The 45,158-nt window shown below is 36.4% G+C and carries 49 protein-coding genes and 1 pseudogene; 34 read left to right on the top strand and 16 right to left on the bottom strand.

All coding sequences use genetic code 11. From position 1 onward, the window contains the following. Positions 1-359 precede the first annotated feature (359 nt). The 13 genes from I2484_RS13990 to I2484_RS13930 all read left to right on the top strand — a co-directional run bounded on the left by I2484_RS13990 (position 360) and on the right by I2484_RS13930 (position 16,295). On the top strand, positions 360-659 hold the full coding sequence (locus tag I2484_RS13990) for a TrbC/VirB2 family protein (protein ID WP_207151655.1): 300 nt from the start codon (positions 360-362) through the stop codon (positions 657-659). 125 nt (positions 660-784) lie between these two features. Then, entirely contained in the window at positions 785-1,093 is a 309-nt protein-coding gene (locus I2484_RS13985) for a PrgI family mobile element protein (protein ID WP_207151654.1), read from the top strand. Between the two features lie 30 nt (positions 1,094-1,123). After that, a complete protein-coding gene (locus I2484_RS13980) occupies positions 1,124-2,083 on the top strand; it encodes a hypothetical protein (protein WP_207151653.1) in 960 nt (319 codons plus the stop codon). After that, on the top strand, positions 2,031-4,001 hold the full coding sequence (locus I2484_RS13975; protein ID WP_255550383.1) for a VirB4 family type IV secretion system protein: 1,971 nt from the start codon (positions 2,031-2,033) through the stop codon (positions 3,999-4,001). Before I2484_RS13980 ends, I2484_RS13975 begins: the two co-directional genes overlap by 53 nt. Before the next feature lie 5 nt (positions 4,002-4,006). Next, positions 4,007-7,231: a hypothetical protein gene (locus tag I2484_RS13970; protein WP_207151652.1), complete on the top strand. Its 3,225-nt coding sequence runs from the start codon at positions 4,007-4,009 to the stop codon at positions 7,229-7,231. Between the two features lie 15 nt (positions 7,232-7,246). Beyond that, entirely contained in the window at positions 7,247-9,184 is a 1,938-nt protein-coding gene (locus I2484_RS13965; RefSeq protein ID WP_207151651.1) for a hypothetical protein, read from the top strand. A gap of 26 nt (positions 9,185-9,210) precedes the next feature. Beyond that, positions 9,211-11,343, top strand: a complete 2,133-nt coding sequence (locus I2484_RS21855; protein WP_207151650.1) for an NlpC/P60 family protein — start codon at positions 9,211-9,213, stop codon at positions 11,341-11,343. Between the two features lie 56 nt (positions 11,344-11,399). Continuing rightward, complete coding sequence (locus I2484_RS13955) at positions 11,400-11,888, top strand: hypothetical protein (protein ID WP_207151649.1); 489 nt, start codon at positions 11,400-11,402, stop codon at positions 11,886-11,888. A gap of 1 nt (position 11,889) precedes the next feature. Next, a complete protein-coding gene (locus tag I2484_RS13950; RefSeq protein ID WP_207151648.1) occupies positions 11,890-12,393 on the top strand; it encodes a hypothetical protein in 504 nt (167 codons plus the stop codon). A gap of 264 nt (positions 12,394-12,657) precedes the next feature. After that, positions 12,658-12,906, top strand: coding sequence for a hypothetical protein (locus I2484_RS13945; protein ID WP_207151647.1), 249 nt, complete (start codon positions 12,658-12,660; stop codon positions 12,904-12,906). A 302-nt stretch (positions 12,907-13,208) separates the two neighbouring features. Continuing rightward, positions 13,209-13,778: a site-specific integrase gene (locus I2484_RS13940; RefSeq protein ID WP_207151646.1), complete on the top strand. Its 570-nt coding sequence runs from the start codon at positions 13,209-13,211 to the stop codon at positions 13,776-13,778. Positions 13,779-13,931: 153 nt separating this feature from the next. Next, positions 13,932-14,597 carry a Fic family protein gene (locus I2484_RS21850; RefSeq protein ID WP_207151645.1) on the top strand — a complete coding sequence of 222 codons (666 nt, stop codon included), beginning with the start codon at positions 13,932-13,934 and terminating at the stop codon, positions 14,595-14,597. Positions 14,598-15,167: 570 nt separating this feature from the next. Continuing rightward, the gene (locus I2484_RS13930) at positions 15,168-16,295 is read left to right on the top strand and encodes an IS4 family transposase (RefSeq protein WP_207151644.1); all 1,128 of its coding nucleotides are present in this window, start codon (positions 15,168-15,170) and stop codon (positions 16,293-16,295) included. Here the strand turns inward: I2484_RS13930 and I2484_RS13925 are convergent. After that, the gene (locus tag I2484_RS13925) at positions 16,277-16,681 is read right to left on the bottom strand and encodes a hypothetical protein (RefSeq protein ID WP_207151643.1); all 405 of its coding nucleotides are present in this window, start codon (positions 16,679-16,681) and stop codon (positions 16,277-16,279) included. The genes I2484_RS13930 and I2484_RS13925 overlap by 19 nt on opposite strands. A 232-nt stretch (positions 16,682-16,913) precedes the next feature. Between I2484_RS13925 and I2484_RS13920 the strand changes: the two genes are divergently transcribed. From I2484_RS13920 to I2484_RS22020, 4 genes are all read left to right on the top strand, one after another. Continuing rightward, positions 16,914-17,558 carry a hypothetical protein gene (locus I2484_RS13920; protein ID WP_207151642.1) on the top strand — a complete coding sequence of 215 codons (645 nt, stop codon included), beginning with the start codon at positions 16,914-16,916 and terminating at the stop codon, positions 17,556-17,558. A gap of 160 nt (positions 17,559-17,718) precedes the next feature. Next, positions 17,719-18,102, top strand: coding sequence for a hypothetical protein (locus tag I2484_RS13915; RefSeq protein WP_207151641.1), 384 nt, complete (start codon positions 17,719-17,721; stop codon positions 18,100-18,102). 92 nt (positions 18,103-18,194) lie between these two features. Next, the gene (locus tag I2484_RS13910; RefSeq protein WP_207151640.1) at positions 18,195-18,473 is read left to right on the top strand and encodes a YhfM domain-containing protein; all 279 of its coding nucleotides are present in this window, start codon (positions 18,195-18,197) and stop codon (positions 18,471-18,473) included. Between the two features lie 39 nt (positions 18,474-18,512). Further along, positions 18,513-18,659, top strand: a complete 147-nt coding sequence (locus I2484_RS22020; protein WP_207151639.1) for a DNA ligase-like domain-containing protein — start codon at positions 18,513-18,515, stop codon at positions 18,657-18,659. Positions 18,660-19,691: 1,032 nt separating this feature from the next. Here the strand turns inward: I2484_RS22020 and I2484_RS22015 are convergent. Beyond that, on the bottom strand, positions 19,692-19,790 hold the full coding sequence (locus I2484_RS22015) for a hypothetical protein (RefSeq protein WP_481886359.1): 99 nt from the start codon (positions 19,788-19,790) through the stop codon (positions 19,692-19,694). Here I2484_RS22015 and I2484_RS13895 point away from each other — a divergent pair. The 6 genes from I2484_RS13895 to I2484_RS13870 all read left to right on the top strand — a co-directional run bounded on the left by I2484_RS13895 (position 19,766) and on the right by I2484_RS13870 (position 23,643). Further along, complete coding sequence (locus I2484_RS13895) at positions 19,766-20,326, top strand: AbrB/MazE/SpoVT family DNA-binding domain-containing protein (protein ID WP_207151660.1); 561 nt, start codon at positions 19,766-19,768, stop codon at positions 20,324-20,326. The genes I2484_RS22015 and I2484_RS13895 overlap by 25 nt on opposite strands. Next, entirely contained in the window at positions 20,319-20,885 is a 567-nt protein-coding gene (locus tag I2484_RS13890) for a hypothetical protein (RefSeq protein WP_207151637.1), read from the top strand. Before I2484_RS13895 ends, I2484_RS13890 begins: the two co-directional genes overlap by 8 nt. Positions 20,886-20,899: 14 nt before the next feature. After that, positions 20,900-21,457 (top strand): hypothetical protein, encoded by a 558-nt coding sequence (locus tag I2484_RS13885; protein WP_207151636.1) that lies wholly within the window; start codon positions 20,900-20,902, stop codon positions 21,455-21,457. Continuing rightward, complete coding sequence (locus tag I2484_RS13880) at positions 21,457-21,726, top strand: hypothetical protein (RefSeq protein ID WP_207151635.1); 270 nt, start codon at positions 21,457-21,459, stop codon at positions 21,724-21,726. Before I2484_RS13885 ends, I2484_RS13880 begins: the two co-directional genes overlap by 1 nt. An 801-nt stretch (positions 21,727-22,527) precedes the next feature. Then, complete coding sequence (locus I2484_RS13875) at positions 22,528-22,740, top strand: hypothetical protein (RefSeq protein ID WP_207151634.1); 213 nt, start codon at positions 22,528-22,530, stop codon at positions 22,738-22,740. 552 nt (positions 22,741-23,292) lie between these two features. After that, on the top strand, positions 23,293-23,643 hold the full coding sequence (locus I2484_RS13870) for a hypothetical protein (RefSeq protein ID WP_207151633.1): 351 nt from the start codon (positions 23,293-23,295) through the stop codon (positions 23,641-23,643). Between the two features lie 205 nt (positions 23,644-23,848). Here I2484_RS13870 and I2484_RS21300 read toward each other — a convergent pair whose 3' ends face one another. Together I2484_RS21300 and I2484_RS13855 are read right to left on the bottom strand one after the other, a co-directional pair. Beyond that, positions 23,849-24,571 (bottom strand): permease prefix domain 1-containing protein, encoded by a 723-nt coding sequence (locus I2484_RS21300; protein WP_218625011.1) that lies wholly within the window; start codon positions 24,569-24,571, stop codon positions 23,849-23,851. Then, positions 24,568-24,723, bottom strand: coding sequence for a hypothetical protein (locus tag I2484_RS13855; protein ID WP_255550518.1), 156 nt, complete (start codon positions 24,721-24,723; stop codon positions 24,568-24,570). Before I2484_RS13855 ends, I2484_RS21300 begins: the two co-directional genes overlap by 4 nt. Before the next feature lie 454 nt (positions 24,724-25,177). Between I2484_RS13855 and I2484_RS13850 the strand changes: the two genes are divergently transcribed. From I2484_RS13850 to I2484_RS13820, 7 genes are all read left to right on the top strand, one after another. Then, positions 25,178-25,594 carry a DUF2712 domain-containing protein gene (locus I2484_RS13850; protein WP_207151631.1) on the top strand — a complete coding sequence of 139 codons (417 nt, stop codon included), beginning with the start codon at positions 25,178-25,180 and terminating at the stop codon, positions 25,592-25,594. Between the two features lie 67 nt (positions 25,595-25,661). Then, a complete protein-coding gene (locus tag I2484_RS13845; protein ID WP_207151630.1) occupies positions 25,662-26,483 on the top strand; it encodes a hypothetical protein in 822 nt (273 codons plus the stop codon). A 1-nt stretch (position 26,484) separates the two neighbouring features. Beyond that, complete coding sequence (locus I2484_RS13840; protein ID WP_207151629.1) at positions 26,485-27,195, top strand: hypothetical protein; 711 nt, start codon at positions 26,485-26,487, stop codon at positions 27,193-27,195. Positions 27,196-27,199: 4 nt separating this feature from the next. Next, on the top strand, positions 27,200-27,997 hold the full coding sequence (locus I2484_RS13835; protein WP_207151628.1) for a hypothetical protein: 798 nt from the start codon (positions 27,200-27,202) through the stop codon (positions 27,995-27,997). A 1-nt stretch (position 27,998) separates the two neighbouring features. Further along, complete coding sequence (locus tag I2484_RS13830) at positions 27,999-28,643, top strand: ABC transporter ATP-binding protein (RefSeq protein WP_207151627.1); 645 nt, start codon at positions 27,999-28,001, stop codon at positions 28,641-28,643. A 16-nt stretch (positions 28,644-28,659) separates the two neighbouring features. Further along, a complete protein-coding gene (locus I2484_RS13825) occupies positions 28,660-29,337 on the top strand; it encodes a hypothetical protein (RefSeq protein WP_207151626.1) in 678 nt (225 codons plus the stop codon). Positions 29,338-29,393: 56 nt separating this feature from the next. After that, complete coding sequence (locus I2484_RS13820; protein ID WP_207151658.1) at positions 29,394-29,744, top strand: EAL domain-containing protein; 351 nt, start codon at positions 29,394-29,396, stop codon at positions 29,742-29,744. Positions 29,745-30,115: 371 nt separating this feature from the next. On the opposite strand, the gene I2484_RS13815 is transcribed toward I2484_RS13820, so the two are convergent. Continuing rightward, positions 30,116-30,484 (bottom strand): tyrosine-type recombinase/integrase, encoded by a 369-nt coding sequence (locus I2484_RS13815; RefSeq protein ID WP_207151625.1) that lies wholly within the window; start codon positions 30,482-30,484, stop codon positions 30,116-30,118. Positions 30,485-31,073: 589 nt separating this feature from the next. Between I2484_RS13815 and I2484_RS13810 the strand changes: the two genes are divergently transcribed. Together I2484_RS13810 and I2484_RS13805 are read left to right on the top strand one after the other, a co-directional pair. Continuing rightward, a complete protein-coding gene (locus tag I2484_RS13810; RefSeq protein WP_207151624.1) occupies positions 31,074-31,841 on the top strand; it encodes a hypothetical protein in 768 nt (255 codons plus the stop codon). Between the two features lie 43 nt (positions 31,842-31,884). Continuing rightward, the gene (locus I2484_RS13805; protein ID WP_207151623.1) at positions 31,885-32,280 is read left to right on the top strand and encodes a hypothetical protein; all 396 of its coding nucleotides are present in this window, start codon (positions 31,885-31,887) and stop codon (positions 32,278-32,280) included. Positions 32,281-32,653: 373 nt separating this feature from the next. On the opposite strand, the pseudogene I2484_RS13800 reads toward I2484_RS13805, so the two are convergent. From I2484_RS13800 to I2484_RS13765, 8 genes and pseudogenes are all read right to left on the bottom strand, one after another. After that, positions 32,654-32,989: pseudogene (locus tag I2484_RS13800) on the bottom strand (IS5/IS1182 family transposase); the annotation flags it as partial. A gap of 237 nt (positions 32,990-33,226) precedes the next feature. Continuing rightward, entirely contained in the window at positions 33,227-34,336 is a 1,110-nt protein-coding gene (gene xerS / locus I2484_RS13795; RefSeq protein WP_207151621.1) for a tyrosine recombinase XerS, read from the bottom strand. A gap of 68 nt (positions 34,337-34,404) precedes the next feature. Continuing rightward, a complete protein-coding gene (locus I2484_RS13790) occupies positions 34,405-35,148 on the bottom strand; it encodes a hypothetical protein (RefSeq protein ID WP_207151620.1) in 744 nt (247 codons plus the stop codon). Positions 35,149-35,194: 46 nt separating this feature from the next. Continuing rightward, positions 35,195-35,908, bottom strand: a complete 714-nt coding sequence (locus tag I2484_RS13785) for a hypothetical protein (protein WP_207151619.1) — start codon at positions 35,906-35,908, stop codon at positions 35,195-35,197. Between the two features lie 886 nt (positions 35,909-36,794). After that, entirely contained in the window at positions 36,795-37,478 is a 684-nt protein-coding gene (locus tag I2484_RS13780; protein WP_207151618.1) for a hypothetical protein, read from the bottom strand. A gap of 14 nt (positions 37,479-37,492) precedes the next feature. Then, positions 37,493-38,155, bottom strand: a complete 663-nt coding sequence (locus I2484_RS13775) for a matrixin family metalloprotease (RefSeq protein WP_207151617.1) — start codon at positions 38,153-38,155, stop codon at positions 37,493-37,495. Positions 38,156-38,591: 436 nt separating this feature from the next. Then, positions 38,592-39,635 (bottom strand): IS30 family transposase, encoded by a 1,044-nt coding sequence (locus I2484_RS13770; protein ID WP_481886358.1) that lies wholly within the window; start codon positions 39,633-39,635, stop codon positions 38,592-38,594. Between the two features lie 113 nt (positions 39,636-39,748). Further along, positions 39,749-39,925, bottom strand: coding sequence for a hypothetical protein (locus I2484_RS13765; protein WP_207151615.1), 177 nt, complete (start codon positions 39,923-39,925; stop codon positions 39,749-39,751). Positions 39,926-40,235: 310 nt separating this feature from the next. Between I2484_RS13765 and I2484_RS21540 the strand changes: the two genes are divergently transcribed. Then, positions 40,236-40,994, top strand: coding sequence for a transposase (locus I2484_RS21540; RefSeq protein WP_255550516.1), 759 nt, complete (start codon positions 40,236-40,238; stop codon positions 40,992-40,994). A gap of 281 nt (positions 40,995-41,275) precedes the next feature. After that, positions 41,276-41,785: a transposase gene (locus I2484_RS22010; protein ID WP_207151656.1), complete on the top strand. Its 510-nt coding sequence runs from the start codon at positions 41,276-41,278 to the stop codon at positions 41,783-41,785. A gap of 133 nt (positions 41,786-41,918) precedes the next feature. Here the strand turns inward: I2484_RS22010 and I2484_RS13745 are convergent, their stop codons facing one another. From I2484_RS13745 to I2484_RS13735, 3 genes are all read right to left on the bottom strand, one after another. Then, entirely contained in the window at positions 41,919-42,374 is a 456-nt protein-coding gene (locus tag I2484_RS13745) for a transposase (RefSeq protein ID WP_207151614.1), read from the bottom strand. Positions 42,375-42,547: 173 nt separating this feature from the next. Further along, positions 42,548-44,356, bottom strand: coding sequence for an ABC transporter ATP-binding protein (locus I2484_RS13740; RefSeq protein ID WP_207151613.1), 1,809 nt, complete (start codon positions 44,354-44,356; stop codon positions 42,548-42,550). A 301-nt stretch (positions 44,357-44,657) separates the two neighbouring features. Continuing rightward, complete coding sequence (locus I2484_RS13735; protein WP_207151612.1) at positions 44,658-44,891, bottom strand: hypothetical protein; 234 nt, start codon at positions 44,889-44,891, stop codon at positions 44,658-44,660. Between the last annotated feature and the right edge of the window lie 267 nt (positions 44,892-45,158).

The following is a 45,158-nucleotide window of genomic DNA, read 5'->3' as shown; positions in this document are numbered from 1 at the left end:
AAAGCCGAGTGTTGTCGATGAAATACTTTAGTCCAACCTATATATTAATAAAATGAGTTTACTAGACAGATACCCATATAGAAATTTTTGAAACAATTCATGTACCTAAGTAGTTACGATTTTATATTGTTTTTTTCACTCACTGGGTATTTTAGGATTGCTCAATCGCGAGAGTAGAAGCCATTGTTCCAGAAGGATTATTATGAATCATATTTATCGATTGACAATTTCCAGTGTGTGATGAATAATAATAAGAGATTTACATAATAGACTACAAAAGCGGAAGCACCGCAAAACGAGAGAAACCTCTCGTTTTGCGGTGTTTTTTTTTTTTTTTTCGGGGGGAGGTGAATGTCTACGTGAACGAACTTATGAATCGAGTTACACTTCTAACAATTAATGGATCAATTTACACTGGTGGTGGGAATAACGAAATCAATGCAGCTACCATGAAGATTATTAAAATGGTCGGAGGTATTGGTGGAGCTCTATTTACATTAGCGATACTAATTATTGCCATCTTCATTATTTTTGGGTCAATTTCTTCGAGACAAATTGGTACGGTTTGGAAGGCTCTCTTCTCTTGTATCGGTGGAGCTTTGTTATTCTACTCAGCGTATTTCCTAGCACCAGCAATTCAAGGTATTGTAGGTGGTTGATTATACGAAACTCGATAGATATATTGAATTTTGTCTTAGAATGAGGCTTTACAAAAAAAAGGAGTGGCGACTGTATAAGTCATCCACTCCTTTTTTATCAATATTAATTTAAGGACGGGACGCTCATGAATGAAATTGTGGTTCCAATTGATTTAACTGAGGAAGAAAAAACGATTCTTGCTGTATTGTCTGTACGTCAATTTATTCTCATTGTTCCTGCAGGCGTTTTCAGTATGATTCAACTACTTCTATTCAATCTACCCTTTGTAGATGGATTAGTAGATGTGGGTCTTAGGTTTATTATTTTTCTGGTGATTAATACAACGACGTTATCACTAGCTTTTATTAAATTAGACCGTCGTGACCAATATTTATCCGAGTTTATATTTTCAAAAGTTTTCTTCATGCGTAGTCAAAAAATATATAAAGCTTAAAGATCTTAAAGCAGAAGTTGAGGTGAAAAGATGTTTGACATATTTGTTATTTTTACAATCCTTGTTCTCTTTGTAGCGCTAGTATTTACGTTTGTTGCCAAGAAAAGAATGGATAATAATGAACCTGTATTTGGGTGGCGTCGAAAGCAGTTTCTTGAGGAACAACGCGAATCGGAAGGGGGAGCTGTTTCCCAGCCAGAAGAAAACGGAAAGTCAATTCTGAAGTTGAAAGGAAGGAAAAAGGGAGAGGTACAGGACCCTAATGTAGAAAGTATAAAAGATCTTTTGGAAGTCAATGACATCGAGTATGGGATCATTCATAAACAAAAAAATGAATACTCAATAATTCTTAGCAGTGACTTTGTAAACTTTGATTTGTTGAAACCCTCAGAACAGTTAGGGATTTTACAAGGATACCAACAGCTTTATAACGTTATAAATTTCCCGATTCAAATTTTGGGACAAGCTGTTCGACAAGACTTCCGGAAGGAACGAATTCGTTTTGAGGAGAATTTGAAGAAATGTAACCCTCAAACTAGAAAGTATAACATGGATGTTATTGAACACATTCAATCACGCACGATGGACGATTTCCGTATTTCTCTTCGTATTTATTATGTAGTGAACTACATTTATGAACCCTCTAAAATGGCGAAATTGAATAAAGAACAGCGAGAAAAAGTCATCATTGAGCAATTGTATATGCGTGCAAACATTGTGCGTCGAGCATTGCGAAGAGCGAAAATTGAGGCGGAAATTCAGGATTCTCTTCGCGCAATGGAAGTATTGAAGCGAGCTATGAATCGTGACCGGACTGTTTTACACCCAATTGAAGACCTGGCGGAAAAAGAGAAAATGGCCGCATTCGTAACGATGGATCCATCCGCCGTTGCAGGCTTTGTAGATTTAGTACACGAACATGAGGAGGCGTTAGAAGTTGTTCAAACTGAAGAAGAATCCGAAAAAGCCCGTGATGCCGTTACCAGCTGATGATGAGCTAGAATTATCGTTTCCGTCGTTAGTGGATAATGCGATAAATGAAGGTATTAAGTTTTCGACTGACTTTTTTGAAATTCAAACGGGAATTGGCAAAAAAAAGTACGGTCGTTCGTTTTTTATTAAACCTAGTGGGTATCCGCGAACGGTACGTATTAATTGGCTGGAGGGCCTATTTTTGGGAGATGACATGGATTGTTCCGTTCATATTGAACCGTTTGAAAGGACGGACGCGGTTAGGAAATTAAAAGATAAGATTGACCAATTAGAGGCCGTCATCATTTCCGCCCAAAAAAATGAAAATCATGCTCGTTTAGACGAGTCGCTTCAGAAACTTCGCGATACAAAAGGACTTCGCGACCAGATACGAAACAACGAGAACGGACTTTACTATGTCAGTATTTCTGCAACGATATACGCAGATACATTGAATGAGTTAAATGACAAAAGTGTTAGTATCGAAAGGTCGCTGGCTGCAGAGTCTATTGAACTTGTAAACAGCTTTGATCGACAAAAAGAGGGGTGGCTCTCAACATTACCTCTTGGTCAAAACTATTTAAATCGTTCGTACCGTAACCTTGATCGTATGGCACTAACAGCAATCTTCCCACACTCATCCTCTAAGTTAAATCACACTGGCGGAATGCCAATCGGTGTATATGGGAACGAATATATCTATTTTAACAACTTCGATTCAAAACTAAACAATTATAATGTTGGGATATTTGGTGAATCGGGTGCCGGTAAAGGCGTATTCGTTAAGCAACTCATTGGTCGCGGGGCTATGGATGGAATTGAAAAAACGGTCATCATGGACGTTGAGCCTGAGTATGTAGCCCTAACACATGCTCTTGGTGGTGTTGTTATTGAAATTCGAAGTGATCTGACAGCGCAAAACGTAAGTCGCATCAATCCCTTGGATATTTACGTAGAGAAAGAAATTGTCAATCGTTATACAGCTGATGAATATATCGTTGAGAAAGTAAACATCAACGAGAAAGTAAAAGAGGGCATTGAATTCTTTAAAGTTATGAAGGAGTCGGCGTCCCCGCAAAACGCACATTTAACGCCCCAGGAACTCGGCGCATTAGATGATATCCTTGGCGATGCATATCGCAAACGTAACATTACAGAAGAACCGGAATCATTGTATGAGCAATTAGAGTCGGTAGATGAAACCGGAAATATTGTATTTAAGAGAAAGTACATTAATATGCCACAGATATCCGATGTGAAAAATGAGATTGATAGAAGAATAGAAGATGGAGACCAAGGTTTAGATGATTTAAAACATGTTGTTGGCTTATTCGTTGAAGGGAAAGCGTTTGGAATGTTCGATTGTCAAACGCAAATTGTAAATACTACTGGTGTTTCGATTGATGACGCACCCATTGTTAATTTTGATATTAGTAGGCTGTCTAAAAATGGAATTGAACGTCCGCTTGCGCAACATGTCCTTATGACGTGGATTTGGAATCGTTTTATTTTAAATGATCCGAAACCTAAAAAACGTGTGATACAGGATGAGGCGTGGATGATGCTCGATTATCCTTCGATGATGACCTTTTTCAAAACCTTATCTGCACGAGGACGTAAGTGGAACGTTTCATTAACGCTCGTATCACAACGATATGAAATGTTTGACCGTTCGAAAGAAGCGCAGGATGTGGTTGCACAGTTAAATACAGTCGCATTTATGAAACAGTCGGATCAGGACATTGAACCTATCTTACGAACATTCCGATTTGCGGATGATGTAGGACAGATGATAAGAACCGCAGAAACAGGTGATGTCATATTGAAGGCCGGCAAAGAGATCGTTTCTTTTCAAAGTCAGCCAACGCCGTCTGAATGGGCATTTATCAATACGAATCAGAACGTGACAGCGGAATCCTTGATTGCAGGTAGGTGAGGGGAATGGGTAAGAAAATACTGTTTCTATTTGTTTTATGTTTTGTATCTATTTCTGGAGTCACCTTTGCGGCAGAAGAATCACCCTCTTTAAGTGGATTTACTTGTTCTAAAGGTGGTTTTTTCTCCGAAGAATTTAATGACGAAGTAGAACGATATAAAGAAGACGATGCGAATATGGCAGAAAAGTTCATGACGAGTCAATTGCAAAATCTCTGGAACATCGGGGATGTCAATGGCCTGTCTACTCTCGTGTTTGGTAACCCGTATTGTGTATGGGCAGATAATGCCTTTACAGATGAAAGCAAAATCGAGATGGCACCTGATGGTATTTTCACAGCTGTTGAGAGAGAAAAAATCATAAATCCGGTCTTGAAAATGTTTAGTGTTGTTTATGTAGCGCTCATGACACTTGCAATGATGATCTCAGGACTGAAGTTAGGTTTTAATTCAGTACGTGGGCGTGGTATTAGTGATTTTAGTGAAGACATGAGAATGTGGTTGCTATCAATATTCTTCATTGCTGGATACGGTATCATCACGAACATGATTTTTGAGTTAAATGCTGCCGTAGTACTTAGTTTTAAATCACTCTTAGAACAACAAGGTGCCAACCCTGAGTCGTTTTCTATTATGGCATCATGGCATGACCTTGTAGGTATAGGTAGTGGTGGAATTCCAATCTTAAGTCTACTTATTGTGGTACTTGCTGAATGGATTTTGGCGATTGTTTTAAATTTTGTCTATATAGCAAGAAAAGTAATTGTGTTAGTCCTTCTGATTCTTGGGTTTGTTGCGGGTTACAGTTTGTTATTCGCACGGACACGGGCGTTCTTTGGAACGTGGATGCGAGAATTACTTGGAAATGTATTTTTACAGAGTATCCATGCACTTCTCTTATTTGGAATGGCGATGTTTGCATCCCAAGGTGCATCGACGATCTATAAATTAGGCTTAATGATGATGTTTATCCCCTTAACGGGCATGATCAGCAAATGGCTAAAGATTGGTGATAGTTCATCCAAAATGGGTTCTGCGTTAACGATGGTCGGCTTAGGTGGTGTAATGTCTACGATGATGTTGACCAGCCAAGCAGGGAATCTTATGCGTGGTGGAAATATGAACGGGGGTAACAATTCTCTGTTATCAAGTAGCTCTGCAAGAAGTGATTCTGCTTTTGGTGGGACAAGTATAGCTGCAGCAGGTGGAGGTAATGATGCATCCATCACTTCTATCTCCACAAACGCTTCCGGAGCTAGTTCGGACAGTTGGATGAATTCGAAAAACACGTTATCGAATATCGGAGGTGCTATTTTCGGTACCGCCGGAATGGTAGCAGGACCTGGAGGTGCAATAGCGGCTGCTAAAGTTGGGAAATCTCTCACTTCGGCACTGGTTCAAGGTCCTCGAAATATGGTGTCAGGCGCTCAAAGTGCAATGAACATTTTGCAATCCGCAAAAGGGTATAACGATGGTGCTGGCAATACTGGATTTACATCCATGATGGGTAACCTCGGTGCACGTCGTGCCTATTTTGGCAATATGGGAGAAGCGCTTGGAGCGATGGTAGGTAAGGGCGGCGCAGGGCGGAACATTGGATTAGCAATGAGTGGTGTTTCAAGACAAAGACTTCTAGGGACTTCATTAGCAGATGGCGGTCGTGGAATGTTAACCGATTCATCTGGTAGTGTTCTGCCTACTACTATGGCGAGTTTGTCTAGACAGTACCCTGGTGCTAATATGCAATATGTTCAAACAAACCAAGGTTCATCTATGTGGGTGCAAACACCGAATCAAGACTGGCAACAAGTTGGACTTACAGGTGCGGCGGATCCGCTGATGAACAATGGTGAAGCACGTGTAATGGATTATCAACTTGCGCAAGCAAATACGTCTTACGAATTACAAGGTAATGGTTCCTATAGAGCAAGGATGAATGAACATCTATCAATGGATACTCAAAACCCCCTGTCAAGTGGAGGTAGCAGTATAAATAGTCCGATTACGAGTCCAATAGGTGGTAGCACTATTAATAGGCCAAGCGCTCCGTTTGTGCCATTAGCGTCAACAGCTATTCCAGGAATGAACACGCCGATTACGGCACCGTCTTTACATGGTAATTCAGCAGTGTCCCGTTTGAACTCGATTACAGGAAGCCCGCTTTCAAGTAATCCAATGGGAACACCGCAATCGAACTTGGGAAATTCAGTATCAAGGAATGGAATTCCAATTGCGGGTCTTCGTAGCAACGGTACAAGTGCTCCGATTGTGCCAATAGCATCAACAGCTATTCCAGGAATGAATACGCCGATTACGGCACCGTTTTTAAATGGTAATTCGAAAGTGTCCCGTTTGAATTCGATTTCAGGAAGTTCACTATCAAATGCTTCCTTACCGATAGGATCAGCACAGCCGAGTTCGGTAAATCCAATGTCAATGATTACACCGGGAACTGTAACGATGAACAGGAGTCCAATGCCTGCATCAGCTTTACAGACAGCAGCATCTGGAAGTATGGGTTCAATGAACAGAAGTCCGCTTTCAAATACTTCCTTACCGATAGGACCAGTACAGCCGAGTTCGGTAAATCCAGTGACAATGAATACACCGAGAACTGTAACGATGAACGGGCGTCCAATGCCTGCATCAGCTTTACAGACGGAAGCACTTGGAAATATGGGTTCAATAAACGGAAGTCCGCTTTCACGAACTGCCATGCCGATAGGGTCATCACAGCCGAATTCGGTAAGTCCAATAATGAATAGTCCGAGAAATGAACCGATACAAGGGAATCCAATGCACGGATCTCCGGCGGCAGCAACAAACATTATAGGTCCAGGTCAGCAGCCGAATATACCGCTGACAAACTCAAATCCTTTAACCGCAGCATCGGGTCTACCTGGTTCGACACCACATGTAATGCGTACTTCGAATGCATACACGGTAGGAGTTGGTGGGGATGGAACGATTACACAAAACACGCTTCGCACAGTTAATAATACGAACTCGGTAAGGCTGTCGGATACTGGTTTTAAAGCCGACCGAATTAATCCGGATGCATTTATTGCACATCATGTACCGGGCATGGATAACCGCACTTCGGGTGACCGTGTTGCAGATCAAGTTAATGGGGCACAAGAATCGGTTTCTCAATCAAAAGCAAAAGTGAAAAAGTCATGGTCTATGGCTGCTCGAGAAGGAAGTAAAGAAAGAAGTACTCGTATTAGTTGATGGGCGGGTGATGGTTTGAGAAAAGGTGTATTAATCCTTCTGCTCTTCTTTTTTCTCATCCCCTCTACATCGGTTTTTGCAGAGGTGAATACATCTGATAATAATTCTTGCTCTCCTGTTATGTCGGATGAAAAAAAAGATAGTGTTAAGAAGTTTTTAGATAAAGATGCGAGTTTACAAGAATCGTATGCGATCAATATAATCGAAACTTTCTGGAATGCGGTAGGTATTAATACGCTGGATACTTTAGTGTTCGGAAACCCCTATTGCATCTGGTTCGATAATGAACCGGAATTGATATTTGGTATGTTTCCTGCTGAACAAAAGGAAACAATGATAGACCCCATATTTTCACTTTTTACTGGCTTATATATGCTTGCTCTGATTATAGCGATCATGATTTCTTCGCTAAAAGTTGCATACGAACCACTTGGTACAAACAAGACAGAGTTCCGTGAAGATGTTTACATGTATATCGGCACGAGCGTCCTACTAGCGGGTTTTTGGCTCTTAGCTGAACAAATCTTTTCTATTAATTGGGGAATAGTTAGTGCGTTTCGCTCTATGCTTACTGCGCAAGGTATATCTCTAGGTGAACCACTGATTGTTGCGGCACAAGATGATTTTAACTTTACAGATATCATCATCATGCTTGCAGAGTGGTTTATCGTTTTGTTCCTGAATTTCGTCTATATGATGCGAACATTTATGATCACTATTTTATTAGGACTTGGCGGACTTGCCATATTGTCCTTGTTGTTTACGTCATCACGTTCTTATTTTGTCACGTGGATACAAGACTTCTTGGGTGCAATATTTATGCAATCCGTACATGCAATCTATTTATCGGTAGTTCTCCTGTTTGTTTCCACGCTTAATGGTGAGGCGGCAATATTCTTTAAATTGTTACTCCTAATAATGTTCATCCCTATGTCAACGATGGTAATGGGATGGTTAAATTTGTCCTCTGGAACGGTTTCTACAACGTTAGGAATGCAAGGAGTTAATTCCATTGCGTCTGCCGCACGCATGGCCAGGATGGGCAAGGGGAAGATGGGAAACAACAAGTTACCTAATAGTAAGGTTCCTGACTATGCCAACCTTAAAAAGACGCAACTCTCAACTACCGCTAATGGTGCAAACTCGAATGCTTGGGTTTTTGCTAAGTCGGTATTTTCGAAGTCAGGAATGGTGATTGGGGCGGCAGCAGGGAGTGTATTAGGACCGGGCGGAATCATGCTTGGTGCTGGGATGGGTGGAACAGCTGCAAGTGGTTTATTGCAAGGGTCACGAAATCTCGCAGGTGGTGTTAAAGGAATCACCGATACTATGAAATTGGCTAAAACGGATGGGATGAAAAATACATTAGGCAACCTACAAAGCAGGCGAGCCTTTTTTGGTAATCTAGGGGAGTCTACTGGATCAATGGTTGGTATAGGTGAGTTTGGTCGAAGTGTTGGACATGGACTAAGTGGTGTTTCAAGGCAACGTCTTTTCCATTCTGATGAAGCAGGCGGTTTCGCAGGTAAAACATTTGCTGATGTCGCAAAAGAACACCCAGGCGCTAAAGTGTCCTGGATGCAGACGAATGCTGGTAGTGGTTTTTATATGGAGGATAACGGAAAAATGCGTGCCATTTCCCCGCTTGGCGCTGCAGATCCTACGTTGGCAAAAGGAGAAACCCGTATGATGGATTATCAATTTAATCAGATGGGGTATCAACCGGATGCAAATCAACAGTATTCTTTGTCAGGCGGAGGCATTGAACCTATGACACGTCTTTCAGATCCTTATATCAAAGGAGCCGGGGGGCATTCGATTCAAGACCCACGTATGAAAGCAAACGAGATGTCGCCTGATAGTTATTTCAAAAATAGCATGGCAAATACGGAATCTAGGGGCCTTTCAGATCGGGTTGCTGACCGAGTTGCTCGTCATCAAGGGTTCGTGTGAAGCGGTGTTAGAAAGGGGGACATGCAGTGAAAAAGGATAGTCAGGATATTGGTAAAGGGATGTTAGATGGAATAGGAACTGCCGGTAAGACCGCGATGCGCGGTAGACGAGCGATGCAAATGGCTGGAGCTGGTGCAAAAATAGCGGCTAAGGCTTTACGCTTTCTTTTAACGAAAGTGATTGCGGTAATCGGAAAGTCTTTGTTAGCATTTTTGGGGCCAATCGGTGTTCTCGTCTTAACTATCATTATTTTACTACTATTAGTGGTTGATAGTATCAGCGTATTTGATATTTTCCAAAAATCTGCCCAACGTGAAAAAGTTGAAATACTATTTGATGAAACGGTATTAGATGTAATGAAGAGTCGAAATGAAGAAGGACCCGCGGAGATACGGGAGACGCTCCGGGGTACACATGTAGAATTTCCTTATCCGCCTATAAGTGAACAGTGGTTATATCAACTTGGCGAATCGATGAAAATTAGTCACGCTGTACCTTCTATGCATCATTACTATAAAAATCTCAAGAATGACAACTATAAGCCGTGGCATGGAAAATTTAAGGATAAAGATATAACGACTGACGCACAGCGAGAAAGTGTCCGTGTTGAGTTCGAGAAAATAATTTCGGATGATTTCGATTACTTTTTTGAGAGTGATGCCTATAGACCTTCATTTGTATGGGCTACTGCACCAGAAGAAAAGAAAGAAATTCATACGGTCACTGTCTGTACGGACGAGGAAGGAAATACAACAACTTCGGAATCCACAGAATTTGTACCATTACCAAGTAGAGAAATTGTTTCGAGTACGACATTACTTTACAACACGGCAACAATTCCTTATAAAGACCATGTAACAGAATGGAACGACGCAGGTTCTTCTAGCTCAGGGAATTGTTCGACTACAGTTCAAGACCGATATCATCTTTATATTGTAGATGATAATGCAATGCCTGTAATTGATTTCAGTCCGTTGGCTTTAGTTGAGTTTATGACCGTTACTGCTCCTGAAGGAGAACTAACGAAGTTAATTCGACCAGTGGACATTGAGTATGTCCTTGAACTTGCGAAAGAGGTCGATCCCGCATTTCCAGATGTAAAAATGGATTTTGCCGCCTTTATTAAATGTAGTAAGAAAAATGACATTCTTGTCTGTTTAGGCCAACTTGATATCACAGGTGATATTGGTTATGGAGGTACAGTAACAGGAATGTGGTATCCAGCGAACTACATGGCGATATACATGGCAGCGGGCGAGAAATACGGAGTAGATTGGTGGATATTAGCTTCTATTCATGGACAAGAAACAGGGTTTAGTAGTAATCCTGTAGCGACGGATCCCTCCAAAGGTTCTAAAGATAAAAATGGTAATTTCATAGGCGCAGTTGGGCACATGCAGTTTATGCCACTGACTTGGGTTGGCTGGGGAATCGCCAATGACCCCAACTTTGAAACGACTCGGCTAGGCAATATTGTGGGTAGTTTAGACGTTATCAAAGAACCGAAAAACATCGCAAAATACGGAGGATATGGAGTAGACGGGGATGGGGATGGTATTGCTGATCCGTGGAATCTGCAGGATGCGATTTTCTCGGCTGCAAACTATATAAGTTCTAATGGGTACAAACTAGGCAATGAAGAATCCATTCGTAAAGCGTTATTTCGATACAATATGGACCAGTCCTATGTGTCTCAGGTGTACAACCGTGGGAAGATGTTTGAAGGGAATATGGTAGATGGAGATGTCGGTTCTCAACGTCAAATGATTATAGATGCAGCCATGACATGGGTTGGGAACTCTCGATATGTTCTAGGAGGCGGACGGAGCGATAAAGATATTAGAAATAAAATTTGTGATTGTTCGTCGTTTGTTGTTTGGGCGTATGCCCAAGGGGGTTATGATTTAGGGAAACCTGTTAATACATCCACGCAAACTATCAAAACAAAAGGGCGTCGGGTAACTGTTAATGAAATGAAACCAGGAGATTTGCTTTTCTGGACAACTATGAGTTATGCAGATAGCCACGTAGGTATATATATCGGCTCTGGAAAATGGGTTGGCTGCAACACCTCTTCAGGTGTCGCCGTTACCAACGTCGACCATCCAGCGTATTGGAACTCTAAATTTAGTGGACATGTTCGGAGTATTATAGATTAAGATACTAGCGGCTTGGACATGGATGTTCAGGCCGCTAGTTTAAAAGGAGTGATACCATGAAAAAAATGATTTTTGCGGTTATTTTTATTGGGCTTGTCTTCTTTGGATTTAGGTACCTCCAAAGTACATTAACAGAGCCAAAGAGTGAGGTTAACATGAATGATGATGAACAAGTTCAATATCTTGAAGAAATGAATGAAATATCAGGCGAGGGTTTGCAAGACACCATTATGACTACACTGAAACAATGTTTTGAAATGGCGTATGCCTATAAGACTTACTCCTGTCTAGGAACGATGATCACTGATGAAGAATTCATGTCATCAAATGACCTTGATATGGATGAAAAGGGCGAACGTTTATATAATATGCTCAGCAACGATAAACCCATCATTGAAATGAATTATGAACGTTCCAATGAATCTACAGAACTGAATGGATTGTTTGAAGTTAGCTTCCTATTACTTCAGGAAAGCGAACTTCTAGTCTATCAATTCAACGTAGAAGAAACCGAGGTAGTAAAAATTACGAAAGGGGGATCTTGACATGGATAACCCATTGGATGCACTCAATCTCAATGAACTGCTTTTTACGTTTATTCGAGTAATTCAAATGGTAATGGTGCCGTTGTTTGGGATTATGGCACTAATCGGGCTGTTTCTATTCTTGTATTCTTTTAAGAATCCGATTAAACGACGTGCCGCCTTTCTGTTTTGTGTCTTTTCACCGATTGGCTTTGTTTTCTTTCTACACGGTGCACCTCTCTTGGATTATTATGTTTATTCATCTCCAAATACCAATGATGGAGGTCAAGGGTTAGTGGTCATGGTAAGTTGGGTAGAGAAATTCGGCGCACCTGTTTACACTATATTTGACTATTTAATGAAGCCTTTGTTGGTTTCCCTACTCATTATTGGACTTGGATTTTTACATGGGTCAGGAAAATCACCAGGTTTGAAGCGATTGGGGACGGGTGTTTTAATAGGTGTTCCTTTTCTGTGGTTCCTTCTTAAGCTCGGACCTACTATTTACAATATATTTCTATCATAGTTCTCTGGCCTGTAACTTAAGCGGTAATTTGCGCTGTATTTAAGCGTTATTTTACACATCCAACTTTAAAAACCCAGCTACCTTCACATGTGAAGAACAACTGGGTTTTTTAATTATTTACATCATCATCTATAGAACTATTCTAATCGGTTTAGGTTTGTTTACCTGACCGTCTTAAGCGGACAAAAAAGGGAAAGCCATCTTCATCGGAGAGGCTTCTTACGTTCTAAAATATAGATATAGACAATACGGAAGGTTGATAAAATGGAATTAGTAGAACCACCGAGTAAAGAAATTAACCTTAAAAACAAAGAATTAAATCAAAAAGGAAACTATATTTTTGCCTTGTCTGATTCTGAAAACTTGGATAACAAAGTGTATTTCATGACATTTTTTCAAGATGGTAGTGTTTACTTTCAATATCCTGATAAACATAAATTAGAGTATATTTCAAAAGAAAAAAATCCTGAATTACTCAAAGAACTTAAGGATTTATTAGAAATAACTTATTAAAGAGTTTCCGAACTATTCATAGCGAATACTTTAATATAAAGAATCAATAATTTAACATGCAATAAGATGAATCTGGTATTTGTAAAAAATCAATCTAACACAATAGAAATATGTTAGATTCACAAAAGCAGCCTCATCCCTTGATACATAAGGGATGAAGCTGTTTTTTAGCCTTGCATTTTTTTCATTGCTCATTTGAATCTAACTTAATGTATGTTAAAATTAGCTTAAGTTAGATTGGTGTTTGTACATTAAAATGCGTGAGGAGGTGTATTCCTTTTGCGTAATGGGATACTGAACATATGAAATTTGTTGAACCGATACGGGATCTTAAAAAGATTAGCAGCATGAAAAAAATCCTTTTCGCGCAAAGCGAGAGGAACTATCTTTTATTTACGATTGGTATCAATTCACCCTATCGCATTTCTGATTTAATTAGGGTGCAATTCAAACATGTACTAGATCCTAAAAACAGCGTGCGTTCGCACTTGATGTTGATTGAACAAAAAACCGGGAAGGAAAATAAGGTCGCCCTTTCCAAAGGCGTCAAAAAAGCGATCGAGGCGTATGCTGACCAGCATTATGAGGGGGATCCCGAAGCCTATTTATTCAGAAGCCGTAAAGGGACGAATCAAGCGATTAGTCGGGTCCAGGCCTGGACAATTATGAGTGATGCAGCGAAAGAGTTAGGTCTTGAAAACATCGGGACGCATTCCCTTCGAAAAACGTTCGGCTACCATCAGATAAAGAGAGGGACCAATATTACGCTCTTGATGAAGATGTTTAACCATAGTTCCGAGAGTGTTACGTTACGGTATATCGGCATCACACAGGACGATATGGATGCAGCTGTTCAAGCCCTGGACCTTTAAGGTCATCCATCAGAATGATTCTTAACGTGTGAACTGTATACTAACAATAAAGTCTGTTGAAAATGATAGGTTCAGGGAAATTTTATTCGAAGTAGACCGTTTCCAGTAAAATAAAGGTGTTTAAAAATGTAGAGTAAAGATGGAGGGGTAATAGTGACTATTTCAAATAAGTACAACCTTAATGAACGTGAATCGAAGTTTTTATTAAAGAAAAGTGTTATTGGCCTGATCCATTCAGCTTCACGCTTAGAAAAGGTGAACACAACCTTTCCACAAACAAAAACAATTGTAGAAGGGATGAGTGTAAGTGGAATTAGCATGGATGATGTCCAGGTTATTCTCAATCTCAAAAATGCGTATCAATATGTATTGAAACTACCTAACGATACTACATTTAATCTGATGACAGCTTGTAAAATAAACAGTTTTATATCCTATAATGAATCACTGGAATGGGGCGTTTTACGAACAGGGAATGTAGGAATACACGGGGTTGACTACACACCTACAATTCCAATTGAATCAGAAGTAGTCTCTACAATTAATGGAATTAGGGGTAGCCAAGGCTCACTAACATACAAAGCCTTGAAGTATATGTATTATGCCATGCGAACACAACTATTTTGGGATGGAAATAAACGTACAGCAATTGTCTCTGCAAACGCAATTATGATGTTAAATGGCTTAGGAATCGTTAATATCAGCGAACAGCAATTAGAGCATTGGAATCAATTGTTATCAGAGTTCTACGAAACGAATAATGATGAAAAAATCATTCAGTGGACATATGATAATTGCGTTCACGGAATTGATTATTGATGTGCTGGGCAGTTCGAATATATTAAGTAACTGTATTGTCATTTAGGGGCTACAGCTACTACAGGGCCAAGGAAAAGAGACGTAAAATCGCGCAAAGAATCGGCTGCCTTTACAGGGCAGCTTTTTGTGCGCTTGGCAGCGCTTTTCTCTAACGGGTGAAAGTCCCTAACATGCCGTAGTGGCGGAAATGTATAGCTGATTGGTAGTGCAGATGATTATTATCTTAACAATAAAAACAACTCTTAAGAAACGATTTTGTAAGTTGTATTAACGATACTACCTTTTACCGTGTAGTGCCACTTAGTAAGAAAATACTATTTCCTATACTTAACTAACAACTAGTTTTCATCTAAAATATTTTGTTCATTCGTATTCGGGGGAAACAATGATCTTAAACAGATAATGTCATCTAAACCTGATGGAACCTGTGAGAGACCGAAGTTAACTACTTAACTATCAAGGCACGCGTGTTGATTAACTAAGTTCTTCCAATAAAATATATACAAAAAGAGAGCGCCTCTTGTAAAATGTAAGTTACCACACCAACATTTACGAAAAGAGGCATCTCTCATGAACAAGAATACCACGCTTCAAACATTGGTTCAAAACTTTCTTTCTGTTGATGAAATTCAAGCTATTTTAAAAGAATTTGGATACGTTGAAACAGCTCGTAAATGCACGGTTTCCGTGCTCATTTCTTATCTTGTCACAGCCGCAGTGAAAGAGTGGAAAAGTTTAAGATACTCGGCGGATTTAGGTGCCAGTGTCGGTCTGGTTTCAGTCGACCATTCGTCTCTTTCGAAGCATTTAAAGAAACTTGATTATGCAATCATTAAGCGTATTTTTGAAGTAATCGTGGGCAAGTTGAACCGCGCCGCGCGTCGTAAACTAAAGATGCCAAAAACGCTTTTGTCTATTGACTCAACGACAATTACTGTAGGAAAAACACGCTTGCCTTGGGCACTTTTTCACGGTGAGCGCGCAGGAATTAAACTGCATGTGGGCTTTACGAATGAAACGGCAATGCCCCTAAAAGTCGTTGAAACGATAGGTTCGAAAAATGATGGTCCAATTGGAAAAGAGCTTGAGGACAATCGTTTTATTCTCGTGGGTGACCGTGCTTATTTTTCGATTGAAAAGATCGATCTTTACGCAGGAAATGGCCAAGATTTTGTTTTTCGTTTAAAGGACAACATCCAATTAAATCGAAAGAAATCGTTGAAAGGCAGTCGTTCCAAGGAGTCTAATGTGATAGCTGATTTTACATGTACATTAGGAACACCGCAAAAACAAACAAAAAAACGCCATCGTGTCGTTCAGTTTGCTGATTATGAAGGCAAAATATTAAGTGTTGTCATAAGCCTTCAGAACGTGACAGCTGAAGAAATTGCCGACATGTACAAATCCCGTTGGGCAATTGAAACATTCTTTCGTTGGATAAAGCAAAACTTAAACGTTCCGGTATTATTCGGCACGACAGAAAATGCAGTGTTTAATCAGCTATTTCCTGCATTAATTACGTATGTTTTACTTAAATTTCTTCATGTGCACGGAAGTAAAGAAGAGAACTGTAAACGCTTGTCATTCGCAGGGTTCCATCGCCTGCTTCTTTGTGATGACTTACCAATCGAATGGTGCATCGGCATCAAAAAAGTAATGGGACGGCAAAGGCAGATTTATCACGTCGGAGCTGCATAATTATGGTTAATCAACACGCGTGCTATCAAGGGTATTAATTCTGAGTTATTGTCCCATTTTATGATTGCTTCAATCTCAGAATTCTCGCTTGAAGAAGTACAGCCAACACACCCATTCCTACTTCGTGGCATTGTAAAAACCCCATTTTCTTCTAACGAAGCGCTTCCTTCCGAATTAGAAATGGAGTATTCTAACCCCTCTGGGATCGGGGCATTGCCTATATTTCTAATGTTTCCAATGGTTCCACGATAATCATTACTATTTTCGACTTCATAGTGTATGCTCCAATTCTCACTTTCTCCGAAAAATGTAAGATGTTTTTGAGTCCAAGCAGATAAAAGAGATATACCGAAGATTATCAAAATTCCAGTTTTACTAATCTTCATTTATAACACCCTTTCCATAGGACCTTTCTACTTGAGATTATACTCCTGAAATTACTAAATATAAAATTTTTATTATATTCATAATATTTGACTATTATTTCGAATTACAATATTGTTATATTATGCCTATTTGTAAATATTTCAAAGAGGAGTTGGATAAATATAGAGATATGATGGGAGATGCTATTGATAGGCTGTGGTTAGATTATTTAAAATAAAAGGAGGAAGAGACATGAAGTTCAAAGTTTTCACAACCTTTCTACTATCTGTAATCATCTTTTCCACAACTGGGTTTGCTACTTTTGCAAAAACAACTGTTGAATCAGACAGTAATATCGAACCTGTCATAATTTACATGACAGAAGAAGAAATCGATGAAGCACATAAAAAACAGGCAGAGGAAGAACTTCTCAAATTGAGGTCTGCAAAATCATTAGATGATGAAAGTGAAATAACTCCTTTCAATGATCCTGGCGACTATAAGATTGAATATGGCACTAAAGTGACTCGTAGCGCAGAAGGCTTTGCGGGAAATCAACCATCTGGAGGAGTAAGATTTCCAACATTGGGAGGTTTCTACCATTCTGACAGTGGCGGTCCTACTGTATCACTTAATGTAAGCTTCCCACCACCTTATTCTAGTCTAAGTATGAGCGTTCCATTAGGTTCTTCTGCTTCAAGCGGTTACTTTGTTAATGCGCCTAATAAAACAGACTATTTCAAACTGAGTGTTATAAAGAATTACTCAATTCAACCTTATAACACCTATCAGTGGACTTACGATTATAATAGTGGATTCTATTACTGGAAGCTCATCTCACAAAATCATTCGAAAATTCTTGTGTCAGTTGCTCCTTATGCAAAAAAGGTAAATTGATTACAGTTCTTAAAAGAGGATTCCATTGGAATTCTCTTTTTTATGGGAGCTTGACCGGTGATATATGTTTATATCGTTTTATATCATGTTTACTTGCATATCAAACACTTACTTATCTATAATAAATTGTGGAGATATACGAAGTGAAAGGATGATGGGATTGAGAGAGAGATTTATTTCAGTTATTATTCTTAGTATATTTTGTATTATTCTATCTGCTTGTCAAAAGGAAAGGGAAGTGTTAAACCATCTTGTTATTAAAAATTCTTCTGTTGAATTTGGTTCACTGCAAAACCCCAATGATAAGGAATTACATTTCCGCGTACAAATTAACGATTATGGATTGGAACCAGAGCTAGAATACAATGTCAGATTTATAATACAAAATACCGATATTCGTGATTGGACCGGCATGAATGAAATTGAAGTTCTTGAAACATACAAAACTCAGACTTTTCCTAATGATGGAGTAAGGGGAATTGTTACAGGTAGTTCTGTGGAAATAAGTAAAGAATTTTCTATAGATGAAAAAAAAAAACTATAGAAAAGGAAGAAGCAGTTATTGTTGAAATTTACGATAAGGAACAGACAATTGATCGAAAAGTTGTTACGACTTTTGTAGAAAACATTAAGCCTTTGGTTAAAATTAATTCACAAGCTAAAATGGAAAATATTGAACTAAATGAAGCAATTGAAGTAGCAATATTCGTTAAGGCAGTCAAAGATTCAACGAAAGAACAAGGGATTTCTGCTATAGAGTATCCGAAGTATATATTCAAACTTGACGAAGAAGAATGGTTCCTTTGGGCTACAGAGGATACTGGAAGAATTATGAACGTAAAAGACACTTACACCATCTATTTACTTTCGGATAGTTCATTAAAAGAGATTAAAGAATTTATTAATAAGAATTAAATATCGTAATCAGAGTAAAATTAAAAGTATACTGAGACAATGCCTGTTCATTTTTCTGCTTTTGATGTTCTTTACATTAATGGTGTATTCGCAACCGGGAAAACACTATCTGAACGAATTGATATTCTAAACTCTATAGTGACCAATACCTCTACCATATCTTCCTCTTCTAGTGGGAGAAGATAAGGATTACATTTATCTAGTTCCATTAGTTAATGTGAAGTTAAATACCAATGCTTGTCGAAAAAAGGATTTATGAGAAGTGCAAGCTTTCAAAGATTTATTGTTTAGTAACTTAAATTTCAGATGACTATATATTCAAATAGTAAATAGCTGCTTATCCTTTTGAGGTAAGCGCCAAATAGCCCCCTCCTTACAATAGAGGGGGGCTTGTATTATCATTTTGTTGAATATGTTTGAACAGGGTATACTCAAATTGCACACCCCAGAAGTTAGAGTCCAAATCTAACTTCTGGGGTGTTTTATTATGGCTAAATTTAGTGAGTCTTTTAAACTGATGGTTATGAGGAGTATCTGGATGGCCCGCCGGGGTATAAACTTCTAGCACGTACGGCATAAATTCACATGCACAGGTTTTAGGACGTACTGCAGGTCGTTGACATCGCTGAGTCTTCCTATCATTATCATATCAATCGAATCTAGGCGGATAACCCTGAATCTAAGGATAAACTGGCCAAGATTAAGCTTCCACTTTCCCCAGAACAAATCCAAATATCATTCAACAACTGAATATAAAAATCGGGGAATATTTTAGGTAGAACCGAGCTAAGCATACGAATGAACCACAAGAAAGTTCCATCATGATGGAACTAGGATTGGATCCGTCTGTAGCTATAGTTTCCATCGTTCTCCTCGAAGGTGGATTGAATCTTCTCTTCCAACTCCTGAGTCATTTCGATCAAAGGCGCTTGTTCCCTCAAATCAGCAACAAGATGGATTTCTGAGAGAAAGAAAAAAGTCTCGATCCTAACTTGAATTTGGAAAAGAGCTTATCAGTCATCAATCAGAACTTAAAAGCTTAGAAGAAGGTAGTGAGAAAGCTAGGGAAGCTATAAAACAATTTACTAAAGACAATAAAGAATTTCGAAAAGGTTGGAGCTGAAAAAAGTGTAGTGAACCAAAATCTATTAATGAATGCTTATAAGTCCTTTGTTGAGCTATTGAATAACTATTCCGGCTAACAACAGGAAGCTATTTTTAGTTGACAGGATACTGAATATTCTTTATGATGTAGAAAAGTAAGGAAAACGTAAGGAGTGGAGTTGACCAAAATGCGTATAGCAGCGTCTTTAACATCAAAGGGGCAAGTGACGATACCAAAGATTGTTCGTGATTTCTTACATGCTGATACTGGAGATAAAGTTGATTTCCAAATTGATCATATTAATGAGTGTGTTCATATGTACGGACCCCAGAGTCTAAGTGATTGTTTAGCGTGTGAGGGCAAGGGAGTCCTGGTCCAGTCGAAGAAAGAGTGTTTCCTATGTCTAGGTAAAGGAACGATTCCTAACGGCTTTAACCCCATGCAAATGATTGCTCGATGGCGGCAGCAATATGACATTGATATAACGCCTACATTGTTAGAGGATGAACTATATTCAGAAGGCTTGTATATTCCTTGGATTGAAATTGCTCACCCTTCTTATGTTAAGAAAGATTTACGGAGGGTGAAGGATTCATTATTGATCTACCTGTTTCTTCAGTTTGTTGTTCATGATAGAAATACATTAAAACCTGGTGAATTTGCTTACTTGACGCATCAACTCAAAGAGAGCCCATTGAAAGGTAAATTGAACAACATCTTTCGAGTAGCGGGTGAAACGAATGCATAGTGACTATCAAGCAATTGCAGAGCGTTTACAGGCCGCATTTCCTGAAGGCACCCTTCAAACTGGTAAGTCAGTCTACATCCCTGTGCAAGCATATATTCGACGGTTAGAGGAGGCGGCACAGGGGCAGTGGTCTTGGAAACTAGTTGAAAATCCACAAGTGCAAGAGTTAGAACAAGCAGTTGTAGTTCGTGGTGAATTAACAATAGCCGGGGCTACCCGAAGTGGGATGGGCTTTAGTTTATATATCCGTGATAGTTCAGTACGAAGTGTATCGGCTTATAAGAACGCGGTCAGTGCTGCAGAGTCAGATGCTATACGCAACGCTTGTGATAAGTTCCTAATGGGGTGGGTTGACTTAGCGCCTCACCGAGATTGGGGAAAAAACCCTGGTGTCGGTCTTCCTAGTACTGAAAAAGTAAATCCAGGTGCTCGTCTATGTACTAAATGTATGAAATCACTAAAGGGCGAAGACGAACTATTCCTAGAGTTGCATTCGGTTCGCCTTCCGTTTTGTTTAGATCATGTCCCTGCTCACTTTCACAAAAAAAATGAGGTATGAAGAGGATGAAGAAAATGAAAACATATCCAACGTGTTCACTATGTACCCATTTTGAACCCAATAAATCTACTTGTACACTGCTCCAAAAAGAAACCAAACCATTGAATCAAGAATACCCTGCAGGTTGTGTAGAGAATGGCCATTTCATTAGAGATATAAATGTCATGCTTGATAGTTACCATTTCTTCGCTGCTAATGAACCTGTTCCATCGAATTTTAAAATTGATATTTCTCGACTACCTACAGATAAAATAGGTACGCCTTTGTTTGTGATGACGAAACGAGGTATGGAGCGGGCGATACCAGCTTATCCCGAATTGACTTTGAAGGGAGATATGTTGTTGGGTGTGCACAAGGCGCATACGTATCAAGGTCAAAGGGAGCTTATTTCTGATTTGGGTGTAGAAGTCGCCCAGGAAGTCGCGAAAGGTCGAGGTGTTCGTCTAATCATTTTGAAAGATGAAATTGGTTCAACCGTTAAGCCTGAAGAAATCCAGCGCTTTCGAATGTACCAGAAGCCGAGAATAAAAACGACCAATTCATGGGCATTAAAAGAAGGGGAGGATTGGTGATGGACAGAAATGACGTTCGCACGAATATACGTATCCGCTTGTCTAAGTTTTGGCGACATCATAACCAAAATGGCATCGAACAATACCATCGATCTATAGAGGGATGGGAAACGACCTGGGATGGAAGCGTGTTAAGTCTATTCCTAAAAGAAATGAAGATTGCCGAAGTAAATAAAGGCGATATTTATCTGTCTGAGACAGTCCACTCATACTTCGATATACCCTTATGTTTCTTAGAACTAGCAATAGCGCAAAGTTCTAGAATGTGATATAATTCTATTAAGAAATAAAGGAATTAAGCATTTCTTGACCGCAACTAAATATTTTACTTATGAACGTAAAAGTTGGAAGAACCACTTTCGGAAACCGAAGGTGGTTTTTTGTTTATTCTGGGTGTAATAACATTATATATAGTTTTGGAGGAGGAATATGATGTCAAGAGAAACAAAGCGTTATATTGAGAAGGCCCCTCAGAGGTACAGGGTGATTGGGTACAGTGTCAAACCGAGTATTGAAGAAGAAAGAATTCGATTTAATATCAAACTATCTAAACATGCACCATTAGATGTTACACCGTTTTTGAGTCAAATGACATGCGTTAATTTGTAATGTTTGCGTGGCAGCAACATTAATTTTTCATACAAGAATTCGAACTAGATGCTGTTTTAGATAAATGGGATATTACGGGAAAAATAGATAATAGCATGTTGAAGAATAGATTGAGGCATCCATTAGAAACTGTGGCTATAAGATAAGACTGCTCAGATTATGAGGATGAGGTATTCATGTCTTCGGTTCATCAATAAAAATACTCTGTAAAAGAGCCATCACGCAAAAGACTAGCACGTGTTACTGTAAAAAATTTGACGAAGCGCCCACTGCGTTGCCTAAGCAAAGAATAAAGAAACGCCTTGCGCCGCGGAAGAAGGGGTCCAATTCTGTAATCAACTATTCGCCATCGAGCGAAAATTAATAGATGTCAGTCCTGATGAACGCCATAAAGAACGGTTTGGTCGCAAATTTTTATAGTCTTCAAATGGTTAAACTAACATAAGAGAGCGTGAAACTATATGACAGTAGAACCCAAAATAACAAATATAGCTGAATTTAATGAAATTAATATTCTAGGTGTACCATTTGGTTACAAATTTGAAAAAAAAGGAGATAAAAGTACACTATTAATCCTACCTATTCCAGAACAGTTAAATGAATATAATAATGCTGTAGCTATTTTTAGTTTTGAAACAGTGGCTTTATTAAAAAGTAAGTATTTTTTGGTATAAAGCAAAGAAGTGGTATGTTAGGAGTTCTTTACAATACATTTGTAGATAAATTAAATGAGGAAAACAAAGAATTAGATGATTTATTAACTCTTCAAGCGGTTCATGCGGATATGGTGATTAAATTAGGTACATTTTTAGAGGATTTCGCAGGTATGTGCGTAGCGTGTACAAAGTATAAAATGAACAAGTAGATATTGCAGAGACATTTTTAGCATACGGGAATCCAATAGGCTTTTATAGTTCTATTATTACGTCAATGACAGGAAAAAGACAAATCAAAAAGATTTTTTCACTCCCAGAATCAAAAGGAGATATAGAAAAGATTTTTAAGGATATAACTGACGAAGAAGTTAATCTAATTTACAGAGCAGTTCAAAACAGTGTTGAGAAAATTAATGATAGATTAATTAATATTTCTAGTGCAATCCTTAGGAATTCAGACGAAGATGTTACATATATTATGATTTGTACAATAAACTAAAGCATGGATTTTCTCCTATATACTTATTTGTGAATTCGAAGATAACCACTTTAGAAGGTATTTCTTCTGATATGTCTAATGAAGAGTTGGAGCAGGTTATTATTGAGTATTTTTTTAATAATTTCACGATTATGCACGATAAGCTAGTAGGGCAAAGAACAGTAGAAGAGGAAATAAAATACGCTGAAACTAAGAGGGCTACACCAACATTTACTTATCAAAACATTAATAGTAAAACAGCTAATGATATAAAAAACGTTACAGGAGATATAGAAAGTTTATATCTTTACCTAATGAAAAAATATTTGCCGATGGCTGAAAATAATAATGGTTTAGTTCTTTTAATGACTGATGAATATATGAGTAGAGATGAAATCAAAAGAGTGGTAGAAATAATTGATAATGTCGATAATTACAAGTAATTATCAGTTTCGTATTGTTATTAAATGGTATTAATATCAATCATTAGGTGTTTGAAAGGAGTGCAGTTACTCTGTAGTGTTGTGCACCCCTTTTTTTATTTCCTTTATAAAATCACATAATTCTAAGTCCAAAATGTCAAAAATTGATACATTGATCGTACCAAGGAGGTGCTGCGTTTGGATATGAGTTGTTTGATTGGGGGGCCTACGCAAAAGCTTTCAAGCGATTCCGATTATAAAAACGAACTACACCCCAAAGAATAATTAAACCACCTGAAATAGCAAAGAAAACATAATAGAGAAACTCATATTTCAGATAATCGTAAGTTTTATATTCCCATTCCACATACCAATTAGCATTGTCATTTCCGATATTACTCTGTCTCATCATACGAGATTCCCCGTTGCCTTCTTTTCCTTGAGTAAATAATTTTTCACTTGTCTTTTTACCATCTACCTCAGAATCCTTTATGAATGCGAAATAACTAATATTGTCAAACCACTTTGAATTCCGTTCAACCATTTCTTGTAAGGCAAGTTCATCTTCAGAAGTGAATTCACCTTTCGTTTGATATGATTGTACCAAATTATCCATTAAATCTAAGGTCTCACTGTAAGTTTTGTCCCTCATAAATAAACTAACCGAAACAACTAAACCTACCAAAAAAAATATAACTGCTGAACGTAATAGCCATTTTGCAAACTTTTTTTGAGATTGAAACTTTGTTAATAACCCTCTTGTAATTTGTTTTTCATCTCCGAATCTATCTAAAGCAATAGAAACTGCTTCTTGCTCTGACTTTCCTTCTGCTTTTAACTCTTCAACAGTTTCTAATAAATGTGAACGCATTTCTTTTTTCAACTCTTTTGCTTCTTTCCCACTTAAATGAGAATATACAGTATTGACAAATTGATCAATTTGTTTCACAACTTCTCTCCTCCTTCTAAAAATAAGTCAATAAGCTTTATTACAAATCTCCATTCCTTTCGTTTTTCTTCAAATCCATCTTCACCACGTGGTGTGAGTTTAAAATATTTCCATAGTGAACCTCTTTTGGTATAGAATGTGAAAAATTTCATTCTCCTTTAATAATATCAAGACTATTATAACTTATTGTGGTCGAGATTTCGATTTACCACTATAACCTTCACTTCAAAAGCCCATTTTTTTACGTTTCATCCCGTTTACTTCTAGCTTCATCCTAAATAGCATCGGAAGATTTGAAGTTTTGTGGACGAGAAGCCACGGAAATGTGATTTACATAGGATATAAGGTTAAATATCACATCCATTAGCTACTAGTGAAAGTGATATTTAACAGATATTGAAAGGGTTACAATTCCATATTTTTATAATTTTGGTTGACAGAGTAATAGTGTTGTGACAAAATTTGATAAATAGTGCCAATTCTCTTATCATTTTCTTGGTACTAATCAGTCTGAAAAGAGGTGATATAATAGTAGATATGATACTAATCGCAATAACTTTCATAGCAGACTTGTAGCAGGATTACAATAAAATTGGAGGTTTTCTAATGAAGAAAAGTAGAATGTTGAAAAGTTTATTTATGATGGTATTAGCTTTAGGAATACTCACTGGTGGAGGAGCGTTATCATCAGCTTCAGGTGGACCATATACTTCATATGTTCTTAAGCCGCTAGGTGGTAACAATTACACGAATTTTCATACAAAGTCACAAGATTCGGATTGGTTGCTAAATAAAGTAACCGCATTGACAAACACCACAGCAGCTAACTTTTGGGGCGAGTATGATGGGTTGATTACAACTGAGACTATATCTGCGAAGTATACACAAAAAGTTGCGACAACCTATACTACGATTAGCTTTTATCGTAACGTTAAAGCCGGATCCAATGTCCGTTTGGCTATGGAAAATGCCAATGTAAGTACTTCAAATGCTTTTGTAAGCGGCGATGTAGAATTTTGGTAATATCAAATAAAGCGAGACTTCATATGAGTCTCGCTTGTTCACCTTAATAAAGATAGGAGTAAAAATTATGTACAATGTATGTCTCTTAGAACTAAAAAGATGTTTAAGAAGAATTGAATTCAAATTTGTATTTGTTATTTTATTGTTGTTGCCTGTTGTAGCTCATTTGATTCAGTGCGCAATTTACTTTGGCAAAACATTTAGTTACTTAAGACCGTATGAGGAGATGACTTTTATAGTAGGCAACTATGTTAGTCATATATTTTCAATTTTTATTATTCTAACGCCTCTTTTGTCAAGTTTTATTTATTCTGATAATTATTTTATAGATCGTAAAAAGGGTATCTTAACTTTACTTGTGACTAGGACGAAGCGTCAATATGTATTAATTGCTAAAGCTTTTACAGTTACTTTCGTTACGTTTTTCAGTTTTTTTGTTGTTTTGTGTATTAATTTTTTATTGACATACATAACATTTCCTGAAAAGGGTGGGGATAATATGTATGCTCTTCCGGCATACGACACAGGTCTTCAAGGATATAACTCTTTATACGCCTTTGATTTATTAAGTTTAAATCATCCTTTCGGTTATTCTTTAATATATGCCTTTTTGGTAAGTCTTTTTGCAGGAATGGTTGCTTTACTATCCTTTTCTATTATGACTTTGACAACTAAGAACCGTTACCTTACTGTTATAGGTCTCTTTGTAGGGTTAATAGTAATTGATTTGCTTTTTTCATTCTTAGGATTTTTTAATTATGGTTGGACAAGTGTTTTCTTTTCAAATAGTTTAGTACCTGAATGGGCACCATTTGCATGGATTATTGGCTTATTTGCTTTTTCTGTGCTGTTATTAATAAGGGCTAAAAAAAGTGACGTGATGAATTAATATGGCATTTAATAGTTTTCTGCTTAGGGGAATATGGTTAAAATCAACAGGGGAATTTATGATTATTAGCAGTATTCTGTTAAGTGTAATTTATTTACTCTACCTTTCCTTGACTGGCACTGAAGGAAATAAAATCAGTGAATTGATTTTCTATGTTCAAACACATTTTATAGTATTTAACAGTGTCGTTTTACCTTTATATCTATTGATGGCTAGTGAAATGATTCATTATTACTCTCATGACCAGATTAAAATTAAGCACAGCAAAATAAGTGTATTGGTTAAACGTCAGATAGCTCTTATGGTATTCCACACTTTATTTTTTATCCTTATTATAAATATCCCTATTTTAATTTTGTCTATATTTAATAATGGATTTGAAATGTTGTTTTTTATAATTCGATCAATGCTAATACAGTTACCAGGATTTATGTTAGCAGCTAGTATTCTTTTGTATCTTTATTATAGAAGTCAGCAGCAGGGAATATCACTACTTCTTAGTATAGTATTATTAATTTCCCCGCATATTATAGGTACAGCTATTGGGATAGAGAGTCTTCGATCCCTGGATTACTACATTTACTTGAAGCACATGGAGTCTTTTGTTGTAACAGAAGGATTAAATGAATCAATAACTTTTGTATTGGTTGGGCTTTTTATTTCAATGATATTATTTTTACTTACAGTAAAAGAAGGTTCAAATCAGAGGTGATTTTTTGAATATAGCATTTTTTAAAAAACCTATAGGGAAAAGGCTATTTATCCTCGCTGTTTTAGGTGGCATACTTTTGGCTCTGTATTTTAAATTGACCAATTTTAATAAGGATAATAGAGATTTAAGTGTGGCAATATTAGAAGACTTGGGTACGTTAGAAATAGAGACTATTTTTCATGTATTACCAGCATTGGTTTTTGCACTGCCCTTTTTACTGTTTATCCTGAATACAGGAGATTTTGTTTACAGTGAGTATGAAACTAAAGGGGTAATCGTTTTAACAAGATTGCAAGACAAGAGAATTTGGTATTGGCGTATGATGTTTAACATATTTAAATTAAGTTTTTTTTATTTAGCAATACTTTTCATCTCCTTTATCTTTACAGGTATATTACTTGGATACTCAGTTGAATTCACATATTTAAAAGAAGTTTTGTTCCTCTATATACTAAGTCTTCTTACCTGGACAGCATTTTCAGTGTTATCAAATGTAGTGTGTTTTATAACAAGAAGTGGATTGGGGTATGTTTCGGTAATTACAATATATTTTGTATCACTCTTTTCATCTGCTTTTATTTACGATGTATTTCCCACAGGTCAGAAGTGGATTATCTGGTTCCCCACTAGTCAACAAATTATATCATGGCATGACTTCTCACTTAACCTTGGAGAAAGTGCATTTAGGTTAGGATCTTATACTTTAGAGTTTTCTTTTGTATATTTATTTGTGTTAAATATAATCATTGGTGTTTGGTTATATATAGTTATTCATAGATATGAAAGTTACGAGGAGGGATAATATGAATAAGGTATTTTTAGACAATGTTACTAAACAAATTAAAAATGAAAACGTGTTAACTAATGTTTCTATTGAATTTGAGAGCGGGAAAATCTATGGAATCTTTGGGCGTAATGGATCTGGGAAAACAATGTTATTTCGAGTTATTTGTGGGCTTTTAAAACCGACTACTGGATCTGTTTACTATAACAATTTACGACTACATAAAGACATCTCATTTCCACCGAGCGTAGGGGTTATTATTGAAACACCTGCTTTTTGGAATGAATTTAGTGGAACAGAAAATTTAAGAATGTTGGCTAGTATTCAAAAAAAGGCGTCTACGAAAGATATTCGTGACTCGCTCATTAGCGTTGGTTTAGACCCTGATGATAAAAGGCCTGTTAAAAAATATTCTCTTGGTATGCGTCAGAGACTGGCTGTTGCTCAAGGCATTATGGAAAAACCAGATTTAATCGTTTTTGACGAACCAACAAACGCATTAGATGAGGAAGCTGTTGAACTCGTTCGCGATATTCTTGTTAGAGAAAAAGAGCGAGGAGCAATCGTACTAATAGCTAGTCACAATAAAGATGATATTAGACTACTCGCAGATGTGACGTATCAAATGGATAGTGGAAAAATTAAGGAAGCTGTATTGATATGAAAAAGGAGTTACAAAGATGAAAAATAAAATATTCATTGCTATTATTGCAGTAGTTGTTTTGAGTGCAGTAGGAGTGAGTCTTGTTACAAAAGGATCTTTTGTAGATGATTTGTCCATTGATAATATTGAAAATTATTATGGTTATAATGTGGGTTTATATACTGATATTAAGGATAATCCATATTTCGAGAATAATTTAACAAATTTCGAAGAGTTAGTAGATGCATCCGAATTAGTTATTAAAGCAAAAATGATTAACGTACGTGAAAAAGTTACAAGAGCTACGCTAACAAAAGTTTATGTTGAAGAAGTCTTAAAAGGGAAATTACATACTAATGAAATTCTTCTATATGAACCTGCATTTTTCTGGCCATACATGGATAATCCAAATACCGGAAGCTACTCAACTGGCGGTTATCAGCTTATGCAAGAGGGGAGGGAATATATACTCTTTCTTCAGTCTCTCAAAAGTCCAAAGGGATATAAACTATCTAAAGACGAAAATAGTTCATTTTTACCGGTGTCAGAGCTATATGGAAAGATACCAATTAAGTCAAATTGGAACCCTGAAGTGATAACTAATGATGAGGCTACTTATAAAGAAGTAGTAGATAGTGAAATCCTAACAAGGGAGAAAGGCTCTCTTCAAAATTATATTGAAATCAAAAAAATAGTGGAAAAAAAATATCATTGATAGTATTTGCTTCGCGAGAAGATGGAGCATTGTTTCTTCGGTAGCAGTACCATTTTATCCGGAAGCTTCAGAATAGGGGACACAAGATATATATTGATGACTTCGGAGGGTGTTCTTTTATTAGTTACTTGCTAAGTTTAGTAGTAGAGGGTGTAAAGTTGGACCAGTTTTTCACAAGCTATATTGATCAACCAAAATATACATCTTTTATAAAAAAGACTGTAGAAATGGCTCAGTCTCTAAAGTTGAATATAATAATAGAAGGAATAGAAAATGTGAAACAAAAAGAGTTTTATATAAGTCTTGGGTGCGATACATATCAAGGCTATTTGGAAGCAAGACCCATGAGGGCAGGAGCGTTAGCACAGTATATTACGGATCACTCCTTAGAGGGAAGCACCTTTTAAGTCGACTTATTTTTGTCGACATTAAAAGGTGCTTTTCAATTCGAAGGTATAAATAACAGCATCCGTATTTAACTGATTAAATTTGATTGGTATAAATGAAATAAGAAACAACCGAATTATTTGAAAGGAGGTGACAACGTTAGGTGTTTTGCTTTATTCGAAAATTGTGGTCAATATTTTTTTCTGAACCTTAAATATTAAATGCGAATGTTGTTGTTTAGTGACAATAAATTTGTTGTAACCATATACTAGTACCCTATTCTTAATCGGGTTATCTCCTCCTTTGTGTGTCTTTAAATCACACTTTTAAACAACATTATTGTCACTAGACAGATGGTATTAATACAACAGCGTACTAAAGTTCATTTTATCTATTCAGTATGATCACTCATTCTGGGGGAATCATCCATTTTTTTGAGAATCTCTCTCTGTTCTTCTTGTGATAAATTCGTGTATAGAACAGTCGTTGCGATGGTGTTGTGCCCTAATTGGTCACGTAGTCCGACCAAGCTGCCGCCTTCATCCAACCATTTCTTGGAAAACGAATGGCGCAGCTTATGAGGGCTTAGACACTTACCTGAGAGAAAGGTTTGTGAATACTTACCGATCAACTTTTGAATGGTCTCCACTGCTATAGGATTGGCTTGTCCAGCGTACTTGGTTAAGAAGACAAATAGATTCTTGGAGTCTGGTTTATATTCTGTTGGAGCAGCTATGAGTAACCTGCTGATGGCTAGCACATTTCGTTCCCCCTAACATAGATTCGATTAGCTCTCGGTGAGGTAAGGAGGTCACAACAATGTTGCGAATTTGAAAACCAGCCGATATTATTTGCATTTACTTGGTGTAAATCTTCTACAACATTCATTACCGCAATATATCTCTGTTTCAAGGCAGCGGTATACGCGTGAATGAATTGGCCGGCTTGCAAGTCACAGATGTCGATTATCGTAAAGGAGATATTAACGCGTTACGTAAAGGAAATAAGCTAGATACAGTCAGTATTACCCCTTCCGCTAGAAAAAATTGCGTTGTTTTGTGTATTAACTGAAGGAGAAGAAGGAAAGGGGAAGCGATTTACGGAGAAATTATAACTGCTATTCGTACAAATGATGTACTAACTGCTCCACTTTTCCAAAGCGAAATACCTGAGATGTATTTATATATATACTTCTTGAATAATATGGCTATATTTGTCTAAATTAACTAATGATATGGAATATTTTAATAATTATGAAAAAATATTGTTATTATTTGTATTTTAGTGTATGTTTTGTATATAAGGTTTATTGATGAAATTAACCTTAATTAAAAAAAGGGGTGTTGAAGATGAAGAAATTGATTTTGCTAGGTTCATTATTTCTCGCTATTTTTCTAGTTAATACGGAAAAATCTTATGCAAGTAACTTTTCAGAGGGAGGTGTAACAGTTTATAAAAAAGAAAAAATTGAAGATAATCAATTATTGTTTGAAAGAGCAAAGAAAGGGGTAACAGACAAAAGAATTAATAATATTAAACAGAAAGGTGTATTAAATAGTGTAGAAAAAGATAGGTCAATTGAAATTGACATTTTAGAAACGACTGAATTATTGGAAAAAATTATTGACGCTGATGGGAACGAAATAACAAGTTATGCAACTACTTATTTTGTACCTATTACTGAAGATGATTTAGAAGCAACAGCTGGTACTCTCGCAGCAGGAGGTACTTCGACTAGTGGTGACAAAAGTGACTCAACATTTTCCGCAACTGGAATAACAACTATGCACTATACAGTAGTAACGGATGATTCTGGTAACCAATATTATAAATGGAGCAGGCAAACTGGAACATGGCAGGCTTTGACTTCAGGTATAACTTTCTCTAATAGAAGTGTAAAATTAAATCAACTTGGTTATCCTATAGGAGGTGGTGGGTTAGTTAATCCTACTAAGACTGAAAGTGTTTCGCACTCTTATGATATTAACGTAGCTTCCTATGGGTGGGTTTCAATTTTTAGAGGAGGTAGTTCGATATTTGGAGCTAAACCGAAAGTGACGCTTACTAGGGGTTCTAGTAATTGGGTATTTGAATTTGACCATAATATGACATTTTAAAAATTTATCGGAAAGCAGAACTTCCAAAAGGTGTTGAATGAAAATGGAGCGGAAGCGGAATTATAATTTACTATTTTGTTTACTACTAGTTATATTATTTTTAGTAGGCTGTGCAGAAAAAAAATCACTCTATGAAGGATCGACAGATAATTGGAAAATAGTTTATAAAATAAACCAAAACCAAGATGAAATAGGAATACAAGATATCGATATTCGATATCTTGGGGAAGATATTCAAAAAGAACTAACATTTTCTTCGAAATCCATTAATGATGCCGGTTGCGAATTGAACCTTATATTGGACGAAAATAGTGAAGCTAATCATTCATCATCAAGTTGTTTGAGTGAAACTCGTCCAGGTGTTAAAGATGATTCCTTTAAAGTTTCCATTACATGGGGAGAAAAGGAAGAAACTATCGAATTAAAGAAAATAAATTAAATAATTTAGATGTCATAGTATTATATATACAACTATGTCATGCGAAGTTAGTATATATGAGGGGGTGGTAAGAGGGGGGCATGCGACATAACCCCTCTTACCACCCCCAATACATACGAGCAATATTTAATAGATTTCCACCTTTTATAGTAGTCTTGTAGAAGGGGAGGAGATAATGTGAGAAAGGTCCCATCGATAATAGTGAAAAAGTCTCGGTATCTGATTTCTTAGTAAAAGTTCACCATAAAAGAGGAACCGTGGTGAATTTGCCAGTTATCAATTATACGTAATGTGTTTGAACATATTGTAGAGCATTATGACCACGATTTAGACTTTATACAAAAAACCACAATAGAAAATAGTACCAATTTCCGGGTTCTTTTTCAACCTTATCTGATTTACATGGAGCGCGAACACGTGCTTCTACATGCGTTGCATCAATGGCTATCGTTTCATCTGAGACGGAACCTTCTGATATCGCCTGAAGAAGTAGGCTTCCTTGAACAATTTCTAACGCATCAGATTCGCTAATCAATGTGATCATACGTGAATAAGAAGCTTCGGATGGGATTTCATCTGATACCAAGAACCCACAATCAACTTTAAATCGTAAGTCTGTAGAGAGACGTTTTACTAAGTCTTTAATAAAAGGAATACGCTCGGTGATTCGAATGATCAATGAATAGATCATCGCAGAGTAATTAAGCGATAAAACTTGCATGTTAAACAGGCTTACTTGTCGTATAATAGGCATAGAGCATTTCTCCAGTCTGTTAATGTGTGTGTCAGAACTCTCATTATACAGGATTTGGGGAGGTGCTCTATTTTCTTTTCTTTTTATCCTAAGAGCCGTAAGGGCTCAGAGATATGAAATTGATTAAAGGTAAGCGTAAAATAATCCATACTGTCTAAGTGTGGATTATTTTACGCTTATATTCAATTGTTATTAATTACCTGAAGACTTATCCATTTTTTTAAGTATTTCACGTTGCTCTTCTTGTGATAAATTTGTATATAAAACTGTTGTCTCAATTGTGTTATGTCCGAGCTGATCACGAAGGCCAACCAAACTACCACCTTCATCCAACCATTTCTTAGAAAACGAATGACGCAACTTATGGGGGCTTAGACGCTTACCCAAGAGAAAGGCTTGCGAATACTTACCAATTAACTTTTGAATAGTCTCAACTGCTATCGGATTAGCTTGTCCAGCGTACTTGGTTAAAAAGACAAATAGATTCTTAGGGTCCGGTTTGTATAACACGTCTCGCTCATCAAGGTATTTTTTCAAGTCCTTCATAGCGGAAGGGGTAATACTTACTGTATCTAGCTTATTTCCTTTTCGTAACGCGTTAATATCCCCTTTACGATAATCGACATCTGTGACTTGCAAGCCGGCCAATTCATTTACACGGATACCACTGCCTTGAAACAGAGATATGATGGCTACGTCACGAATACGATCACGGTAAAATCGAGAGAGTTGACGAGGGGAGAGTTCCTTCTCGTAGTCATATTTTACGAAATTTAGCAAGCCGTCCATTTCGTTTTTATCCAATATCTGCGAGCTTATTCGTTTCGCACGTCGGGCTATTGACTCAGATTTTTTTGGTGTTTTTATCTTAGCAAATACATTGCGGTAAAAGTAGCATTCACCTTCATCGTTTTCACTCTCAGTAGTTAAGTAGTTAAATAGGGATTTGAGTGACTGAATAAATCGTGACGCACTTGCCTCAGAACGAGTAACGAATACATCTTTTCGTTTTTCAATTTTCTCTTCCATTATCATTTCGACGAAATATTCAACATCTTTCTTTCGTAATGTCTCAAGAACAGCGAAGGGGATATCCGCATTGCTTTCAATGTTCGTCAAACCTTCTGTACGCAGCCAATCGAAGAATTTCTTATAATCATGCAGATAACCGCTAATCGTGCCAGGGGAGAGTCGTGCGCGTTTCTTGGCACGTACAAATTCCACTACATAGAAGGGAAGATGCTCAATAGCTCGTTCAATATGTTGTTCAGCTAAAATGGTCTTTCTAGTTGGGGCCGGCAATGAATATCCTCCTTTGGTCAATAATAATCAAATGTAAGCTAAATGTAATTTTAGCTGATAATGGGAAATTAGTATCGATTTACTGTCACATCTACAGAACTGGTGCTTACAGCGGAAATTAATATTTCATACGTAGTATCTTCTAAAGGAAATGTTCGTGTATCACCAACAGTTAATTCTGTATAAGCAATCGGTTCATTCTTCAAAGCACTCAGCTTTATTGAAATATGATGGATGAGATCTTTTGTAAAATCAATTTCTACTACAGAAACAGTTAGAGCTTCATAAAATGTAAATGAATTACCTTCTTTTATTTCCTGACTTAGTGGTCCTTGTATAGGCAAGTTGTTCACATCCTCCAATACCGTGCTTTCGCTGGCTGCTTCCGTGAGTTCCTGTGCTTTCGCAAGCGAGTGCTCGGTCATTTCTAACTTTGCATTCGATACATTGAATTCAGATTGTAGGTCTATATTTATTTCATTGGATCTTTTCAAGTCATCTTCTAGCCGCGCAATCACTTTTGGTTGAGATTTTCGTTCTTCTTTTTCTCCATTCGAATAACCGATTTGGTAAACTGACATCATTCCTACGGCGACAGATAATATTGATATCATAACCCCTCCAATCCAGGCCCAATAATTCTTTGTAGTGCCAGGCGAAATTGTTTTTTTTATATCATCGATGGATTCAGTCACTTCAGAGACAATTACAGGTGGAACATATTTTTTTTTAGGGGGCGGACTAACAGTAGTAATATTTTTCAAACGGGAACCACGAATGGGTTTTCTTTTAAAATCATTATCATCGTTCACGGATATAACCTCACTTATTTTAGGAGATATTGAGTGGATTTTGCTGTCATTTATTTCGATTCATTAGACTGTCTATTCTCTTTTTAAAAGAGATTGTGTCATTAAATTTTTTATTGAGGATTTTCTTCTTAATATTGTACATAATGAATACACCTAAAGGTAAAACTGTAGCAGATGTACTTATTCTTCCAATAATATCTTCTTCATTAGATTTCAATTCATTAAAAGCATTAATAATGGCATTAACATCATAATTTGCCCATAGTATATATATCCACGTAATAGAGATAACTAAAAATAGATATACTTTATTAGAGACAATAACTAGTATTTTATTAGGTTTTGAATAGGGGAGGGAAACAAAAAAAGATCTAATTGCTGATAAAAAACCGAACATAATAGATACGCACACTACCACAGCATACGTTAAATTAGCTTGAGTTGGGAATAGACTTAGAACAGATATTATTACAAAACTTAATACAGCGACTATAACTCCAAAAGAAACAGTTCCAATCATTTTATGAAACCATCTTTCGGATTTTTTCATTTCTATATACGTTGTAATCAATAATGTGGTTGCGATTGAAAAAGCTATTATTATTGCCAATTCTTGATTTTGAATTAAATATATAAGGCTGAATGCTATCAAATAAATTGAGGTTATAGTTTGAAAACGATAATCCTCATGAAGATAATCTTCCAAAATAATTTCTTTTTCTACCTCTTTTTCTAATCTTAAAAAATCATTATAGTCCATTAGATTCCTTTCTTCCTTCAAGATACTGTTCAATTGGGTCTGCGATAAATAAAAATGCAAAAATTAATACTATTGCGATTCCCGATATTATAACGAAGAGTCTATATGGATACTTATCGAATCAAGCATATCTAACAATTTTTTCATTGTTAATGTCCTCCCAACAAAAATTTATGAGTAAAATGACTGTAAAAGGATAAGAAAATTAAAAAGTCTGTTGAGCTTGATTTATAGCGAAGCTACACCTTATCCAATAACAGGTACAGAAAATTATACCATCGTTTATTAAAAATATCCAATATCGGCTAAATTTGAATTTAGTGTAAAGTTAAAATCGAAATACATCCCCTTCCCCTTTAGTTAAATAATGAACTAGGACAAGAAAGTCTAAACAAATTAGACTTGTGTTTTGTTAATCATTGAATACCCCCTAAGTGTATGTATCATTTCTGTTATCTTTTTACGCTGATTAGCATATGCACCCGGTTCTTGCTAAGGCATTTAATATCTGTATATTGTTAAAAAAATGATTTATAAAAAAGACCTAATTCCTTCTTCTCTTAAGCAAGGAATTAGGCTTCTGTATCTACAACAATCGCGTCCGTTAGTTGAACGAGTCATTATCCTAAGTTATTTCTAGTAACGCTACTTCGATCGTCATAGACGGCTATTTGTCATGCACTACACAGCACGCCAAAAAAGTGTGCTTTTTTTATAGTTCGGGCTTACGCTTCAAATTTATTATTTCTAAAAAAAATAATAACAAAATCCTGCACTAAACAATTAAGAAAAGGCCATTCCTTTGGAGGAGTGACCTTCGTCTCAACTTAATATTTCATAGATTAAAATACGCTTCTAAAAATAATATTCTCTAGAACTAATACCCTCAATTATTTATATCATCTTTACTTTCCGGTAATTGTTCTTCCGCTTTATTAAGAGCCTCAATCTCTTCTTTTGTTCTTGGTTTTCTTTTTTGATTTACATACGGGACTTTTTCAAGAGCTGACTCTACAGATTTCAGATTATCATTTTTAGTATTTCTTGAAAGCTCAAAATCATTTGCTTTAGACATAATTGTACCATCATTATTGTATTTAAACTGTCCTTGTTTCATGCCGATAATTACGTATGCATCTTCGATAATCGGCCCTTCGTATTTCTCAAGAAATAACAACACTGTTTCATTATTTTGGATCTTAGGATCCATATCTCCATCATTCTGCAAAATAGTAATTTCCAGATCTTTATCTAGATTATTGAATTCATCTCTAAATATATCATTCATTTTCACTCGAGTCTTATAAAAAGACAAGTCTTTATACATAAATTCTTCAGATACGCCTGAACCTTTTGCAGTTATGACAATTGGAGAAACTTCTGCCAAATCATCTATTGTAGAAACATTATGGAATAACAAATAATTGTAGTCGTTCGAAACTTTAGATACTTCTATTGCAGCATTATTTTTATTTGTAACCTCAGAGGTGCTTGCAACTTTTTCATTATTCACACCACATCCAGTAATAAGCAGTGCTAAACATATTAAGTAGATTGGTTTTAATTTCATTGTATTATCTCCTCCTAGTAGATGTCCTTTATTCCTGCTTTATCCCCTTCACCAAGGTGCACTTGGTACCAATCTCTCTGAGATGAATCACTCATCACTTCATTCACACAAGAAGCAGACGGGTGATCTAAACCATGTGTATGCCCCAATTCGTGAAGAGCGACATTTTCATATACAGTATGGTCAAACCAAACAGTATTATCATAATGCCAATCGTTCAATTGTATTTTTTTAGGATTGCTGTTTTTATCTGTAAGCCCTACCCACGGTACATTTCCATAGTCATCACTAGAAATTAGTAAATTATTCCCACTACTAACTTGAGAAAACTTAAAAATATTTGGAAATGCATTCTGCCATGTCCGAGCTGCATTGCTTATTCTAGTACTATAGTTATAAGCTCCTCTTTGAGAATAAATATACTTTATATTGACGTTATACGGCGCTACATCTATCCTCTTCCACCCACCATATAAAATAACCTTTTTATAGCATGAGGAAGCAGCTAGAACAGAATTATCACCTACAGCTTGAACAGAATTATCACCTACAGCTTGAACAGGATAATCACCTACAGCTTGAACAGGATAATCATATTCAGCTTGAGCAGAATGATCATTATAACCTAAAAATAATAGGGTAGTCATAAGGAATAAAGCTGTAATTTTTTTTAGCACAAACTGTCACAACCTTTTTTCAAATTTGCTGTTAAATATCGATTATAGAGATGATTATTAACTTCCACCCCAATCTTTATCAAGCGTCTCCTAAATCCAACATTTATCACCATATACACATTATACCATATTGTTTTCATTAAAAATTTTAATATTTCCCTTTTTTGCGACAATAATCGACATTAATTATGATTTATGATGTTGTTTTTTCTCGTAAATAAACCAGTTGCACCTAAGAAAACAGCAAAAAAAGGTGAATAAGAGTAGGAGCCGAAGCTCCTACTCTCACAAATTTTTTAACAAAGCAAAGATTATTATAGTCCCAAATTGCAATATTAACTTAGCCACTTAGATAAATTTCAGTGTATTTATGAATACGCATGTTTTACATCTACCCTAGAAAGCGGATTTTGATCTTGGCTTTGATTTTATGACATTAGACTAGTTTTGCTAATTCTTGTTCAAAAACGACTGCTGGCTGCTGATAGTTTAGAATCTTTCGTGGTAGGTTGTTGAGCGTCTGATAAATGCGTTTTATTGTTTTCCTAGAGTAATCTGAAATTGCTTTCCCTTTAGGAATGTAGCGTCTAAGAAGCCCATTATGTCGCTCGTTGCAGCCTCTTTCATAGGAAGCGTAAGGCCGTGCGAAATAGACATCCGTGATGCCTTCCAAACTCGCTGTCAAATTGGAGAACTCACTTCCATTATCAGAAGTAATTGTCTTGAACACTTTGGGGAAGAGTTCTCCATAAAAGTTCTGTAATTGTTTTATACCATGGTCAACAGAGTCGTGGTCTTGATCATCAATTTTGATTGCGTAATAGAATCTACTTTTACGTTCAACGAGGGTCAGTAATGCATTGTCGTCGGACTTCTTGCCTTCTACCGTGTCAATCTGCCAGTGACCAAATTCCGCTCTGTCTTCAATTTCAAGGGGACGTTCTTCAATACTTGTACCCAAGATTCGACGATGTTTTCGGACGCGTTTCGTCTTTGTATTCAGTCTTAATTTCAAAGGTAAATCAATGTTTCGAACGCTCAATACACACTGATCTATGTAGTTATAAAGTGTTTTAGTGGACACCATAGGCTTGTTTTTCCAATCGTCTTGCTGTTTTGAAAATCCAACCACTGCATCAGGTGACCAGTCTTGATTCATAATTTTTTCACAAGCAAAATCAACAAATTCGATGGCTTTCAGCAATTTACTTTTCGCACCACAATTCTTCCTATTGTGTTCATACACAGCCTGCCCTGTTTCGGGAAAATAGGCCTTGTAGGGCTTTCTTCCAGTCTTGAGTTGTGTCGTTGTTCCACGCTTTAATTCATTGGCAATCGTTTGGTGGGCGCGGTCCAAGCGTCTAGCAATTTCTCGATTCGAATGTCCGTGTCCATGTAACGCGGCAATTTTTCCACGTTCAAAAGAGGTAAGGTGTTTAAAGTTACGTTTTTGTATGGTATTCTGTGGGTGTGCCATTATAAAACTTCCTCTCATTGTTAGTCTGCTAACTTCAATGATACACGAAATTATATAATGGCCATTTTTTTGTCTAAATTCAGGTGGCTAAGTTGATTTTACAACTAGCCAGATTATTATAGTTCTCTAATTTTATGTATAAGTATTTGACGCTCTAATTTTGAAAATCCAGCGTCATCATCAAGTTGTTTAATAGAACGTGAATCTCTCTCCATTCTTCTTGAATTTATGGATTGAAGTTCAGCTTGTCGTTTCTCTTCCGATTCAGCGTTATCGCTCTTGAGTTTGTCCATCCAATTTTCCTATTCTTCCTCATCTTCGTAGGTTTGGTGCGAACTACTTGAATGAACAGAGTATATAAAACTATGTCCGAAATCTTTTCTTCGCAACAATTCCTTGCTTTGTAAGTGGTTTAATACCTCTTTCAAGAGTACTTAAAGATACTTCTGCACGGTCAGATACTTCCTCATTTGTAAAATTACTTCGACCCTCTTCATGTATTAGTAATTTTGTGTAATGCAGAATAGAAGTGGTTCTTACGGTGGTTTGGTGATAGCTGTTTTTGGATATTAGATAAATATAGTATCCAAAGGAGGAGTAGACATGATTCCCTGGTCAGCACCCGATCCTCATTTAGAATTGATTCATGTGTCTTCAGTCGGGAACTCATTACTTATAACCGTAAAAAGTAATCGTTCCTCTGCTCGTTGTCCTCAGTGTCATGCTAGATGTAATAATGTCCATAGTCGCTATACTCGGAGTGTCCAAGATCTGCCGATTAGTGATCAGACAGTTTACCTGATTATTATTGCCAATAAATGGTTTTGCACACATGCTAACTGTTCGATTAAAATCTTTGCGGAAAGATTTGAAGGAATATCTACCAATGGTAAACGAACAAATCGCACGATCGATGTACTTAGAAAAATGGCTTTCTCTTCGAGTTGTCTTGCCGCTGAAAAGGTGGCATTAGCTGCACATATTCCAGTAAGCCATGATACATTACTTTCTATTATTAAGCGTACTAACATCAGTCCTAAGGTGTCTCCCTTCCTTGGACTCGATTATTTTGCTTTCAAGAAAGGCCATACCTACGGAACTTTGATATGTGACCTTCGATCCCATGAACCGTTAGCTATTCTACCTGATCGCCAACCGGCAACCATCACCAATTGGCTTAAGGCACATCCGTTTGTACAGGTTGTAAGTCGCGATGGGTTTAGCGGATTTCGTCAAGGTATTACCATGGCTGATTCATCTATCACACAAGTTTATGATCGATTTCATTTTATTCGTAATGCAAAAAGGCAACTTGACTCCTATGTAGCTTCGATTTTACCACCTAAGATTTCATGGTCATAAGCAACCGAAAAAACAGAAAATATCCAGTTAACAAGAGCTGAACAAAGGATTCATGACAGTCAGAAGAATAAATGGACATTGATTCAAGAAATTCAGGAAAAATATAAGCAAGGAAAGAACATCACATACCTCGCGAACGAATACCATCTCGATTGGCGTACGGTTCAAAAGTACTCAAAAATAGAAAATCCACCTGATAACCGCAAACATCGATTCCGTTTGACGGAGCCCTTTGAAAATTTGATGACACAGTTGGAGATAGAAAGGCATACCGTAAAGGAATCTATGCAGCTATCCAAAAGATAGGCTATGCCGGTACCTTTTCAGGTGTTCGAACATATATAGAAAGCATTAGAAAAGATCGGAAAAATAATATCTCTAGGGAGAAAACACTTTCCATTGCTAGAAGAAAAGTTTGCCTTTGGATGTGGGGGTTCCTAGGAGAACTAGAAGCAGATGAAAAGATATATCTACATCGTGTATTTGAAGATTATCCTGAACTAAAGTTTGTCTATAAATGTATCCAAAGTTTTCGTAATGTGATTAAAAATTGCGATGTAGAAGGTTTAATCATGTGGTTGAAGGATCAACTCACAAGTAAAATACAACCATTTTACTATTATGCAGTCCGTCTGAGAAGCGACATTCAATCAGTTAAAAACGCCCTCATTCAACCCTTTAGTAATGGACTACTCGAAGGTCAAGTCAATCGACTAAAATCAATCAAAAGAATGACTTACGGAAGAGCCGGTTTGTTAGTTCTAGAAAAGAGAGTCCTATACCGACTATAGAAACTATTTTCAAAAAACGTTACATAATATATATAACTAGATGCGTAGCTCTTCACCAAACTGTCGTAAGAACCATAGAAGTACAGACCTTTGCAACGTATTTGTGTAAGCGTCAAATAGGTTCTTTCCAACGTTAGTTGAATTTACGAGATTCAAGCAATAATAGTTTATTCCGTAGAAGTTCAAAACTGTTTCTGCCATACATGATCCGTTTGATAGTTTTTAACTTATTTACGCTACCTTCAGCTAATCCGTTGTTATAGGGATGCGTACATGCATTTTCAACCGCATCTATATCCTTTTTAATGCCATTGAGAAAACTAGTTAATTCATTTATTTCGAGGGCTGCGGCCTCTGAAATCCATGTATGTAACAACTTTTTATCTCCCGAATGAAGAATCTCCTTGAAGCGCCAAACCAAGCGAAGTAATGTACCGACTATTGGATACTTTTGAACAACGTTTTTTACTTGTTCGGGGGAAATTGCTTTCACTTTATTTAGTGGCTTGTAGAGTAACTTTACAAGCCATTTTCTATCCACAATCTCTGTGGGACCAGCAGTCACTTCGTCTGCCAGATCACTTTGCAACCTTTTTTCTTTCGCTATGAATTGTCTAATTGCAGCTTATTTTGGCGTGATGGAAGCTGTAGAAGAGTAAGCGTCAAATAGCTTCCGTCTGCTTATATTGACAAACGAGATATTATAGAACCTGAAAGAAAAGAATAGATAAGCTATTTCTGCTTATCTATCCTTTCTTGTCGTTATAATACAATGGCTTTTTCATGTGCATCTTCTTTTTGTGTGTATAATTTAGCTTGTTCTCTAAATAAATTTGCATAATCCTTATCTATACCCATTAAATAGGAATGGGAACCTTGTTCAATAATTTCACCGTCCTTTAGATAAAGAATTTCATCAGCAAATGGTGCAATTCCTAATCTATGAGAAATTATTATAAGGGATTTGTTTTCTATATGATCAAATATTTCTTTCAATACTTGCAATTCTGAGTTAGGGTCTAATGACGATGTTGGCTCATCTAATATAAGTAAATCCGAATTTTTAATTAGTAATCTAGCGATTGCTATTTTTTGCCATTGACCACCAGATAAATCTTGGCTTTTATTGAAATATTTCCCTAATACGGTTTCGTATTTGTCAGGAAGTTGTTCAATAAAATCACTTATTCCTGCACTATTCGCAGCTTGTTCAATTTTCTCTTGATTTTCAATATCTCGAATATTTCCCATTCCGATATTATCTCTAACCGAAAAGTAATATTGGACATAATCTTGAAATAAAACAGATAATTTACTATAGAAAATATCTTTATCTAAATCCTGTAATTTATGATTATTAATAAATACTTGTCCTTCTGATGGGTCAAGCAAACCTACTAAACACTTAATTAAAGAGGTCTTTCCTGAGCCATTCGGTCCAACAATAACTATTTTTTTTCCTTTTGTTATTTCAAAATTAATATTTTTAAGGGATTTATTTTGATTAGATGGATATTGAAAGGAAAGGGACTCTACCCTCAATTGTTTAATTTCTTCAATTTTTATTTTTTTACGGGAGTCCTTATCAGTACTGAATCGTAATTTGAACTGGTGATATTCATCTAAAATTAAACTGTTCGAATATAAATTAGAAATTGTTACGGATGTTGATTCAAGGGTATCTTGAAAACTTTGAATTGATTGAAGAACAGCTACAAAACTTCCTATACTTATTTTCCCTATTTTAATAAAGTAAATACACAATAATCCTGAAATAACAACTGATATACTAAGAATCATTTCTGGTATAAATCGATATCTACTTTCTTTAATCAAAAGCCCTATTTTCTTTTTACTTTCATATAATAAATTTTGCTTCCATTTATTAAGAAGATAATCTCCTAAATTTAATAACTTTAATTCTTTTAGTGTTTCTTTTTTTTGGAATAAATTAGATATATAATACTCTTTTCTTGAGTATTCAGTTAAGTGTCTATTCATTAAGTATTTCTCTTTTGTTAATTTGAATTGAATTATATATAAAGGTATAATACAAAAAGTTACAAGAAAGATAAATAACCAGCTAATTTGAGCTAGGTAAATCAGTATAGTAATAAATGTACATATATTTCTTATTAACTCTATTGAGCTTTTAAAACATATAACTAACTCTGCATCAATGTTCTTAATCCGATCAATTATATTATAGATACTAGGATCTTCAAAATGTTTATATTTCATGCTATAAAATAATTGGATTACTTCTTGTTTAACATTCAACTTTACATCTATACTTAATTTTTCACTTACTATTGCGGAAATTTGTATTATAAAATAGGAAACCAAAGATAAACAAATTTGAATTAAAAAGATTATTGCAACATTATTGAAATTGGTTCCTTCATTTATCATTTTCATTAGTTCATCTATTAACTTTTGAGTTAATACAATTATCATGACGGGCATAAAACCTTGGATCGCTGCTAGAAAAATTAAAGATATACTTGGAAATAAGGAAAAAAGAATGCAAATTTTAACTGAGTAGTAAGCATTATATAACAATCTTTTCATATATTACTCCTGTTTTTATATAATAGGAAATTATTACTTAAAGTGTACCATATAAACCATATCATGACAATTTGTTGGGAATTCAAGTGAGAAATTTACTTCTTCTAACTATATTCAATGGAGTTCCCTAAGCGCAATGCCTACGGCTTTAGACGCTTCTATTACTTTAAATGAAAATTCTTATTAATCATAAAAAAGAAATCGGTATTCATTTAGGATCATGGGTGACGTGTAAATCACACCTCAACATTTGACTAAGAACCTTCTTTCACAAGTTTAGTTTGTAACTAGTTTAAATTATTTATATTTTATTTATATCTGGGATAATTCCGTGTTCTTTTAATTCCCACAGGAATTTTTGTTCATGAGGAGTGAAAATCTTAAATATTCCTTCTTGATCAAGCATAAAGAAAACGGGAAAAAATTCAAACCCAATTTTTTTAATGAAGTCATCCTTATAATAAAGAGTTTGAAAGCTTTGTTGAAAGAGGGATAAATATTCCTGAGCTTCTAAGTCATCTTTATGCAGAAACAAATAATAGTTTCTTGTAGATAATAGGAATGAACTTTGATTAATAAAATTTTCGAAGTGAGTCACGGTGGTTGTCAAGATAGTTGTCGCATATTGCTCTCTTCCTAGATTAGCTATTTAGTCAATATCAATTGATTTCTTTACCGCTCTTTTCAACTCGGATTTTCTCTTTCATCGGATTCAACGCGACTGATTCATGTGGACGCCAGTTGCGTGTTGATCCTGCCCATCGTTCTGGATGTTTTTGTTTTGCGAGCTTATATACTTCAT

Source organism: Sporosarcina sp. E16_8, from assembly GCF_017347095.1.
In the GTDB taxonomy this organism is placed as follows: Bacteria; Bacillota; Bacilli; order Bacillales_A; family Planococcaceae; genus Sporosarcina.
The sequence above is the reverse complement of the archived record's forward strand: the minus strand, read 5'-3'. Positions and strand labels throughout refer to the sequence as shown.

What these genes read in the sequence shown, in the direction of transcription:
- I2484_RS13985 (WP_207151654.1), top strand. Translation starts at nt 785, where the DNA reads ATGAATGAAATTGTGGTTCCAATTGATTTAACTGAGGAAGAAAAAACG.
- I2484_RS13980 (WP_207151653.1), top strand. Translation starts at nt 1,124, where the DNA reads ATGTTTGACATATTTGTTATTTTTACAATCCTTGTTCTCTTTGTAGCG.
- I2484_RS13970 (WP_207151652.1), top strand. Translation starts at nt 4,007, where the DNA reads ATGGGTAAGAAAATACTGTTTCTATTTGTTTTATGTTTTGTATCTATT.
- I2484_RS13955 (WP_207151649.1), top strand. Translation starts at nt 11,400, where the DNA reads ATGAAAAAAATGATTTTTGCGGTTATTTTTATTGGGCTTGTCTTCTTT.
- I2484_RS13950 (WP_207151648.1), top strand. Translation starts at nt 11,890, where the DNA reads ATGGATAACCCATTGGATGCACTCAATCTCAATGAACTGCTTTTTACG.
- I2484_RS13945 (WP_207151647.1), top strand. Translation starts at nt 12,658, where the DNA reads ATGGAATTAGTAGAACCACCGAGTAAAGAAATTAACCTTAAAAACAAA.
- I2484_RS13940 (WP_207151646.1), top strand. Translation starts at nt 13,209, where the DNA reads ATGAAATTTGTTGAACCGATACGGGATCTTAAAAAGATTAGCAGCATG.
- I2484_RS13930 (WP_207151644.1), top strand. Translation starts at nt 15,168, where the DNA reads ATGAACAAGAATACCACGCTTCAAACATTGGTTCAAAACTTTCTTTCT.
- I2484_RS13925 (WP_207151643.1), bottom strand. Translation starts at nt 16,681, where the DNA reads ATGAAGATTAGTAAAACTGGAATTTTGATAATCTTCGGTATATCTCTT.
- I2484_RS13920 (WP_207151642.1), top strand. Translation starts at nt 16,914, where the DNA reads ATGAAGTTCAAAGTTTTCACAACCTTTCTACTATCTGTAATCATCTTT.
- I2484_RS22020 (WP_207151639.1), top strand. Translation starts at nt 18,513, where the DNA reads ATGCCTGTTCATTTTTCTGCTTTTGATGTTCTTTACATTAATGGTGTA.
- I2484_RS13895 (WP_207151660.1), top strand. Translation starts at nt 19,766, where the DNA reads ATGCGTATAGCAGCGTCTTTAACATCAAAGGGGCAAGTGACGATACCA.
- I2484_RS22015 (WP_481886359.1), bottom strand. Translation starts at nt 19,790, where the DNA reads ATGTTAAAGACGCTGCTATACGCATTTTGGTCAACTCCACTCCTTACG.
- I2484_RS13890 (WP_207151637.1), top strand. Translation starts at nt 20,319, where the DNA reads ATGCATAGTGACTATCAAGCAATTGCAGAGCGTTTACAGGCCGCATTT.
- I2484_RS13885 (WP_207151636.1), top strand. Translation starts at nt 20,900, where the DNA reads ATGAAAACATATCCAACGTGTTCACTATGTACCCATTTTGAACCCAAT.
- I2484_RS13880 (WP_207151635.1), top strand. Translation starts at nt 21,457, where the DNA reads ATGGACAGAAATGACGTTCGCACGAATATACGTATCCGCTTGTCTAAG.
- I2484_RS13875 (WP_207151634.1), top strand. Translation starts at nt 22,528, where the DNA reads ATGACAGTAGAACCCAAAATAACAAATATAGCTGAATTTAATGAAATT.
- I2484_RS13870 (WP_207151633.1), top strand. Translation starts at nt 23,293, where the DNA reads ATGTCTAATGAAGAGTTGGAGCAGGTTATTATTGAGTATTTTTTTAAT.
- I2484_RS13855 (WP_255550518.1), bottom strand. Translation starts at nt 24,723, where the DNA reads ATGAAATTTTTCACATTCTATACCAAAAGAGGTTCACTATGGAAATAT.
- I2484_RS13850 (WP_207151631.1), top strand. Translation starts at nt 25,178, where the DNA reads ATGAAGAAAAGTAGAATGTTGAAAAGTTTATTTATGATGGTATTAGCT.
- I2484_RS13845 (WP_207151630.1), top strand. Translation starts at nt 25,662, where the DNA reads ATGTACAATGTATGTCTCTTAGAACTAAAAAGATGTTTAAGAAGAATT.
- I2484_RS13840 (WP_207151629.1), top strand. Translation starts at nt 26,485, where the DNA reads ATGGCATTTAATAGTTTTCTGCTTAGGGGAATATGGTTAAAATCAACA.
- I2484_RS13830 (WP_207151627.1), top strand. Translation starts at nt 27,999, where the DNA reads ATGAATAAGGTATTTTTAGACAATGTTACTAAACAAATTAAAAATGAA.
- I2484_RS13825 (WP_207151626.1), top strand. Translation starts at nt 28,660, where the DNA reads ATGAAAAATAAAATATTCATTGCTATTATTGCAGTAGTTGTTTTGAGT.
- I2484_RS13810 (WP_207151624.1), top strand. Translation starts at nt 31,074, where the DNA reads ATGAAGAAATTGATTTTGCTAGGTTCATTATTTCTCGCTATTTTTCTA.
- I2484_RS13805 (WP_207151623.1), top strand. Translation starts at nt 31,885, where the DNA reads ATGGAGCGGAAGCGGAATTATAATTTACTATTTTGTTTACTACTAGTT.
- I2484_RS13785 (WP_207151619.1), bottom strand. Translation starts at nt 35,908, where the DNA reads ATGGACTATAATGATTTTTTAAGATTAGAAAAAGAGGTAGAAAAAGAA.
- I2484_RS13780 (WP_207151618.1), bottom strand. Translation starts at nt 37,478, where the DNA reads ATGAAATTAAAACCAATCTACTTAATATGTTTAGCACTGCTTATTACT.
- I2484_RS13765 (WP_207151615.1), bottom strand. Translation starts at nt 39,925, where the DNA reads ATGGACAAACTCAAGAGCGATAACGCTGAATCGGAAGAGAAACGACAA.
- I2484_RS21540 (WP_255550516.1), top strand. Translation starts at nt 40,236, where the DNA reads ATGATTCCCTGGTCAGCACCCGATCCTCATTTAGAATTGATTCATGTG.
- I2484_RS13740 (WP_207151613.1), bottom strand. Translation starts at nt 44,356, where the DNA reads ATGAAAAGATTGTTATATAATGCTTACTACTCAGTTAAAATTTGCATT.